Source organism: Azobacteroides sp. (SeqCode) (assembly GCF_055395615.1).
Genome location: NZ_AP014701.1, coordinates 749,731 through 807,401, shown reverse-complemented (window position 1 = coordinate 807,401; position 57,671 = coordinate 749,731). Strand labels below are relative to the sequence as shown.

The following is a 57,671-nucleotide window of genomic DNA, read 5'->3' as shown; positions in this document are numbered from 1 at the left end:
AACACACTTGCATATTGAGTAGGATGTAAAGTAAGAAAAGCTTCACCAAAAGCAGGAGAAAAAGAAGGAACTGGCTCAGTAATACCACGTTCCGTTCCAGCCAATTTAGATGTATAGCCACAAAGAAAATGATATTGAGCAGATTTTTCATCCAATATTGAAACTGGAGGAAGTACACCAAAAGCATCAGCAGATAAATAAACAATTTTTCTTGCATGTCCAGCATTTGAAGGAAGTACTATTTTGTTAATATGATAGATCGGATATGAAACACGCGTATTTTCCGTTTTTGAGACCTCTTTAGAATAGTCAGGAGTCCCATTAGTTTTTACAGTCACGTTTTCTAGCAAAGCATCACGACGAATAGCCTCCCAAATATCTGGTTCATTTTTTTGATTTAAATCTATCACTTTCGCATAACAACCACCTTCATAATTAAATATACCATTATCATCCCAACCATGTTCATCGTCTCCAATCAAATAACGCTTCGGATCAGCACTAAGAGTGGTTTTTCCTGTTCCAGATAAGCCAAAAAATACAGCAACGTCACCCTTTTCACCTACATTCGCTGAGCAATGCATAGACGCGATTCCCCTCAATGGCAAATAATAATTTTGCATAGAAAACATACCTTTCTTCATTTCTCCACCGTACCAAGTACCACCAATAATTTGCTCTTTTTCTGTTAGGTTAAACAATATATATATATCAGAATTCAACCCTTGCTCTTTCCATTTCTGATTACTTTTTTTAGAACCGTTAAAAACTACAAAATCAGGTTCCCCATACTGCTCCAATTCATAATGTGAAGGACGAATAAACATATTCTTCACAAAATGTGCTTGCCAAGCAACCTCAACAATAAAACGTACTTTCATACGAGTATTTTTATTCGTTCCACAAAAAGTATCTACTACATACAGTTCTTTTGCTGTATTAAGCTGTCTTATAGTTAAATCTCTCAAATTGCCCCAAACGGCTTGCGAAATTGGTTTGTTAATATTATTATCCCACCAAATTGTATTTTCAGTTGTTGTATCCTTTACGATATAACGATCCTTAGGAGATCTTCCAGTGAATTTACCAGTGTCTACCGATACTGCACCTGTATTAGTTACAACACCCTTTTCAAATCCCTTGTTTTCAGGATTTGTTTCAGCTTTATAAAGTTCTTCATAGGAAGGATTATAAACAACAGTAATATCACTGCTAATACCATATTTACTTAAATCTATTTTAGCCATCAAAAATAATTTAGTTATTTCATTTAATTAGATTAATCGATTATCTCTTTGTGTCAATAAATATATCTAAAAACATACAAAAATATTTTTTTTTTAAAAAAAAAGCAAACAAATTGCAATCAAATAATTTTAATCACAAAACTAAAGAAGAATCGGATTGTTTTTTAGTTAAAAATTTTTTTAACTTATTTATGGCTTCTGCTCTATGACTAATAGTATTTTTTATTTTTTCACCTAATTCAGCAAATGTTTGAGTATATCCCTGAGGAATAAATACAGAGTCATAACCAAAACCTGCTATTCCTCTTTTCTCCTTTGTAAGTATCCCTTTTACAAGACCTTCAAAAAAATATTTTCTTCCCTGAAAAATTAATGCAATTACTGTTCTAAACTGAGCTGAATAATCATTTACCTTCTCTAATTTCTTCAACACTTTTTGTATATTTGCCTCTGAATTTTTTATTTTTCCAGCATAACGAGCGGAATAAACACCAGGTGCTTTATTTAAAGCATATACTTCCAACCCTGTATCATCGGCAAAGCAATCCACACCATATTTTTGATAGACATACTGTGCTTTTAAAAAAGCATTTTCTTTCAAAGAAGATGCAGTTTCTGGAATATCTTCAAAGCAAGCAATATCTTGTAATGAAAAAAGTTTAAAATTTTCACCTAAAATATCCTTGATTTCTTGTAATTTGTGCAAATTGTTCGTGGCAATAATTAGCTTTTTATTTGTCATTATACAAGGGTTCTGTGCATTTGTCAAAACTTTTTTTTCAACTCAGATACAAAAAATAAACAAATCTACAGAGTAGGAATTGGATTTTTATTACTAAATCACCTTGTTTTTTTTAAAAATTTTCCTACCGGTTTTTTCTTTTGGCAAAACAAAAAATAATATTACTTCATCAAATCTTGTTCTTACAGAAACAATGACAGTCATTAATTAAATAATTCTTTATCTTTCCTTTAACTTTAATGCAATGTTCGACTACTTGGATTATTCCTGAACTGCAAAGGAATACAAACTTGATCTTGAAAAGATACTAGCAAACTATCTACTACATATAAATTTTCAATTTTTACAGAAAAATACAAATTTTGCATTCAATATAATTTGAATTAAACAAATCTATATTATCCTAACTAATTTTATACTCTTCATACTTAGATAAAGTAACATGCTAAGCCGATGATTAGAAAATATTGGGTAACTATTTCTTACCCATTGATAATACAGAAGCTCTTCTTTGCAAACTCTTACCGATTTACATTAAAAAATATCCTATCACACAGTTAATTTCAAAAACATCTATATACTAATTTAAACACAAACCATCTCTACTTTACTTAGAAAATATACCATTTTACTTAAATCTTCAAAAACTAATCTCAAAGTGAAACTGTAGGTGCATTATACCCAAGCACTATAATATTCCATACCAATTACCCATTCTAAGTTTATTTAATACAAGCCTTAATTTTTATCACATAGAAATAGATAAACAATGAGAGCATTACTAAAATTGAAAAAGCAATACACAAGTGAAATTTTACAATAACTAAATAACTCTCCAATCGACGAATAGGAAACAGCTCACTAAAACCATAAACTTATAACATTTCTAACTGTAATTTCATAAAAAATATAGCCGCCCCATGTACAATTATTATTTATAAATCTTAGCATTTCCATCAAAAAAAAGTTATCTGCAAAAAATAACAGCCTTCAATGAAAAATATTCTTCATTTGTTTTAAATTATTTTTATATGTGAATATAGATAAAACCATTCAATTGCATTTCTTTTTTGTCATAAATATTTCTTCCATCAAGAACAATTGGCTGGTACATAGTTTCTTTTAATAATTTCCACGAAGGAAAGTAAAATTCTTTCCATTCTGTTAACAAAAGTAAAGCATTTGCATCTTTAGTAGCATCGTACATATTCTTGTAATAGTTTAGCTTGTTACCAAACCGTCTTCTAGCTTCTACTACTGCTACAGGATCATATACTTTTAATATTGCTCCCGCTTTTAGTAATAAATCAATCATTACTAAAACAGGCGATTCACGCATATCGTCAGTATCCGGCTTAAAAGTTAGACCCCAAAAAGCAATAATTTTCCCTTTTAAGTTATTTTCAAAAATGTACAAAAGTTTATCAAAAAGTATTGTTTTTTGTTTGTTATTAACAGTCTCTACAGCTTGTAATACTTGCATAGTGTAATCATTTTGAAGCCCTATTTGAATTAAAGTTTTTACATCTTTTGGAAAACAACTTCCTCCATATCCACAACCAGCGTACAAAAATTTATTACCAATACGAGAATCAGAACCAATACCATTACGAACCATATTTATATCAGCACCAACCAAACTGCAAAGGTTAGCAATATCATTCATAAAAGAAATACGTGTTGCCAACATTGCATTAGCTGCATATTTAATCATTTCTGCCGAAATGATATCTGTATAAATTATTCTATAACGATTCAATATAAATGGTTTATATAGCTTGTCCATTATTTTCTTCGCCTTTTCAGTTTCTACTCCTACTACTACTCTGTCTGGACTCATAAAATCTTTTATAGCTGTTCCCTCCTTCAAGAATTCAGGATTAGATGCCAAATCAAAAGGAATATTTATTCCTCTTTTATCTAACTCTTCTTTTATAACAGTTTTAATCTTTTGAGAAGTTCCAACTGGCACAGTACTTTTAATAACTACTAAAACATAATGTTCTATATTTTTTCCAATAGTATGAGCTGCTTTTAATACACAGTTCAAATCAACATTTCCATCTTCATTTAATGGAGTTCCTACAGAAATAAAAATTATTTCTATCTCTTTTAGAGAATTTTTTAAATCAATTTTAAAACACAAACGTTTTGCTTTGTAATTTTTTCTAACTAATCTTTCTAAATTAGGTTCATAAATAGGAATAATACCGCTATTGAGTTTTTTTATTTTATTTTCATCAATATCTACACAAGTAACATAGATTCCCATTTCTGAAAAACAAGTCCCAGTTATTAATCCTACATATCCTGTTCCTACGATCATAATATTCATCTTGGAAAAAGCTTCTAAAATATTAATATATACATATAAATAAATTTATATATATAAAAATATTTAATAAATATTATAACGTATATAAAAAAATGCTTTACATTTGTAACAAATGTAATTTCCGTGAGGGAAATCAAATATAGTTTTAATCTTTATAATCATTACAAAATGAAAAAGTTAGTATTATGTGCAGCCTTTTTTTCTATTGTTTGTTTTGGTTCTTGTAAAAACCAATCAGATCAAACAGATCAGGCAGATCAAGATCAAACAAATCAAGTAGATCAAACAAACCAATCAGATCAAACAAACCAATCAGATCAAACAAACCAATCAGATCAAACAAACCAATCAGATCAAACAGATCAGGCAGATCAAACAAACCAAGAATCAAGATCTTCGAAGTAATTTGTTCAGAAAAAATATAGGAGGATTTTTTTTATTTTCTTCCTATATTTTTTATTTCAAATCGTTTTTATTAAAATTTAGTCGGCTAGTGTTTATAGCGAATAGATTGAAATCTAACTTTGAAAAAGTTGACTTCTCCTTTTAAACATAATAGAGAGTTAACAATAATAGAGTATCCGCAAAATATTTTGTCTTAAATTAAGACAAAACAATCTCAGGAATTGTAATCTTATCTTCAATCAGGTTATGATTCTTTATAAAGATAAGCAATAAACTTCCATTGGAATTAGTAAGGTTTTTTATTAATATTTTAGTAAATCAGTGAATTTTGAAAACAAGTTAACAAAATATTTTCCACATATCATTTACAAACAAAGAACACAGTTTACTGATTTGTATAATTTATATACAGATTGGAACAGAAAAGTTAACCTTATTTCTCGAAAAGATATAAAAAATTTATATGAAAGACACGTACTGTATTCTTTAGGTATTGCTCAGATAATATCTTTTTGTGATCACTCTACGGTATTAGATGTTGGAACGGGAGGTGGATTCCCAGGGATACCATTGGCTATTTTGTTTCCAAACGTTCGATTTCTTCTTTTAGATAGTACAGGAAAAAAAATAAAAGCGGTAAAAAATATTATTAATGAGCTTGACTTAAAAAACGCAGAAGGCAAATGTATACGGGCAGAATACGAAAAGGATCAATTTGATTTTGTTGTCAGCCGTGCAACAATGCCTTTGTCAAGATTGGTAAAAATTATACAGAAGAATATCAAAAAAAAACAACAAAATGTTTTCTCCAATGGTCTTTTTTGCTTAAAAGGTGGTGACTTACAAGACGAATTAAAACTACTAAAAAATAGAATAATAGAATATGAATTGAATAACTTCTTTCAAGAAGAATTCTTCAAGACAAAAAAAGTAATTTATTTACCTTTATAACTCATAATTCTCATTTCCGTATCACCTTTATCAAACCCTTTTTCACAACTTGAATAATACTAGATGGCTTTGCTGATTGGATTTCATTTCTTCTGTAATTTACCACATAATCCACAGATTTAATAATCTCATTACTTATTTCTGAAAAATTAGTAGGTGTAAGTTGACCGCTAATATTAGCAGAAGTAGAAACTAAAGGTTTTTTCAATTGATAACACAATTGTTTAGAAAAAATTTCTTCTGTTATACGAAAGCCTAAAGTACCATCAGAAGCAATCAAATTAGGAGCTATATTTTTTGCTCCCGAATAAATAATTGTTAATGGTTTGAACTTTGATAAATCTATCAACTTATAAATAATTTTAGGAAAATCTTTTATATAATTATTTAATTTGACAGAAGAATCCAACAATATTAACATAGACTTTATATTGGAACGTCTTTTAACAGTGTAAATTCGCTCCACCGCTTTTACATTAGTAGCATCGCACCCAATACCCCAAATAGTATCAGTAGGATAAAGAATAATCCCTCCTTTCTTCAAAATTTTATACGCTCTTGTTATTTCTTCTTGCATAAAAAAAGATCATAGAATCATTTTTCATTACCACATATAGCTTTTAGACTCATATCAAGACTCTTTACAGAATGAGTCAATGCTCCGACAGAAATATAATCTATACCAGTTTCTGCATAATCACGAATTGTATCATAAGTAATTCTTCCAGAAGATTCAAGCTTATACCTACCATTCACTCGTTCAACAGCTCTTCGAGTATTTTCTACATCAAAATTATCTAACATAATACGATCGATACCTCCTGTTTGTAAAACTTCTTCTAATTCATCAAAGTTGCGTACCTCTATTTCAATCAGAAGTTGAATTTCTTTTTTCTTTAAATATTTTCTTACCTGAAAAATGGCATTTCTTATACCTCCTGCAAAATCAATATGATTATCTTTCAATAATACCATATCAAAAAGACCCATACGGTGATTATTACCTCCTCCAATACGAACAGCTTCTTTTTCAAGTATCCGCATGCATGGTGTTGTTTTACGAGTATCTAATATACGAGCAGCTGTCCCATCCAATCTTTTCACATATTTACGAGTTATTGTAGCAATCCCACTCATTCGTTGCATAACATTTAATATTAATCGCTCAATTTGAAGTAAAGATTGAACCTTTCCTTCCACTGTAAAAACCAAATCATTCCGTTTTACTTCTCTACCATCTGGAATATAAATATTCATATTCAAATTTGTATCAAAAATACGAAATATCTGTTTAGATGCTTCTACACCAGCTAAAATACCTTCTTCTTTTACTAGTAACTGAAGCTTTCCTTCTGACAAAGGAGAAATAATCGACAATGTCGTATGATCTCCATCTCCAATATCTTCTTCTAATGCCAATTGAATAAGCTCATTTATCAACTTTTGTTCCATACTATTTAAATAATTGCTTTAATTTTTCTACATAGTCTAATTTTTCCCATGTAAATAATTCTACTTCCAATTCTCTGAATTTTCCAATATCTACATATCGAGAAGTAAATATTTTTCTTATTTTTTCTGATAAACGTCCCATATGCCCATAAACAGCTGTTTCTATATAAATAGGATTGCGAAGTTTCAAACGAATCTCAATTGCCTTAGGACGCATATCAAATATTTCTAATACCTTTTTTGCTATTTGACTATCTGTTAAATCAACCTTACTTTTACCATAAGTATTGATAAAAATATTCATGGGCTTGGCAATCCCTATTGCATAGGATATTTGGACTAATACCTCTTCTGATACGTCTGCTGCTACTAAATTTTTAGCAATGTGACGAGCAGCATAAGCTGCTGAACGGTCTACTTTAGAAGAGTCTTTCCCAGAAAAAGCACCGCCACCATGAGCACCTTTTCCTCCGTAAGTATCTACGATAATCTTCCTACCAGTTAATCCTGTATCACCATGAGGCCCACCAATAACAAATTTCCCTGTTGGGTTTATATAATATTTGACTTCTTCATTAAACAAAGCCTGTACATTTTCAGAATACTTTGTTTTGACACGAGGAATCAAAATATTTCTAACGTCTTCCATAATTCTTGATTGCATAGCTCCCTCTGAACTAAATTCATCATGCTGTGTAGAGATGACAATATTATCTATACTTTCAGGAACACCATTATCATGGTAACGAATAGTTACTTGTGATTTAGCATCTGGACGAAGATAAGACATTAGATTGGGTTCTTGTTTACGAATCTTTGTTAATTCTTTCATGAGTTGGTGAGATAAATCTAAAGACAATGGGATGTAATTAGCTGTTTCATTAGTAGCATAACCAAACATTATTCCCTGATCTCCTGCACCTTGATCAAAAGGATCTTCTCTTTCCATACCTCTACGAATATCACTTGACTGTTCATGAATAAGACTAATTATCCCAGAAGATCTTGATTCAAAATGATACTCATTTTTCGTATATCCTATATCTTCTATTACTTTTCGAACTATTTCAGAAATATCTAAATATACTTCAGACTTTACTTCTCCTGCCAATATTACTTGTCCACTAGTTACTAATGTTTCACAAGCTACTTTAGAATTTCTATCATATGCAAGAAAATTATCTAATACAGCATCAGATATTTGATCCGCTATCTTATCAGGATGACCCTCAGATACTGATTCAGATGTAAATAAATAACTCATTGATTAAAAAATGAATTTTAAGTAAACATATTAACTTTATCACTATTATTAATAATAGTGTCCATAAAAATAAAAAAATAGAAATGATTAATCTTCAGCAAAATTCCTTTGCAATATATCTCTGTAAGCATTAAATATTTTAGATTTGGATATCATCCCAACATAATGTCTTTCTTTATCTATAATTGGCAGATTCCATGCTTTACTATCTTCAAACAAATACATAATTTCATCCATAGACATGTCATCTCTGATTTCCGCCCAAGGAGAAATCATAAACTTTTCAACATTAAATCGCTCATACAATTCCGGGCGAAACATAATATTACGAATATTATCCCATAATACAATGCCTAATAAAATACCATTATTATCAACAACAGGATAAATACTCCGATTAGACTTTGCAATAACTTTAACCATATCTCCTAATGTCATATCTGGAGAAACGACTTGAAAATCAGTTTCTACAAGTGTGTTTATATGCAAAAAAGTCAATACAGCACGATCTTTGTCGTGCGTAAGAAGTTCACCACTTTTTGCTAAACGAATAGAATGAACACTGTATTTTTCAAAGAGTAAAATAGTGAAATAAGCACTACTAGAAACAATCATCAATGGTAGAAAAAGATCAAATCCTCCTGTCAATTCAGCGATTAAAAAAATTGCTGTTAATGGAGCGTGCATTATTGCTGACATCATACCTGCCATTCCTATTAAGGAAAAATTATCTTCTGGCAAGAAGATAATTTTTCCTAGAAAAAAATTAAACGAATGAGAAAAAACAAACCCAACAAAACAGCCCAAAAATAATGATGGTGCAAAAACTCCTCCGCATCCACCACTTCCAGTTGTAGCTCCTGTAGCAAAAACTTTTGTAAAAATAATAAGTACAGAAAAAAGAGCAACTCCTTCAAAAATATTCATACTGGAAATAAATGTTTTATTGAATATTTGGTCGTATCGGTTATTTATGATATCACTGATGAATTCATAACCTTCTCCATAAAGAGGATGAAAAAAAAAAACAAGAATACTTAACATAAATGTGCCTAAAGCAAAACGTTGCCAGTAATACTTCAAATTATTAAAAATACCTTCTAACAAAACTAACACTCGTACAAAATAGACAGTGATTAATCCACAAATCACCCCTAATAGCAACACATATGGAACATTTTTTATTTCATGAGCTATTGTCTGATTAAATTTAAACATCGGTTCAACACCTGTAAAAATATAAGAAATACTAGCTGCTGTTATAGAAGAAATTAAGAGTGGAAGAACAGAAGTAGTAGTCAAATCCAACATTAATACCTCAATTGTAAAAAGTAATCCTGCAATAGGAGCTTTAAAAACACCAGCAATGGCTCCTGCTGCTCCACAACCTACCAGCAACATAAGTGTTTTCTGTTCCATTTTAAATAACCTACCCAAATTAGAACCAATAGCTGAACCTGTTAAAACACTTGGGGCTTCTGCCCCAACAGACCCTCCAAACCCTATTGTAATAGAACTTGCCACTAATGAAGTCCATAAATTATGAATTTTGAGACGACTTTTTCGTTGAGAAATAGCATAAAGTATCTTGGTAACTCCATGCCCTATATCATCTTTTACAATGTATTTTACAAACAAACCAGACAATAAAACCCCTATCGGTGGATAAATAAAGTATAACCATTCATACTGAATGATTATACCATTTTTTAAAAAATATTGTAGAAAATAAATGATTTTTTTTAAAAAAATACCTGCAAACGCAGTCAAAACACCAGTTATAAAGCTAAGTATAAGAATAAAATGCGATTCTTTAACATATTTTTCTCTCCAATGACAATGAAGAATATAAGAAAATATTTTTTTCAAATTTATCAACATTTATTAAAAATCCACTTACGAGCATTGATAAATGCTTCTATCCAAGGGCTTATTTCATCTGTACTACGATTTTGAGGATAATGTGCCCACTGCCATGGAAATATTGCTCGTTCAAGATGAGGCATTAGAGCCAAATGACGACCATCTTCTGAGCAAATACCGGCTACAGCATAGTCCGATCCATTCGGATTCCCTGGATAAGTACTGTAAACATATTTAGCAACAATGTGATATTCTTGTTCCTCCATTGGTAGTTGAAATCTACCTTCACCATGAGCTACCCAAATACCTAATTTACTACCCGACAATGTATGAAACATTACCGAATAGTTCATAGGTATTTCTACTGATAAAAATCCTGATTCAAATTTATGTGAATTATTACAAAGCACCAACGGTCTTTTTTTAGTGTTTAAATAAATTAAATTAAGTTCAACCATTAATTGACAGCCATTACAAACGCCTAAACTTAATGTATCATTACGATCATAAAAATTTTTTAAAGCTTTTGTTGATTTTTTATTATAACGAAAAGCTCCTGCCCAACCTTTTGCCGATCCTAACACGTCGGAATTAGAAAATCCACCACAAAAAACAATCATATTGATTTTTTCTAGCGTTTCACGACCAGTAGCTAAATCTGTCATATGTACATCTTTCACATCAAAACCTGCCAAATGCAAAGCATAAGCCATTTCTCGTTCACCATTAGTTCCTTTTTCACGAATAATAGCAGCTTTAATCCCAGATTTAATTTTTCTACTAATAAAAATATCATAACTACTCAATTTACCACAAAACGATTTTGGAAAAATATTTACTAATATTTGGTGTTTATAATTTTCAAAACGTTCTTTTGAGCTAATTTCTCCAGATTGTTTTCTATCCAATAAATAGGAAGAATGATACCATACATCGCGAAAGTTGTCTATATCCAAGCAATACTGCATTCCTGAATCAGATAATAAAAGGCAACGTTCTTTTATCGGAACCCCAATATTAACTCCCCGTATTCCATACTCATTCAAATATTTTTCAACATTTTTTTTATCTCTTACTTGGATAATGATGCCTACATTTTCATTGAAAAGTTTTTTAATTGTATCAACATTTCCTTTTTTTAAAAGAGATAAACAAATCTTCATTCCTCCTGTTGCATTAGCAAAACACATTTCCAATAAAGTAGTTATCATACCTCCTGCCGAAATATCATGTCCTGCCAAAATCAATTCTTCCTTTATCAATATCTGAACAACACTGAAAGCTCTTTTAAAATACTGTACATCCCTAACTGTCGGAACATCTTGACCCACTGTATTTAAGGATTGAGCAAAAGCAGAACCCCCTAATTTAGGAATATCAGAAGAAAAATCGATATAATAAATTATCGTATTAATATCGTTAACTAAAACTGGAGAGACAATTTTTCTAATATCTGACACCTCTGCTGCTGCTGAAATAATAACTGTTCCAGGTGCATGTACTTCACCTTTTTTGTATTTTTGTGTCATAGATAAAGAATCTTTTCCAGTCGGAATATTGATTCCTAAATCACAAACAAATTGAGAGCAAGCTTCTACAGCTTTGTACAAACGAGCATCTTCTCCTTTATTTTTACAGGGCCACATCCAATTAGCACTTAAAAAAACACTTTCTAATTCATCTTTTAATGGAGCAAATACAATATTAGTTAAAGATTCTGCTACAGCCATTATTGAACCAATAGAAGCATTAGCTAGTGCTATTTGTGGTGCATGACCAATAGTTATTGCAACTCCAATTTGTCCAAAATAATCTAAAGCTACTAGGCCGAAATCACTCAATGGTAACTGTATTTCTCCAACACACTGTTGACGAACCACCTTTCCTGTTACTGAACGATCTACTTTATTGGTTAGCCAATCTTTACAGGCCACCGATTCCAATTTTAACACTTGCTCTATATACTTATATATATTATTCTTTTCATATTTTGGTTCTCTTAATAGTTCTTCAACAGTTACATCTTTAATAATCATATTAGGTGGTTTGCTAAAAAAATCAGCCAAATGCATATCCAAAGGGCGCTTTCTATCTTTTTGTTCGAAAACAAGTTTCATATCTCCAGTAGTTTTACCAACAATATACATTGGTGCACGCTCACGTGCTGCTATCTTACTTAATCGCTTAACATCTTCTTTTTTCAACACTAATCCCATTCGTTCCTGACTTTCGTTCCCAATAATTTCTCTTGCAGATAAAGTCATATCTCCTATTGGCAGCTTATCCATTTCTATATATCCACCAGTAGATTCTACTATTTCAGAAAGACAATTTAAATGTCCTCCAGCACCATGGTCATGGATAGAAACAATTGGGTTTTTATTTGATTCAGCAAGAGTACGAATAACATTTGCTACTCGCTTTTGCATTTCTGGATTTGCCCTTTGTACAGCATTCAACTCTATAGAACTAGAATATTCTCCAGTACTAACTGAAGATACAGCACCTCCTCCCATGCCAATACGATAATTATCACCTCCAAGAATAATTATTTTCTCTCCCGCTTTTACTTCTCCTTTCAATGCATCACTTTTTTTTGCAAAACCTATTCCTCCTGCTAACATAATCACCTTATCGTATCCATATTGCTTTCCATTTTCTTGATGTTCAAAAGTTAAAACTGATCCACAAATAAGAGGTTGTCCAAATTTATTTCCAAAATCTGAGGCTCCATTGGATGCCTTTATCAAAATTTGTTCAGGACTTTGGTATAACCATTCTCTATTTATTCCTCTGCACCAAGGATAAGATGTCATATATACTGCTGTCCCAGCAATTGGTAATGATGCTTTACCACCACTCAAACGATCCCGTATCTCTCCACCAATTCCCGTCGAAGCTCCATTAAAAGGTTCCACCGTAGTAGGGAAATTATGCGTTTCTGCTTTCAATGAAATAACAGTTTCTATCTCCTTTATCTCAAAAAAATCTGGTTTATCTCCTGTAATTGGAGCAAACTGTCTTATTAATGGACCTTGATTAAAAGCTACATTATCTTTATACGCTGAAACCAAATAATTAGGATTTTTCTCAGATGTTTTTTTAATTAATTGAAAAAGAGTAGATTTTTTTTCTATCCCATTAATTATGAATGTTCCATTAAATATTTTATGCCGACAATGCTCAGAATTCACTTGTGAAAAACCAAACACTTCACTATCAGTAAGATACCTCCCCTGTTTTTTGCTTACCTCGTTAAGGTAATCTATTTCTTCTTCACTTAAAGCTAATCCTTCAAGGAAATTAAAAGCAGCAATATCTTCTACCAAAAAGATATCTTCTGGTTTTTTATTTATAGAAAAAACATCTTGTCCAATACTGTGATATAACTGGTACAACATTGGGTCGTACATTATTTTAAATTCTTTTTCAGAAAAAATTTTAGATAAAATTTGGAATTTCTCTATTCTCACAATCCCTCTTATACCCATAATTTGAGTAATTTCTACTGCATTAGTACTCCATGGAGTAATCATTTCACGTCGAGGACCTATCACAGTTGTATAAATACAACTGTCTTTCAATAATTCAGCTTCGGTAAAAAGCCAAATTAACTTATTTACATTTGTATTACTTAATTTTTTGATTGTTTGTACAGCTAAAATAGAATCAGTAAATGCTTTGAAAAATAATATCATCTCTAGATTATTTATAATATCCTCTTTCCTTCAAAGAACAAAAGTAATGAATAAATAGATAATTGATTAAAAATCTTTTTTCTATAAATTTGTATTATTACAAACAAGTTTTAGTATGAAAAAAATCTTTTTTTTTCTAATTTTTTATTGGATTGGGCTAATACCTTTATTTGCTTCTCACCGAATTTCAAAAATTGACTCATTACGTATTAAGCAAATACAATTTTATATCCAAAGTAATTTTTTACATAAAACTATTGACAAAATACCTGTAATCATAGAAAAAGATACTTTATTTTACGTATATACCAGTTACAGAGGATTACTTCCTACTCAAAGAGCAATTCAAATTCAATCTATCATTGAAAAATTAGGTAAAAAATCTAACACAAACTCAAATAAAGTTTACATGCTTTCAGACAATTATAAAACTAATATAATGTACGATGGTAAAATTGTGATGACTTTAACAGATAAAGACGCTAACTATATTCAAATATCTAGAAAAAAATTAGCTGCTTTTGATAAAGTGATTATCGTTAAAGCATTAAAAACACTACAAAAAAAACATGAATTAGAAAATCTAATTAAAAATATTTCTTTAGCTATACTAATATTGACAATCCAATGCGTTTCCCTTCAATTTACAATTAAAGGATACTGGATTTTACGACAAAAAATAAAATCAATAAGAAAAAAACGATTAAAACCAATTTTCATCAAAAACTATGAATTCCTCAACGTTGGAAGACAAATAAGAATCATCTATTTATTATTGAAAGCATTGAGACTTATTGCTATTATTAGTCAGTTAATAATATCTACTTCTATTATTTTTAGCATTTTCCCGCAAACAAAAAATCTAGCAATACAAATCTTTTCTTATATTTTGAATCCAATAAAAAAAATTAGTACAGATATTATGCATTACATGCCTAATTTATTTACTATAATAATTATTTGGATAATATTTCGCTACATAGTAAAAGGAATTAAAACAATAGCAGAAGAAATTGAAAAAGAGCGACTAAAACTGCCTGGGTTTTACCCTGATTGGGCAAAACCCACACTAGGCATTATACGATTTCTATTATACGCTTTTATGATTGCTTTAATCTATCCTCATTTACCTCATTCCGAATCAGAAGCATTTAAAGGTATTTCAGTTTTGGTAGGTTTGCTTTTTTCTCTTGGATCTAGTTCTGCAATTGGTAATTTGGTTGCTGGAATAATTATTACCTATATGCGTTCATTCAAAACAGGAGATATGATAAAAATAAACGACATTGTTGGTAATGTCATTGAAAAAACACCCATTGTAACTCGCATTTCAACTATAAAGAATGAAATAGTAACTATTCCTAATGCGACAATGATGAATGCACAAACCACCAACCTAAGTGAATCAGCAAAAACAAATGGATTAATTTTACATTTTGATGTAACTTTTGGGTACGATACTCCATGGAGAACTATACATAAAATTCTTCTTGACGGTGCAGAAGCTACACCTAACATATTAAAAGAACCTCATCCTTTTGTCCTTGAAACAAACTTTGACGATTTTTATACTACCTACCAGATAAATGTATATATAAATGATGCTGACAAACTAGTACAAATTTTCTCTGAATTAAGACAAAACATTCAAGACAAATTTAACGAAGCTTGTCTTAGTATGGTTGCTCCTCATTATTACAAACAAAATGTGAAAGTAACAAAAGAAACAAACTGAACTTACGAAAATCAGTTACCAATCATTTAGATTCCTAAATCTTCCTTATTATTTTTAGTAAACTTGGTTAATTAAGCAGGTGACTCTTTTAATAGAATTCAAATCAACTCTGCAATTCATGACAAAAACAAAAATAAATATCAAAAAGTTAACTCATCCAATGAACCTATTTTTCCAAAACCTTTTTAAGATTATTAATCTTACTTTTGTTCTCTAATTTTAACAATCTACTCCTCAATTTGAGGACTCCCTATCTATAAATTTGGACTTTTGAACAAAATTTTGTATCTACTTCCTCATCATTGCTAAAAGCTAACATACGACCAGCAAAATCTTCTTCTACTTACTAATAATTGTTTGAAATAAACAGAATACTAGCTTCATCAGAAATAACTCTACCAAAAGACAACTTTCTAAAAAAAGAAAGCTCATTATCTATTTATTGAGTTTAATTATTTATTATTTCGTCTAGTATTTTTTTTAAAAAAAATCATAAACATCTTTAGCTTTATTTATCCATTTATATATCGTTTTTTAAATATCTACTAATTGTATATAAAATCGATAAATGAAAACTGCTGCCAAGTCATCTCTTAAGAAAACGATATCTCTTCATACAAATGAAATCAGATGAAAGCGCGACTAACAAACCCATAAAGTACAATAGTAATAAGTATTTCAAAAATGCCATTCCCTAATTTTTATCGTTATTTGACTACAGTTATTTACAATCTCATAAACACTTTCTATAAGAAAATAATCAAGTTTCACACATTGAAATTCCCACACTTTTTATTCAACATATTTAATTGTAAAAAAGCTAGAAAACCAATTTGATAAGTGATGAAATAAAAATCTTCTAAAAGAATTATTTTCTATACATATTAACTTTCTCAATATGTAAAAACATTTTTTTCTTTTATATTTTTTGGAATTCCAAATTCATAAAACCCCTATCTACTTCATGAATTAATATGAAAGTTAATTTTATTTAATCTGTTTCGCAAGCAATACTAACTTTATATCAGATTTTTGATTTTTCTCATAATACTAATATTAGCCGTTATAAAACAGCTAATTGATTTTCTGATTTACGAAAATATCATTATACCCTTGATATATTCACAGTTTTTTTTATAGAAAATTACAAACCAATTCTATGATACATAGGTTAGTCAGTTAATACTGATAATTGTTTTTTATTAAATCTACAAACGATACATACTCATACAAAAACAGAACATACCACTATTACCAATAATAAGGTAATTGGTATAACTTGATTTATTTTTTTTTATAAAAGCACACTTAATAAAATTATTCCCTATAATTTGTGGCAAATTGCTAGCTTTCCAAAATTATTCTATAGATATATTAATAAATAAACATGTCTTTTTTATCAATTAAAAAATATTTTTCCATTATCTTGTCATAGTAATTCCCTCTGGAGAGTTTTCCGTTAATTAAAATAACAGCTTCTATTTTTCCATTACAACATACCTTATTATCAATTTTTCGACGGATATTTTGATGAAAAATAACTTTTGCTCCTTTTCTCTCAATCATTAGAGAAGAAATGAAAATATCATCTCCACGAAGCGAATATTTATAGTCAAGTTCAGCATGCGTTACAACAGAATCTATCCCATTCTGATGGGCATCTGCAAAAGAAACTCCTATATAGAGCAAAAATTCATGTCTTGTATTTTCAAAATAATGCAAATAATTAGCATTATTTACAATTCCTTGTGAATCGCATTCATAATCGCGCACTTTCATTTCTATTTCAAAAATTTTCCCCATATAATATTTATCTATTTATTATTTTGAATATTTTATCTGAAGGACGTATCTTTTTAGATACAGGCATGGAAAACCGTTCTCCTCGTACAGTTGTTTTTACCGATAATAGATTCACTCTAATTTCTTTAGCTATTAAAAATAAAGCTCCCGTTGTTGGTCCAGTAATCAACACCCTATCACCTTTATAAAGTTTTTGTGTTTCCATTAAAAATTCACCAATTCCTATTTTTGAAAAATAATTAAGAACTCTACCAACATACATTTTTTTTTCTAAAGCTTCATTTCCATAGCAATTACTCCATTCTCCCAGTCTCTGTCCTAAATAATAACCATCCCAAAAGCCTCGATTAAAAACACGTTTGAGCTGTTCATCCAAAATATCTTTCATTTCCTCTGTAAAATTATTTTCACAGTATGCCTTAATAGCCCTTTTGTAACATTCAGTTACTATTCGTACATATTCCGGACCTCTTGCCCTCCCCTCTATTTTAAAAATTTCAACACCTGAATCTATCATTTTATCAATAAAACGTATAGTTTTCAAATCTTTAGCTGAAAAGATGTATTGATTATCTATCTCTAACTCTATCCCCAAATCTTTATCTTTAACAGTATATCCTCTTCGGCAAATTTGACTACATTTTCCTCTATTAGCCGATAAATTCATTTCGTGCAAACTCAAATAACATTTACCAGATATTGCCATGCAAAGAGCTCCGTGTACAAACATTTCTATACGTAACAATTCATTTTTAGAACTTTTTATCCCTTGCGTAACAATTTGTTCATAAATTTTTTTTATTTGCTCTATTGTTAATTCTCTTGCTAAAATTACCACATCTGCAAACTTCGCATAAAAACGGAGTGCTTCTATATTAGAAATATTCAATTGCGTAGAAAGATGTATCGGAATACCAATACTGTGAGCATAAATCATTGCTGCTACATCTGTTACAATAACTGCCGAAATCTCTGCATCTCGAGCAGCATTAATTATCGAACGCATGCAGGCAAGGTCTCCATCATAAAGAATGGTATTAACAGTAAGATACGCTTTTACTTGATATTTTTGACAAATTTGGACAATTTTTGAGATATCTTTTATTGTAAAATTGCTAGCAGAATTTGAACGCATATTCAATCTTTCAATCCCAAAATACACAGAGTCAGCCCCACCCTGTATCGCTGCTGATAAGGATTCGTATGAACCTACTGGAGCTAGTATTTCATATGAACAATTTTTTACCATTTTTTATGGGATAATCTCTCTATCTCAATACAAATTCCCTCACAAATTTTTAAAGGTATACAAAAATAAAAAAATAACAAGATTTTTTTTTAAAATCCACCGATTGAATATACTTTAAACAACTTATTTTATAGATCTATTCTAAATAAAAAATATCAAATATATTTTTGCTCTTACCGATAATTGAAAATATCTCAATTTTTATATAAAAAAATTTAAACTTAAGGGCAATACTAAGGAAATTTCAATTTATTTCCTAATAACGTAGTTGGAAAAAACTAGTTAAGAATAATTAACCTTAACTAAAAAATCAAAAAATGTTAAAGTATACACATTTCCCTGTACCTGTAACTATACTAAACCCTCAGTACTGTTTTTTATTTATTTATCCAAATTCACAAAACGATAATGTAAAAATTTTAAAATTTTAAAGAAATGATTTTATCTTTGTGATTGGAAGCTTCGAATCAAAAACAGTATTAATGATAACAGATCATAAAACGACTCAATTTCTAACTGGCTCTTGTGCTCTGATAGAATCTCTTTTATATGAAAAGGTAAATATTATATTCGGTTATCCAGGTGGTCAAGCTATACCTATTTACGATGCTTTATATGACTATAAAGATAAACTTCGTCATATCCTTGTCCGTCACGAACAAGGAGCTATTCATGCAGCACAAGGATATGCTCGTGTTTCTGGAAAAGTGGGAGTTACGATAGTTACTTCAGGTCCTGGGATTGCCAATACCATTACTGGAATTGCCGATGCAATGATAGATTCCACACCTATAGTAGTTATCGCTGGGCAAGTACCTTCTGTTTTATTGGGCACTGATGCATTTCAAGAAATAGACGTAATTGGTATCACTCAGCCCGTTACTAAATGGGTATATCAAGTACAAAATGCTGCTGAAATACCTTGGGCAATAGCTCGTGCCTTTTACATAGCTTCGTCTGGTCGTCCAGGACCGGTTGTATTGGATATTCCAAAAAATGCACAAGTATCACATTTTTTTTATCAACCAGTTCAAATTAATCATATTCGTTCATATATTCCAATACCAAGACCAAACAAAGAAAATCTGCAATTTGCAGCAGATCTTATCAATTATTCTGAAAAACCATTGGCTTTAGTTGGACAAGGTGTAATTTTAGGAAATGCTGAAAAAGAACTACTGAATTTTTTGCAATATGGAGATATTCCTGCTGCTTCTACTATGCTAGGACTTTCTGCTTTACCAAGCGATGAACCTCTGAATATAGGAATGTTAGGGATGCATGGTAATATTGCTGCTAACCTAAAAACTAATGAATGCGATGTATTAATCGCTATTGGAATGCGTTTTGACGACCGTGTTACAGGAGATTTGAATACTTACGCTAAACAAGCCAAAATTATACATTTCGATATAGACCTTTCAGAAATTAATAAAAATGTTAAAGCTAATGTTGCTGTTTTAGGGAATGTAAAAGAAACCCTCCCAGCAGTAAACAAATTATTAAAAAAGACACAACATACAGCTTGGAGAAAAACATTCAAATCTCCATTAAAATGGGAAATAAATACAGTTATCCAAAAAGAACTCTATCCAAAGACAGGCCCATTAAAAATGGGGGAAATAGTAAATAAAGTATCAGAAGCTACTAAAGGTAATGCAATTCTGGTGACAGATGTGGGTCAAAATCAAATGATGGGAATTCGTTACTTCAAATACAAACAAACACGTAGTGTAGTAACTTCAGGTGGATTAGGAACAATGGGATTTGGGTTACCAGCATCTATAGGAGCGAAATTTGGAGCTCCTAATCGTATAGTATGTCTTTTTGTTGGTGATGGGGGATTCCAAATGACTATTCAGGAACTAGGAACAATCATGCAATCAAATATTGATATTAAAATCATCCTCTTGAATAATAATTATTTAGGAATGGTTCGCCAATGGCAAGAATTATTTTTTTCCGAACGGTATTCTGAAACTACTATGACTAACCCTAACTTTATTCAAATAGCAGCTGCTTATCGTATTCCCGGAAGAAGTATTTCAAAAAGGGAAGAATTAGACGAAGCTATCTGTGAAATGTTGGAAACAAAAAATGCTTATTTATTAGAAGCCAATGTGTTACCAAACAGTATGGTTTATCCAATGGTTCCGGCAGGAGCTTGTATTACGAATATATTATTAGGAGATGGAAAATAAAATACTTTATACAATAACTATTTTCTCAGAAAATACTGTTGGTTTATTAAATCAAGTAGCTATTATTTTTACACGAAGAGGATTAAATATAGAGACACTTTCTGTTTCCCCATCTGCACTTGCAGGTATTCATAAATTTACAATTACCACATTCACTGATAAGGAAATCATAAATAAAGTTGTAAAACAGATTGATAAACGAGTTGATATATTAAAAACCTATTATAATACAAACGAAGAACTTCTTTTTCAAGAAATAGCTTTATACAAAATTTCTACACCTCGTTTACTAGCTTTAAAATCCGTAGAAGATGTTATTCGTCGATATAATATCCGAATATTAGATATGAATGAAGTTTGGACTGTTTTAGAAAAGACGGGGCACTACGAAGAAACACAAATTCTATTTACAGAATTAAGCAAAAAAATAGGAGTTTTGCAATTTATTCGTTCTGGAAGAATCGCCATTACAAAATCTAATATAGAACGACTAACTGATATGTTAGCTTCAATAAAGAAGACAAACGTATAGGAAAATTATAAACTCCTTGCTTTACTAAACTACAATAATTGCATTTCCCAAATTCAATAAAACTGTAAGTCCTGTTTAATCTACCTAAGTGTATAACTAAATACTTCCAATTAATTCTAAATAGTTAAAACAGTATTGATACAATTTTCCGGTTTCATTATACTTAAGTAATTGAGCTTTTAATCCTTTGTCTAACTATTTCATATAGAATTACTGCTGTAGCAGCCGACACATTTAATGATGTAATACTTCCAAAAACAGGAATTTTTATTAATTGATCACAAATAGATAAAACATCTAATGAAATTCCTTTATTTTCATTTCCTACCACAATAGCTGTCGAATGAGTATAATTAACTTCTGTATACGGAGTTATGGCTTTCTCAGTAGATGCATAAACTTTATAGCCACATAGTTTTAAAAATTTAACAGCATCCAAAATATTTTTCTCACGACAAACATGTAGCGACATTAATGCTCCAGAAGAAGTTTTTATAGAATCAGCATTAACTGAAACACTATTAGCAAATGGGATAACAATTGCATTTACTCCTGCACATTCACAACTACGAGCAATAGCTCCAAAATTACGTACATCAGTTATTCTATCTAATAATAATAAAAGCGGTTTTTTTTCTCCTTTATATAAAAACGGAGCAATATCCCATAACTTTTGGTAAGTAATAGTTGAAACAAAAGCAATCAATCCTTGATGATTTTTACTAGTTAATCGGTCTAATTTTTCACGAGGAACTTTACAAATAGGAATATTTATTTTTTTTATTTTTAAAATATTAAATAGTTTATGGGATAATTTACTTTGTAAATTCCGACGTATCAAAATTTTATCTATTTTTTTACCAGCTTGTATAGCTTCTATGACGGCATGTATACCAAATATCATTTCACATTCTTTCATCTTAAAAAATATTTAGCATCTTTTATTAGATATATGTTAATTTCAAAACTACTGAATAATTGAGTTATTTCTTTTATTTTTTTATTTAGATGACTGATAAATAAATACTTAGAAAATTTCTCAGAATCAGTTTTACCTGTAATGGCATGGATTTTTAGAAAAAAAACTAAATATTAAAGTATACTCTTGTTATAGATGAGCTTTCAAATATATTTTTAGAAAATCTTCTTTTATGTTTCAATTTCTAATTAATCCATTTCTAAAAAACAACCGGAAATTAATTCCCTAATATCTCCCTAAATATCAGTAATGAAAATAGCATTTTCGTACTCAAATTGTTTAAACAATCGATAAGTCAGTTTGTTCTAAGTTAAATATTCTTACTCGTTTTTACTTGATAACCCATACAATAATTTAATATCGATCTTCGTAAATGAAAAACTTATGCTTTTTTTTTTAAAAAAATTAAATTCTCGTTCAATAACATTAGAATAAATCATATAAAGGTTATTGAAATTTTTGTATAATGTTTCGATTCCAATTTGGAATTAAAACAAATCTATTCTCTAGCGTTTTTTATATTTTTATATTTTTATATTTTTATACCTCCTCATATTCAATGTTCAAATTTTTTGATAATTTTTGTGAGTCAGATCCAGGAAACAATTGTACATCTTTTAATTTTTTTTCAATTTTACGCGACTTATTCCCTGTTTCCTCCAATTCTTTACTCGCACTATCAAGTTTCTTTCTAGTAGCTTCTATCCCTTCGACAAATTTCCCAAACTGAGCCTTTACAAATCCCAATAAATCCCATATCTCACTTGTTCTTTTTTCAACAGCTAAACTTTTGAATCCCATTTGAAGACTATTAAGAAAAGCTGATATAGTAGTAGGACCAGTAATCGTAATTTTAAAGTTTGTATGTATACTTTGAAAAAGATTAGGTATACGTAATACTTCCGCATATAACCCCTCAAAAGGTAAAAACATTATTGCAAAATCAGTTGTATTTGGAGGATCTATGTATCTTTCGTGAATATTTTTCGCAAATTTTTTTATTTTAGTTTCTAAATCTTTTTTAAAACGTTCAATTCCTTGTAAATCATTGGATTCATATGCAGATATAAGATTTTCATAATCTACAGTTGGAAATTTTGAATCAATAGGTAACAAAATAAATTTGTTATTATCCTCTTTACTAGGTATTTTTATTGCAAACTCGACATTTTCTTTACTCCCAATTTTTGTTCTTACATTTTTTGCGTACTGACTAGAGTCAAAAAGTTGATCAAGTATTGCAGCAAGTTGATATTCTCCAAGTACACCTTTTGTTTTAACATTTAGTAATACTTTTTTTAAATAATCAACACCACTAGCCAAATTTTGCATTTCTCCTAATTTCCTTTGTATTTTACCAAAATTATCACTCAATATTTTAGATGATTCCGACAGTCTCTTTTCTAATGTATTATGCAGTTTTTCATCAACAGTTTCCCGTATTTCTCGGAGCTTTATACTATTATTTTCTTGTATTTCTGTCAATTTATTCTCCATCGTTTCCCTGTTTTTTTCAAAAATAATATTTGTCTCTTTCGTCAAAGAATCAATTTTTGCACAAAATTTCTCTTCAAATGATTTTAATGACAAAGACAATTCTTCTCTAGTATCTTTAGCTGATTTGTTATTTTCATCCCTATTTCTGCTAAATTCATCACGAAGTGTTCCATCATTTTTATCAAATTTTTTCTCATATTCAATAAATTTTTGTAAAACATAATCTTGAGAACCGAAATTATGTTTTATTAATAGAGCTGTATTAACAATCATAATTATCAAAATTAAAAATTGAAAAACTAATCCTGAATCCATGAAAGTTTTCTTTCTTAATTACATATTTAATACACCACACCAGTAAATTTATCAGCTCTCTATATCCAAGATATTTTTATAGAATCTAATCGAAGTAATAGTTCATTATTCCCATAACACCATTAGCAATTTTTCATATTACTAAGTCTTTTCCTACAGAGGTAGCGGTAGATATAGTTAACTATATCTACCGCTACCTCTGTTTTTGATTTCAAGGAAAACTCTTCCTGTTTTCCCTGAATATCAATAATTGTTATTTTATTAGTATCTGTTTGAAACCCAGCACCTTTTTCTCTTAGAGAATTTAAAATGATAAAATCCATTTTTTTTTGTTGTAACTTTTCTGTTGCATTAGATAATTCATTGTCTGTTTCCAAAGCAAAACCAACTAATACTTGCTCTGGCTTTTTTATTTTTCCTAAAGCAAAAGCAATATCTGGATTGGATATTAATTCCAATGAAAACAATTTCTCTGTTTTACGTTTAATTTTGTTTTTTGAATAGTGTAAAGGTTTATAATCTGCAACCGAAGCACAAAGTATTCCTATGTCTATCTCCAAAAATCTGTTTAACGTAATATTATACATCTCTTCCGCCGATTCAACATTAATTTTAAATATATTTGGATGAATAGGCTTCAATTGTACAGGACCACTTATCAAAATCACCTCTGCTTCTCTAGCAGCACACTCCTCTGCTAAAGCAAACCCCATTTTCCCAGAAGAATAATTACTTATATAACGTACTGGATCTATTTTTTCATAAGTAGGACCAGCAGTTATTAATATTTTTTTTCCTATTAATTGTCTTTTTTTCTCAAAAAAATGCTCAACAATTTTCACAATTAAATCTGGCTCTTCCATTCTTCCTTTACCTTTTAAAGAACTTGCCAAATAACCAACCGTAGGAGAAATAATATAATTTCCGTACGATTGTAACTTATCAAGATTGGATTGTGTTGATGGGTGAGCAAACATATTTAAATCCATAGCCGGTGCTACAAATACAGGAGCCCTCATGGATAAATAGGTAGTTATAAGCATATTATCAGCTATTCCATTTACCATTTTTCCAATAGTAGAAGCTGTAGCTGGTGCTATTAACATAACATCAGCCCATAATCCTAAAACAACATGATTACTCCATGTTCCTTCATTCGCAGTAAAAAAATCACTTACTACAGGCTTTTGTGTTAAAGCTGACAAAGTAACTGGAGTAATAAATTCTTTTCCTGCAGGAGTCATTATAATCTGAACCTCCGCTCCTTTCTTTATCAATATACGAACAAGATAGGCGGCTTTATAGGCTGCTATACTTCCAGTAATTCCTAATACAATCTTTTTTCCATTCAACATACAAATACAGATATTAAAAATGACACAAGTTAATATTTTTTATTATTTTTGTAAAAAAAACATTTCTAAAGTAGAAGTTTATGAAACAATCTATCTCTACTAAAAAAGCTCCAGTATCTATTGGTTCTTATTCACAAGCAATAAAAAGTGGAGATTTTGTTTTCCTCTCTGGACAATTAGGAATTAATCCAGAAACAGGAGAATTTATCTCAGATTCTATAGCTGAACAAATTGAGCAAATTTTTAAAAACATAGAAGCAGTATTGAATGAGGTAAATTTGGTATTAAGTGATATTATCAAAACAACCGTTTTTTTATCTGATATATCGGATTTTGCAACAATGAATGAAATATATGCTAAATATTTTACACCCCCTTATCCAGCACGTTCGACTATTGCAGTAAAAACTTTACCAAAAAATGCTTTAGTAGAGATAGAAGTAGTTGCACATGTGCGTTCTATCGTAGAATTAAAATAGAGTAGGAGAGAAGTGTTACAAACATCAGATTTTCTTCAACAACTCAGTGAAAGTCAACTTGAAGCAGTTCTTTACAATGATGGACCAAGCCTAATTATTGCTGGAGCTGGATCGGGAAAAACGCGAGTACTTACTTACAAAATTGCCCATTTATTAAAAAACGGTGTCCCTCCTTATAATATACTAGCTCTGACATTCACTAATAAAGCTGCAAGAGAAATGAAAACTCGTGTTGCTGGTATTATAGGAGAGAATATTACTAATTTATTATGGATGGGGACTTTTCATTCTATTTTTTCCAGAATACTTAGGATAGAAGCAAAACAAATAGGATTTCATTCTGATTTTACAGTTTACGACAAACAAGATTCTAAAAACATCATCAAAGCTATTATTAAAGAAAAAACACTAGACGATAAAATATATAAACCTGTTTTTATTCAAAATGTTATTTCAAAAGCAAAAAATGCTTTAATTACCTCTAAACAGTATACAAATAATTATACTTCGATAGACATCCGTAATATTTATCTAACTTACAGTAATCGTTGCAAAACAGCAAATGCTATGGATTTTGAAGATCTACTGCTTTATACTTATTTGCTTTTCAATAAATGCAAGGAAATTGTCCAAAAGTATCGAAATCAGTTTAAATTTATTTTAGTAGACGAATACCAAGATACAAACTTTGCTCAACATGAAATCATTCGGCAATTAGCTACAAAAAACCGTCCAATATGTGTAGTAGGAGACGATGCTCAAAGCATTTATTCTTTTCGTGGAGCAAATATTAGTAACATATTAAATTTTAAAAAAATATATCCAGAAAGTAAACTATTTAAACTGGAGCAAAATTATCGTTCTACACAAACTATTGTCAGTGCAGCTAATTCGCTTATTTATAAAAATAAAGAACAAATACCAAAAAACATTTATTCCAGAAAAACAGTAGGTGAAAAAATTAAATTATTTGGTATTTATTCCGACTATGAAGAAGGATATACGGTGGCAACCCGCATTGCAGAAATGCGTATGTTAAACAAGTATGAATATAAAGACTTTGTTATTTTATACCGAACTAATGCACAAAGCCGAATCTTTGAAGAAGCTTTGCGTAAAATAAATATACCTTACAAAATATATGGAGGTTTATCTTTTTATCAACGTAAAGAAATCAAGAACATAATTGCATATATGAGATTAGTTTCTAATCCAGCAGATGAGGAGGCTATTAAAAGAATTATCAATTATCCAGTTCGAGGTATTGGTAATACTACAATAAATAAAATTATTGAAGCAGCCAATTTTAACAAAAAAAATTTGTGGGAAATACTTTCTAATTTATTAGATTTCAATCTAAAAATTAATACTGCAACTGTCAAAAAATTAATAAAATTTCGACTACTTATAGATTTTTTTGTAAAAAAATCTTCTACTCAAAATGCTTATGATATGGGTCAAATAATTGTTAAAGAAACTGGGTTACTTGGGGAACTTCATGAAGATAAAACTCTAGAAAACATAAGTCGTATTCAAAACATAGAAGAATTAATAAATAGTTTATCCACATTTGTTTTTTCTCGTACAGAAGAAGGAAATACAAATATTAAAATAAATGATTTTCTTGCAGAAATATCTTTGCTTACAGACCAAGATACAGATAAATACGAAAATGCTAATTCTGTAACAATGATGACTATTCATGCATCAAAAGGCTTGGAATTTAAAAATGTTTTTGTTGTAGGACTAGAAGAAGGGTTATTCCCATCTGAAAGAAATAAGCAAAATTCGCAAGAACAAGAAATAGAAGAAGAACGTCGTTTATTCTATGTAGCAATTACTCGTGCAAAAGAAAATATTATTTTAACCTATGCTAAAAGTCGTTTTCAAAATGGACAATTTCATAACAGACTACCCAGTCGATTTCTCAAAGACATAGATGAACAATATTTATCATCACCTTTAAAGTCTCATTTTTATATCAATTCTAGAGAATTTCCACCTTCAAAAGGTGAAATTTTCTCAAATACTTATCACCATCAGATTACTGAAAATTTAAGAGTTGGAAATAAAATTAAGCACAAACGTTTTGGTAAAGGAAAAGTTATTGCTTTAACAGGAGAGGATGATAATACCAAAGTAACTGTAAAGTTTGAACAAGCTGGAATCAAACAATTGCTCTTAAAATTTGCACAAATTGACGTTATTGATGATTGAAAATTAAAAGAGGAGTAATTATTGAAACTGCTCCTCTTTTAATTTTACACAAGTTTTTCGTACTAATTATACGCTGTTTCTCCGTGTTCATAAATGTCAAGCCCTTCTTCTTCTATTCGCAAAGACACTCTTATACCTACAATTTTATCTACAATACAAAATATTATAGTTGTCATTATTGCACTATACACAATTGAAACTATAGTTGCTACAATTTGTACCCCTAATTGGTGCCAATCCCCATACAAAGCTCCCTCTACACCATTGGAACCGCTAATCATCTTCGTTGCAAACACGCCAGTAAGGATAGAACCAACTATACCTCCTATCCCATGTACACCAAAAGCATCTAAAGCATCATCATATTTTAACTTGGATTTAACTAAAGCAACCATAAAAAAACAAACAAGAGAAGAAATTGCTCCAATAAAAAAAGCTCCCAATAAATCTACTGTTCCAGCAGCAGGTGTAATAGCTACCAAACCAGCAACTGCCCCTGTACATACTCCAACAACAGTTGGCTTCTTTTCTCGTATCCAATCTATAGCCATCCAAACTACTACAGCTACAGCTGTAGCGAAATGAGTTACAAGAAAAGCGTTTGCTGCAAGTCCATTAGCTGCTAACCCACTTCCTGCATTGAAACCAAACCAACCTAACCATAAAAGAGCAGTACCTAAAAATACAAATGGAATGTTATGTGGTGGTGGTGTTATTCCATGTTTATGATTTTTTCTTTTACCTACCATAATTGCCATAATCAAAGCTGTAATTCCTGCATTGATATGTACAACTGTACCTCCAGCAAAGTCAATAGCTCCAATACCTTTTTCACCTATCCACCCACCACCCCATACCCAATGAGCCATAGGATTATAAACAAAAATCGACCAAACAATTGCGAAGACTAAAAAACCAGAAAATTTTACACGTTCCGCAAAAGCACCAATAATTAAAGCTGGTGTAATAACAGCAAACATACATTGAAACAATGCAAAAATAATTTCAGGAACATTTGTATCTATCAAAGTATCTAATCCAATACCTTTTAAAAAGACTTTATCAAATCCTCCCATAATGAAGCAAAAAGGGCTACCTTGCTTGGCAAACGAAGTCCCAAATACCCAACTATATCCAAATGCAAACCAAAGAATACTAACTGTTGCTGTTAAAATAAGACACTGCATAATAACACTCAGTACATTTTTCTGACGAACTAGCCCTCCATAAAATAGAGCCAATCCAGGAACTGTCATTAGCATAACTAAAAGAGTTGCTACTATCATCCAAGCAGTATTTCCAGTGTTCAATTGTGATACTTCCATAATACAATCAATTTTAATTTATTTATTAGTATATAAGGTTTCATCCCCATGTTCACCAGTACGTATACTATACGCATCATCCATAGTCGAAACAAAAATACGTCCATCACCTACCTCTCCCGTATAGGCAGACTTTTCAATTGCTTTAATGGCTTTTTCTACATTTATGTCTCGAACAACGAGATCAATTTGAATTCGTTCAATAGAACTTGTATCATAAACAACTCCCCGATAAATTCTCTCTTGACGAGCCTTTCCAACACCTCTTACATCCAAATAAGAAAACCATTCAATATCCGCCTCTAACAAAGCTTCTTTTACTTCATCAAATCTTGTCTTACGAATGATTGCCTCAATCTTCTTCATAATCTTAATTTTTTAAATTAATTAATCTATATAAATAAAAATAGTTTCTATCAGTATATATACAAACATCAATTTTTCAATAAAAAAACTACTATTACGCTTATTTTTTTATTAAAATAAATCATTATGTCCAATTAAACAAAAGAAAATAAAAAAAGCTAGAGCAACATTTAAATGTTTAACTCAGTTCAAAACCCCACTTCTCTTTCCATAATTCATAGAAATAATATGCAGTCATATCTACTTGTATGGGGACTAAAGCAGCATACCCCATTGACAATGCCCATTCATCGCAACAAATATTATCAGGTTCTTCATTAGAAAATTTACCACCTAACCAATAAATAACTCTATCGTAAGGATCTCTTAATTTTTCAATCTCTTGTTCCCAATTTCCTTTTGTTTGCGTACAAATTTTTAACCCTTTCACATCAGAAGTACTAGGAACATTCAAATTTAAGCAAACACCCTTAGGTAATCCTTCTAATAATACCTTCTTAGCTATCAATTTTCCGTATTTTACTGCTTGTGTAAAATCTGCATTAGGAGAATGATCTGTTAGTGACACTCCAAAAGAAGGAATACCTGTAATACATCCCTCCAATGTAGCACCAATAGTACCGGAATAAATGACACAAACAGCAGCATTAGAACCATGATTAATACCTGCAACTAATAAATTTGGTTTTCTATCTACAATAGCGTTAAGTCCTAATTTGACACAATCTACAGGTGTCCCAGAACAACTATATATCGTTAAATTTTTCTCTTTTTGTAATAAATCTACACGAATTGGATTTAAAGAAGTAATAGCTCCTGACATCCCAGACCGAGCCCCCTCAGGTGCAATAACCACAATTTCTCCCATATCACAGAACCCTTTTATCAGTTCATTCAATCCTTTTGCATAGATACCATCATCATTAGTAATAAATATAAGAGGTCTTTTATGTTCTGACATAAATAATTAAGAATTATATTTTGAAACAACAAAGGTAAATGAAAGTATGTATTTTATTTACCTTTTTCGTTCTTTTTAGCTATTTGTATAATTATAAATTTGTGTTTTTTGTTAGAGAACAATCATTATTTATCGTATCAAAAAAGAGAGATTAGGAAATCTGCTATGATATAGTTTTTTACATAAAACAAATTGTAAAAAAAACCTTTTCTCAATAGTTGGACTATTTATGAAGTGAACTATCAACTATGAAAGTAGTCGAATGATTATTGTATTAATCTATATTCCACGAAAGCTTCTATTGCTTCGTAATTTGCCAATCCTAATTGTTTATACAACTCAGCAGTAGCACGATTACGATCTTCACTACGTTGCCAAAATAGCCTCTCGTCATTACCAAGAAACGGAGAATGTTCCATTTGAGACCGATGCCAAAGAATAGCATTTCGCTTGAATCTCAACTCTTCAGGAGAAATAGGAACAGCCATTTCTATGTCTTCTATTTCCCATTCTTGCCAAGCTCCACGATACATCCAAATCCTGCAATTATTTAACCATTTTTCACCCTTTAATTCATTAATAGCCGATAATATTATGTCTAAACAAATTTTATGTGTTCCATGAGGGTCGGCGAGATCGCCAGCAACAAATATTCGGTCAGGTTGCAATTCACATAAGTAATCTATAACTAAGTTCCTATCTTTTTCCGAAAAAGGATTCTTTCTCATTTGACCTGTTTCATAAAATGGTAAATCTAAAAAACAGATTTTATCGGCATTTAATCCTATATATCGACAAGCTGTAATAGCTTCTTGACGACGTATATGTCCTTTTACAAAAAGGACATCTGGAATATCTAACTCACCTACTTTTTTGTTATATAAAAGAAAACGAATAATACTGTTATACTTTTCTCTCAAAACTATGTTATTAGGATCATATTGCTTCCGTGTATCTTCGAATAAAGAAATGCATTGTATTACATCCTCATCATTCACGGCAATATTGCCTGATGTTTCATAAACTACATATACATCATGATTTTGTTCAAGTAATCGACGAAAAGTTCCACCCATAGAAATAATGTCATCATCAGGGTGAGGACTGAATATTACCACTTTCTTGGGGTAGGGGAGTACCTTTTCAGGACGGTTAGTATCATTAGTACATGGCTTTCCACCAGGCCATCCAGTGATTGTGTGTTGCAAATCATTAAAAACACGGATATTGACATTATAAGCTGAATTATAAATCGAAAGTAATCCTTCTAAATGATTGTTTTGATAATCTTTATTGGTAAGCTTTAAAATAGGTTTTTCTATTTTTCTACACAAATGTACAATAGCACGCCGAATTAATTTATTACTCCATTCACAATTAGTAACCAACCATGGCCGACGAATTCGAGTCAATCGATTTGCAGCATTTTTATCTATATGAAGACAAATATTCAAATGATTGCAAAGATAAGAAGCAATAGTATCAGATTCATTCCCTTCAACAAAATTATAGACACTATTAGCTTTTTCTTCTCCAGAAGCAACCATTACTATTCGTTTTGCTCTCAAAATAGTTGCTAACCCCATAGTAATAGCACCTATTGGTACATTATTGACAGTACCAAAAATACCTTCAGCAGCTTCTTTTTTTGACAATGTATCAAGTACAACTAAACGAGTAGAAGAATTAGCACTCGAACCCAACATATTAATACCAATATTGCCACTTTTCCCAAGACTTAATAACATAAAATCTATACCTCCAACTTTTTCAATAACTTCTTCGTATTGGCGGCAATGATTTAAAATACTTTCTTTCCCTATTCGTCCATTAGGAGTATAAATTTGCTGCACAGGAATATTGATGTGATCAATTAAAGTTTTTTTCAAAAAATCAAAACTGCTATTAAAATATGTATGCAAAGGATAATATTCATAAAGATTAAAAAGGATAACATTCTGAAAACTCAATCCTTCCTCCCGGTACATACGAACCAATTCTTGATAGATTGTCTGTAAGGACAATTCACTTTGTACAGCTATTACTATTAGTTTGTTTGTTATTCGTCTTTCCCGTATTGCAGCAGCAATCTCTGTACATATATACAAAGAAAGTTCTTTTTTAGATTTATAAATTCTAACAGGTAATTTTTCTAAACAAGTAATTACCGAATGTTCAAATTCACTTTGTGGCCAATAATATCTATCTGGAATATGTTCTAATACAATCTGTGAGCTTAAATCCAACTCCATAACACAATATAAACTTATTTTTAAGAAATAATCGCTATACTAATCTATAAATCGCCGAGTTATATTTTCATAAGCATCTATACGACGATCTCTTAAAAAAGGCCATATACGACGAATTTCTTCTTGTTTGTTAAAATTTATATCAACGATTAAATTTGATTCGTGTATATCAGAAGCCTGAACAATTATTTCACCTTGAGCTCCACAAGCAAAACTATTTCCCCAGAATAAAATTCCATCTGTTCTCCCAGAAGGGTCATTTTCATGTCCAACACGATTGACAGCTACAACAGGTAATCCATTATGAATAGCATGTGCCTGCTGTGAAATTACCCATGCATTTTTTTGTTTTCTTTTTTCCTCATCTACATCAAAACTTTCATACCCAATAGCTGTAGGATAAATTAAAATATCTGCTCCGTTTAATGTCATTAAACGGGCAGCTTCAGGATACCACTGATCCCAACATATTAGTACACCAAGCTTCCCAAGAGATGTTTGTATAGGTTGAAACCCCAGATCACCTGGGGAGAAATAAAATTTCTCATAATAAGCAGGCTCATCAGGAATATGCATTTTACGATATTTTCCAGCAATACTTCCATCCTTTTCTATAATAACAGCCGTATTATGATACAAACCCAATGCTCTTTTTTCAAACAAAGATAAAATCAAAACAATTCCAAGCTCTTGTGCTAATTTACCAAACAATCTTGTAGAATACCCAGGGATGGTTTCACTTATATCAAAAGCCTTTATATTTTCTGTTTGACAAAAATACAAACTATTATGTAACTCAGGTAGTACAACCAACTGAGCTCTTCTAGCAGTACACCATCGAATATTAGTAATCAACTTATACATATTTTCCTGAATATCAGAAGTATTTGACTGTTGTATTAGTCCTAATTTTAGTGTCGTAAACTTCATTTACAATAATTATAAGACAATTTTAATTGCATGAAAGGAATCCTTTGGGTACCTGCATCGTCATACAGTGCAAACTTCCATACTGTTTAATCAATGCTAAACAATTTACTTCAATAATCTCTCTGTCAAAAAAAACTTCTTGTAAGGATATTCGAGCTACTTTATCCAAATAAGAATTATAAATAGGCATTAAGACCGCGTTATTAATTATTAAAAAATTAGCATAAGTAGCAGGTAAGCGTTTCCCCTGATAGTAAACAGCTTCTGCCATCGGCAATGGAACCAATCGATATGGAAAACCTTCCAACGTTCGAAACGTAGCTAATTCTTTTTCCATTAAAGAAAGTTCTTCAAAATGTTCATCATTTTTATTCGTACATTTTACGTAAGCAATAGTTTCTCTATTACAAAATCTTGCCAAAGTATCTATATGGGTGTCAGTATCATCCCCAGAAAGATACCCATTATTTAACCACAATACTCTTTTAATTCCCAAAAAATCTTTGAAAGTATTTTCCAACTCAAATTGAGTCATAAATCCGTTTCTATTTAGAGACAAAAGACAGCGAGTAGTAGTTAAGAGAGTTCCGTGTCCATCACTTTCAATACTTCCACCTTCCAAAACCATATTTATTTTCTTGTAATTTACTGTTGGAACAAAAACTTTACTCTCATATAAACGACGAGTTATCTGATTATCATAGTTTGCAGGAAATTTCAAGCCCCAACCGTTAAAATCAAAATCTAAAATGTATGGTTTATTCCCAATAAAAACTGACAAAGGCCCATGATCACGAGTCCAACTATCGTTGGAAAGAAATTCACGAAAAATAATTTTGGAAGAATCTATATTATTTCCTAATATACCTCTTGTCTCATCTATTGAAATACAAATAATAACTAATCTCTCTTTTTGGATAATTTCATTGACAATAGACACAAAACAAAATACAACTTCACTTAAAATAGGATTCCAATCAGTATTTACATGAGGAAAAGTAAGTATAATTCCATCTTGGGGAACCCATTCCGCTGGTAATATTATTGACTGCATTTCTATACATTTTTTAAAGCTACACCATAACTACATCAGAGAACGTACTTTTTCCCTTGAAAAGATTTTCTCTTATTACATGAATAACCTAACCAATATGAGCAATAAATTTTAGAATTTTTATCCAGATATTTCGTAATATAACATTATTAGCTAGCTCATTGAATTCAATATTCTAGTCGTTTATTGTAATGCAACAGAGTATAATATATTTCCATATCAAAATCTTGTATACTTCTTTCCGACCTCTGACTATATTACCAATTAAAGTTCAACCTAGTATCTCCAGAAACTTCAATGAAATCTATGAGCAAAAATATACTTTTTATATATTTTATACTAAAGTAATATCATAGAATATTCAGTGCCAATTGAATATTTTTACAAAAGGATATCTTTTTATCATTGTAAAAGAACTGTTATTATTCTAAATAAAACTTCCTTCCTATCATATCTACAATTATTTGATGAATTGCATACTCTTCATCAAGAATGAAATTATCTATTTTAGATTTCAACATTTAACGGGTTTTTATATTAATCAGTAATTTTTTTTAATTAAAATTACACTCTGAAATTCAGATATAGCAGTACTTAAGTTTAAACAACTTTTTTCAACATCTCTAATTAATTCATTAAAACATCTTTTTATGATTTTTTAAATTCTTACGAACATCACTCTTGCTAAATTGACTTACAATCTACATTATTTAGAAGTTCCAAGAAATTTTCATATTTATAAATCAAGCGAATTACTATAATTTTAAATAGAATATTACTTAAAATATTTGAACACCTCACTAAATACATATTCTAATTATAAAATCTTGAAGCAATTTCTAAACCTTATCACTGTTTCAATTTTATATTTTCAAATTATTAATCACCAATATTTTTATAAAAAAGAGTATATTTGAAAATTCTTTTCTTTTGTATTTAAATGAGCATTCTTAAAACTCAAAAAATATTACAATATAAAAAGCATAAATTTTAATTATGATAATAATAGATGGACGTGCCATTGCATCACAAATTAAATTAGAAATCGATGAAGAAGTACAACAAATTATTAGAAATGGAGAGAAAAGGCCTCATTTAGCAGCAATATTAGTTGGGAATAATAGTAGTAGCGAAGCTTATATTGCCAACAAAGTTAGAACCTGTAGAGAAGTGGGGTTTCAATCTACACTTATTCGTTACGAAACTAATGTGGCAGAGGCTGAGTTGTTAGAAACAGTTAAAAAACTAAATCAAGATACTAATATAGACGGTTTTATTGTTCAATTGCCTTTACCTAAACATATATCTGAGCAAAAAATAATAGAAACCATAGATTATAGAAAAGATATAGATGGATTTCATCCTGTTAATGTAGGAAGACTGGCTATTGGACTTTCTTGTTTTGTACCTGCTACCCCAGCAGGTATTTTAGAATTATTAAAACGATACAAAATAGAAACATCAGGTAAGCGTTGTGTAATATTAGGGAGAAGTAATATTGTAGGAAAACCAATCGCCAATTTACTCATAAAAAAAGCTTATCCAGGTGATTGTACTATAACAGTTTGTCATAGCCGAACGAATGATGTTCAGAAACACTGTTTAGAAGCTGATATTATTATTGCCGCAATGGGTGTACCAGAATTTTTAAAGGGGAATATGGTTAAAAATGGTGTTATAGTAATAGATGTAGGTATAACCCGTATCCTTTCTACACAAACTAATTCCGGATTTCAACTAAAAGGTGATGTACTTTTTAAAGAAGTTGCTCCAAAATGTTCGTACATTTCTCCTGTACCTGGAGGAGTAGGTCCAATGACCATTATTTCTTTGATACGAAATACACTTCTTGCTAGAAAGAAAGTTATTTATTCATGATAAATAGTGCGAATGCTAAATACCTTGATATACAAGGTGCTCGTGTACATAATCTAAAAAACATAAATGTAACTATTCCTCTTGATTGTTTTACTGTAATTACTGGCTTAAGTGGAAGCGGTAAGTCTTCACTAGCTTTTGACACTCTTTTTGCAGAGGGACAACGAAGATATATAGATACTTTTTCGACCTATGCTCGATCCTTTCTATATAGTATGGAACGTCCTGACGTAGATAGAATTACAGGGTTAGGTCCAGTAGTTTCCATTGAACAAAAAACTATTAATCGCAGTCCACGTTCTACCGTTGGAACAACAACAGAGATTTACGATTATTTACGCTTACTTTTTGCCCGAGCTGGCGAAGCTTATTCTTATATAAGCGGTGAAAAAATGATTAAATATACGGAAGAGCATATATTGGAGATGATTATAAATCGTTATAATGGAGAAAAAATCTATTTATTATCTCCTATTGTTAAAAATAGAAAAGGGCATTACAAAGAATTATTTGAAAAATTAGCCCAAAAAGGATTTTTGAATGTTCGAATTGATGAAAAATTACAGGAAATCGTTCCAAGTCTAAGACTTGACCGCTACAAAAAACATTCTGTAGAAATAGTTGTAGATAAATTATTAATTACTGACGTAGACAAAGAACGTATTAAAAACAGCATACATGTAGCAATGCGCTATAGTAGAGGGTTGTTGATGATATTGGAATCAGCGTCAGGTAAAATTAGTTATTTTAGTCGTCATTTAATGTGCCCTTCTACAGGATTATCATATAGTGACCCTGCTCCACATAATTTTTCTTTTAATTCTCCGCAAGGAGCTTGTCCAAAATGTAAAGGAATTGGGGAAATAGATAGGATAGATAAAAATCTGATTATTCCTTATCCGAATTTGAGTATTTTTCAAGGAGGTATTATTCCTTTAGGAAAATATCGAAATACATTAATTTTCAATCAATTAAAAATTATTTTAAATAAATACGAAATAGATTTAAAAACACCTTTAAAAGACTTTCCAAAAGAAGCTATTGATGATATTATGAATGGAACAACAGAGCAAATACCTATTTCTTCTTTCAATACAACTTATTCCGATTATCACTTATCATCATTTGAAGGGATATGCAAATACATCCTTATGCAAAAAAAAAAAGAATCTTCTCGATCAGCAATTCAGTGGGCAACTCAATTTATTACTACATCAATTTGTCCTGAATGCAATGGGCAACGAATAAATAAAGAAGCCCTTCATTATCGCATAAATGAGAAAAATATTGCTGATTTAGCATCAATGGAAATATCAGAATTACTTGACTGGGTTAATACTGTAGAACTTTACTTGAATAAAAAACAAAAACAGATAGCAACAGAAATATTAAAAGAGATACGAACTCGCATTCAGTCTCTTTTAGATATAGGATTGGATTATCTCACACTAAATAGATCTTCTACCACATTATCAGGAGGAGAAAATCAACGAATCAGACTAGCAACACAGATTGGTTCACAATTAGTAAATGTACTTTATATATTCGATGAACCAAGTATCGGTCTTCATCAAAGAGATAATATTCGTTTGATAAAAGCCTTAAAAAGGCTACGAGATATAGGTAATTCAATTATTGTAGTCGAACACGATAAGGAAATGATAATGAATGCAGATTATATCATTGACTTAGGTCCAAAGGCCGGGAAATTAGGGGGAGAAGTTGTCTTTGCAGGAACTCCTAATGAATTACTAAAAACAAATACTTTAACAGCCTCTTACATTAGTGGAGAAAACTTCATTCCAAATCAAAAAAGAAGAGAAGGGAATGAGAAAAATATTTTTTTAAAAGGTGCAAATGGTAACAATCTAAAAAATATAGATGTTATTTTCCCTTTAGGGAAAATAATCTGTATAACAGGAGTATCTGGCAGTGGAAAATCTACTTTAATTAATGAAACTTTACAGCCTATAATTAGCCAAAAATTATACCATTCGCTAAAAAAACCATTATCTTACCAATCAATAGAAGGATTAGAAAATATAGATAAGATAGTTAATGTGGATCAATCACCAATTGGGAAAACACCTCGTTCAAATCCAGCAACTTATACTGGTATTTTCTCTGATATACGCAATCTTTTTAGCAAACTTCCTGAATCAAAAATAAGAGGTTATAAGTCAGGACATTTCTCCTTCAATATCAAAGGAGGGCGTTGCGAAATTTGCAAGGGGAGCGGATATAAAACTATTGAAATGAATTTTTTACCTAATATATATGTCCCCTGTAAACAATGTCAAGGTAAAAGATATAATTGGGCAACACTAGAAATTCGATATAAAGGAAAATCTATTGCTGATATATTAGATATGACTATTAATCGGGCAGTAGATTTTTTCGAATGTTTCCCTTTTATAAACAATAAAATAAAAATACTACAAGGAGTAGGATTAGGTTATGTTTGCTTGGGACAACCATCTCCTACACTATCAGGAGGAGAAAGTCAACGAATAAAATTAGCTACTGAGCTTTCTAAACAAGATACAGGGAAAACACTTTATATTCTTGATGAGCCTACTACTGGACTACATTTTGAAGATATAAAAATTTTATTAGAAGTAATCAACAGTCTAGTAAATAAAGGAAATACAATAATTATTATTGAGCATAACATAGACGTAATTAAATCTTCCGACTATATAATAGATATGGGACCAGAAGGTGGGAAAAATGGAGGAGAAATACTATTCGCAGGAACTCCCAAACAATTAGTAGAATCAAAAAAAGGATATACTGCTCAGTTTCTCCAAACTGAGTTGTCCTGATAGGATTCGAACCCATACGCGCAGAATCAGAATCTGATGTGCTACCATTACACTACAGGACAATTAACGAATAAATAAATTATAAAATAGAATTAATTTAACAAAGTCTGTATTACTTAACTTTCTAAATAAAGGAAATTATTACAAGGAAAACATTGGAGATAAATTTCTTTTATTTTATTATACAGTTTTTCTCTTAATTCTTCAATGTTTTGTTTCTCTCTTGCCGAAATAAATACACAATTTTTTTTATGTAATTTATCCATCCACGCTTTTCTTAATTCGTCTAACGAAATATTTTCTCGATTTCTTAAAATTGAGTCATTTTCACTATCTGAAAAAGTATCTATTTTATTAAAAATAACCATCAAAGGTTTTTCTTCTTTATTAATTTTATTCAAGGTTTGAATTACCACTTCCACTTGTTCTTTAAACGATGGATGAGAAATATCTACAATATGCATCAATAAATCAGCTTCACGCACCTCATCAAGCGTAGATTTGAATGATTTTATCAATTCGGTAGGAAGTTTTCGTATGAATCCTACTGTATCAGTAAGAAGGAAAGCTAAATTATTAATGGTTACTTTGCGAACAGTAGTATCCAAAGTAGCAAATAATTTATTTTCGGAAAAAAAATTAGATTTACTTAATAAACTCATAAGTGTAGATTTTCCAACATTGGTATAGCCAACCAAAGCTACACGAACCATTCTTCCACGATTGCTTCTTTGAATTGATTTTTGTTTATCAATTTCTTTAAGTTCTTTTTTTAGATGAATAATTTTATTGAGAATAATACGATGGTCAGTTTCTAACTGAGTTTCACCAGGACCACGCATTCGAAAACTACCACCTCCACTTTGTCTCTCAAGATGTGTCCATAAATGAGTTAAACGAGGAAGCATATAATTATATTGTGCTAATCTTACTTGTTTTTTTGCATGAGCTGTTTGAGCCCGAAAAGCGAAAATATCTAAAATCAAACCTGTTCTATCTATAATATTAACTTTTAAAAGAGTTTCTATATTTCGTAATTGCTTGGGAGTAAGTTCATCATCAAAAATGACAACATTTATTTTATTCTCTTCATTTTTTTTTATAAAATCTTTAATTTCCTGTAACTTGCCTCTTCCAACAAAACTAATTGGATGTGGGTAGTCCAATCGTTGCGTAAATCGCTTTACCGATTGAATCCCTACTGTTTCAGCAAGAAATTCTAATTCATCAAGATATTCACTCAATTTTGTTTTATTTTGTACTGAAGTAATCAAACCAACTAACACAGCATTACTCATCATAATTATTTTTGTAAAGTTTGTAAAAATAGAAAATATTCTTTCAATGAATAAGCTTAAATTTATTTATATTTGCGGACTTTTACATTTAAAATTATTATTTGATGAGTATTTTTAAAACGAAGCCAATTTCTGTTTTGCTTTCTGAAGCAAAAGAAGAAGGAGGAAATACACTAAAAAAAACATTTGGATCCTTTAGTTTAATAGCTTTAGGACTTGGAGCTGTTATCGGTGCAGGAGTTTTTTCCATTACTGGGCTTGCCGCAGGTAATCATGCAGGACCTTCTATTATCATTTCATTCTTAATTGCAGCAATTGCATGTTGTTTTGCAGGATTATGCTACGCTGAATTTGCTTCCATGTTACCAGTAGCAGGAAGTGCTTATACTTATTCTTATGCTACTTTAGGGGAGTTTGGTGCATGGGTAATAGGATGGAATTTAGCATTAGAATACGCCGTAGGAGTACTTATTGTTAGTATTAGTTGGAGTCGCTATCTCGTAAAACTTCTAGAACAATTTTCAATACATATTCCTACAGAATGGGCAACTGGTCCTTGGGACGGGGGAATTGTTAATTTGCCTGCTGCCTTTATAATTATTTTAATAAGTTTGTTATTGATACGAGGAACAGAAAGTAGTTCAAAAGTAAATAACGTTATTGTCTTTTTAAAAGTAGCTGTAATTTTTACTTTTATCATTTTAGGACTAAAATTTATTAAATGGGAAAACTATCATCCCTTTATTCCTAAAAATAAAGGGATATGGGGTGAATTTGGAATTAGTGGAGTTATTCACGCTGCTGCTCTTATTTTCTTTGCTTATGTTGGTTTTGATGCAGTGAGTACGGCTGCTCAAGAAACAAAAAATCCGCAAAGAAATATACCTATTGGAATTATGTGTTCTTTAATACTATGTGCCGTGTTATATATCCTTTTCGCTTTTGTAATGGTAGGTGTAGCTAACTATACAGTTTTTCAAGGAAAAGATGGTACCGCACCGGTAGCAGTCGCTATTAGGGAAATGGGTACTTATCAATGGTTAAATTATACCATTATACCAGCTATACTTATTGGATTTGTGTCCGTTATGTTAGTGATGCTATTAGGACAAAGTCGTATTTTTTACTCTATGAGTCGTGACGGATTACTTCCTAAATTATTTTCAGAAATACATTCCAAGTATCATACTCCATATAAAAGTAATATATTATGTATGATAGCTATCAGTACATTTGCTCTTTTTGTGCCAGCAAATGTAGCTGGTGAATTATCAAATATTGGTACGCTTACAATTTTTAGTATCGTTTGTTTTGGCATACTAGTTATGAGGAAAAGGATGCCAGATATTCCTCGTTCTTTCCGAACTCCTTGGGTTCCTTTCATTCCTGTATTAGGAATGCTTGTATGTTTTTCTATGACATTTTTCTTGTCTTTCAAAACATGGATACTTTTAATTATTTGGATATTAATAGGATATGATATATATGCCTTTTATGGTTTTAAAAACAGTAAATGGGGAGTTAAGGATAAAAAAAGTTTTAATACGTTATCTATCATAGGAATAAGTATTTCTATACTTCTCTTGATACTTACTATTATTCTCCAATATCAAATTGGATGGAAACAAATGAAAATTATTATTTTAGAGATAATAACCTTATTTCATATTGGAATATATGTTTCCAACTTTGTTAAAAAAAAATGTGATTTTTGAATTACAATAATGATAAAATCTATTCTATTATTATCTATTCATATAGTTTTTGCATTAATAACAATAAATTTTGAGTGATATTTTTACTAAATTGAAGAATAAGACATTAATTCTTCTTATTAATTTAGTTACAACTGCATTTATAAGTATAGTGAAATTTGTTTGCTCTTTCTTCTTAAGTTGTCAAATAATATCGTTTAATATTTTTGTATGGAAACAGTGTATCATTATTTATCATCTATTGGATGTTTAGAAATAAAAGCAGAAGAAAAAACACTTACAGGCTTGGTTCTATGTAAAAACATAGAATTAGATAACTTTGTACCAGATCATCCAATTATCCAACAAACCTGCGTTCAACTAGATGAATACTTTTCAAAAAAACGTCAATCTTTCGATATTCCGTTTAGTATAATAAACGGAACAATATTTCAAAAAAAAGTATGGAAAGAATTACAACACATTCCATATGGAAAAACAACTAGCTATGCACAACTTGCACAATCTATATGCTTTTCAACTGCTTATCGAGCAGTTGGATCAGCAAATAGCAGAAATCCTATTGCCATTATTATTCCTTGTCACAGAGTAATTAATACCAATGGGAAATTAGGGGGATATGCCTACGGGGTAAAAGTTAAAAAACAATTATTAGATTTAGAACGATATTAAAGAAAATCTGAATTTAATAAATAAAAATAATTATAAATAATTAATCAGCTTATATCTTTGGTATTATCCACATACAGAATAACCACAGTGAGCACAGCTCATACAGCCTTCCTGGTAAACCAAATTTTCTTGACTACAATTTGGACATTTTTTCCCTTTAATCTTTGTACCTATTTTTATATACTTTTTCAATGCTCTTTCTACACCGCTTTTCCAAGTATTGATAGAACTATCGTTAAGATGCAAACTTTGCACAAGCTCTACAACTTGTTCTACTGGCATAGCATACCGTAATACACCAGAAATTAGTTTTGCATAATTCCAATATTCCGGATTAAATTTAGCAGAAAGCCCTTCTATCGTCGTTTTATATTCACGTTTATTGACATATTGAAAATCATAACGCCTATTTCCGTTTTCATCCAAATTTTTGATAATAATACCCTTTAAAACACTTTTAGGGAGGAAAATACCATTTTCCTCATCATTAGGACCAGTAAATATTTCATAAGGACAATTATTTAATATTCCTATAAAAGCAATCCACTTTTCTTTATTATTCTGAAATCTTACAACATCAGCTTCCAATTCATTTGGGCGCCTAGTTACAATAGTCGGCGATACAAAATTTTCTTCAAATTCTTTTTCTTTTGAAGCAGTAGCTACTAAGACACCATTGCGAGACCCTTCACGATAAACTGTACAACCTTTACACCCCGATTTCCAAGCTTCAATATACAGTTGATTTACTAATTCTTCTCTTATGTCATTCGGTAAGTTAATTGTAACACTAATAGAATGATCTATCCATTTTTGGATACGCCCTTGCATTTTAACTTTTTGCAACCAATCAATATCGTTAGAAGTAGCTTTATAATAAGGTGATTTTTTTATTAAATCGTCTATTTCTTGTTGTGTATACTTTTTTATTGTAGGATAACCATGTGCTTCCATCCAACTAACAAACTTGTGGTGAAAAACAGGATATTCTTCCCACGAATCACCCATTTCATCTACAAAATCTATTTTTATTACCACATCATTTGGGTTGACCTTACGTCTTCGCTTATAAACAGGCAAAAAAACAGGTTCAATACCTGAAGTTGTTTGTGTCATTAAAGAAGTTGTCCCAGTAGGAGCAATAGTAAGACAGGCAATATTCCTACGACCAAATCGACACATGTCTTCAATTAATTGCGGATCTGCTTCTTTTAATCGATTAATAAAAGGATTATTTCTTTCCCTTTCTGAACTGAATATTTTAAATGCACCACGTTCTTTAGCTAACTTTACTGAAGCTTTATAAACTGATAAAGCTAAAATTTTTTGAATCTTTTCTGCAAAATCAGTTGCTTCTTTCGTCCCATAACAAAGACCTAAAGCAGCTAACATATCACCTTCAGCAGTAATACCAATTCCTATTCTCCTTCCAAGCAAGGCTTTGTGACGAATTTTTTCCCATAGTAAATGTTCAGTATGTTTTATATCGTTTGGTTCATTATCAAATACTATTTTTACAAGAATAGCATCTATCTTCTCTACCTCCAAATCAACAATATTATCCATAATTCGTTGTGCCAACGCTGCATGCCACTCAAACAAATCAAAATCAAATTCAGCTTTTTTAGTAAATGGTTGTTTTACATAAGAATATAAATTAATAGCTAACAAGCGACAACTATCGTATGAACATAAAGGGATTTCTCCACAAGGATTTGTTGAAATCGTTTCAAATCCATTATCAGCATAACAATCAGGAATAGACTCTCTCAAAATAGTATCCCAGAATAAAACTCCAGGCTCCGCTGACTTCCATGCATTATGAATAATTCTATTCCAAATATCTATAGCATTTATTTCCATTACAATTTGAGGATCTTCAGAGTCAATAGGAAACTGTTGAGAAAAAGAAGCATTAGATTCAACTGCTCTCATAAATTCATCAGTTATTTTAACTGAAATATTTGCCCCTGTTATTTTCCCTTCATCCATTTTAGCATCAATGAATGATTTTACCTCTGGGTGCTTTACAGATAGTGATAACATCAGAGCTCCACGTCTTCCACCCTGTGCCACTTCACGTGTAGAATTAGAGTATCGCTCCATAAACGGAACTACTCCTGTTGAAGTAATAGCTGAATTATTCACAGAGCTTTCTTTTGGACGAATGTGAGATAAATCGTGCCCAACACCTCCTCTACGTTTCATTAGCTGAATTTGCTCCTCATCAGTTCTCATTATCCCACCATAGGAATCCATCTTATTTCCAATAACAAAACAATTGGATAAAGAGGTTAGTTGATAGTTATTTCCTATTCCAAACATACTCCCACCCTGTGGAATAAGGTATTTAAAATTTGATATAGCTTTAAGAATCTTTTCTTCAGTAAGTATGGGATTAGGATATCTTTGTTCAATTCTTACAATTTCTCTTGTTATGCGCAGATGCATTTCATCAGGGGTACCTTCAAAATATTCTCCTTTATTACTCCTTAATGCATATTTATCAACAAACACTTTTGCAGCTAATTCATCACCGCAAAAATAATCAAGAGAGCTCTGATACGCTTCTTCAAAAGTATAAATCTTATTTCTCAAGCTAATAAAAAGTTAATTCTTTAATATTTTATTCCAACCTAACTATATCAATCCAGAAAATATCTAATTAAGAAAAATAACATTATTTTGAATTTTAATATTCATATCCAGGTTTTTTAAGTAAAGTAAACATATTTTTTTTGTATGCTTCTACACCTGGCTGATCAAAAGGATTAACTCCCAATAAATAACCGCTAATACCACAAGCTCTTTCAAAGAAATACAACAATTGCCCTAAATAGTATTCATTCAACTCAAGAAGCTCTATCTTAATATTAGGAACCCCGCCATCTACATGAGCAAATTGTGTCCCTAATTCCGCCATTTTATTAACATAATCCACTCGTTTCCCAGATAAGAAATTCAATCCATCTAAATCTTTTTCTTCTAAAGGAACTTCTACTCTATATTTAGGATTAACAATAGATATCACTGTTTCAAAAATATTCCTCTCTGCTTCTTGAATCAATTGCCCCATAGAATGTAGGTCAGTAGTAAAATCTACCGAAGCTGTAAAAATACCTTTATGCTCTTTCCCTTCACTTTCGCTATAAAGTTGTTTCCACCACTCAGCCACATAATGTAATTTTGGATGAAAATTAGCAAGAATTTCTATTTTCTTCCCAACTTTATATAATTCATTACGAGTAGATGCATAAAGCTCAGCTAGATTGTTTTCAAAAGGAACATCACTTGACGTAGCTTTTTCCATATCAACTGCCCCAGAAATTAATTGCTCAATATCTATTCCAGCTATTGCCATTGGCAGTAATCCAACAGGTGTTAATACAGAAAATCGACCTCCTACATTATTTGGAATAACGTAAGTTCTGTATTTCTCTTCTACTGCCAAAGCACGTAAAGAACCACGAACTTTGTCTGTCACAGCAACAATTTTCTTTTGAGCATTAATTTTCCCTATAGAATCTTCCAATTGTTTTTTTAAAATACGAAAAGCTAATGCTGGTTCAGTAGTTGTCCCAGATTTAGAAATATTAACAATACCAAACATTTTTCCTTGCAAATATTCAGACAATTCATATAGATAATCTTCATTAATGTTATGTCCAGCATAAATAACCAATGGCTGTTCATTTTTCAAGATACTAAACGAATTTGCAAGAGCAGTAATTACTGCTCTTGCACCGAGATAACTTCCACCAATACCAACCATTACAACAATTTCACAATCAGAACGAAAACTATCAGCAGTTGACTGAATATCATTTATATCTTTTTTTTTGATAAGAGAAGGGAGATGTACCCATCCTAAAAAATTTTTCCCTTTCCCATTTCCAGTTTCCAACATTTCATTACATTCTTTAGTTTTAGCTGCTTGTGCAAAAATTTGCTCTTCTGTAATTACTCTTACTGTTTTGTCAATATTCAATTTCATAACTTTAATTATTACTCATTCAAGTATCTTTGATAACTGTTGTACTATTGATCTTACCGGTTTACTCTCGTATAAAATAGAATACATTGCGTCTAATATAGGCATACTTACGTAGTATTTATTATTAATTTCTTTGATACATTTAATTCCAAAGTATCCTTCAGCAACCATTCCCATTCCTATTTGAGCTGCTATAATAGAATATCCTTTACCTATCATTGTTCCAAAAAGTTGATTACGACTAAATCTTGAATAAGCTGTCACCAATAAATCCCCTAAATAAGCTGAATCATACAAATTCCTCGTCATAGGACTTACAATTTTAACAAAACGTTTCAACTCTTTCATTGCATTAGAAACAAGTACTGCCCTAAAATTATCACCATACTTCAAACCTTGACAAATACCAACGGCAATCGCGTATACATTTTTTAATGTAGAAACGTACCCTATTCCAGAAATATCATTACTAACAAGAACTTTTACATAACTTGTAGTAAGTAATTTTACAAGCTCTTGTACATATTTTTCATTTCCACAACCTATCGTAATATACGATAATCTTTCTAAAGAAACTTCTTCAGCATGACAAGGACCTCCTAACACAGCAATATTATCTATTGAAATATTATAATATTTAACAAAATAATCGCTTACTAACATATTTTCATTTGGAACAATACCCTTGATAGCTGATACAATAAATTTATTGTTTAATGGCAAATAAAGATTTTTAAGATGTTGTTTAAGATAAGGAGAAGGAACAACAAAAAACAAAATATCACACTTTTTAACTATTTCATTGATGTTACTATGAAAAAATATCTTTTCCATATCAAACTTTACATCTGGTAAATAAAATGGATTGTGTTTTAGTTCTTTGAATTCTTCAATCTGCTCCATACGACGCATATACCAATGAAAATCAATATACTTATCAGAAATAATTTTAGAAATAGCAGTAGCCCAACTACCACCACCTAATACTCCTATTTTGCGCGCACTATTGTTCATTAATTAGATTATCAATTTGTTTTTTTTGGGCGCATTTGAGGAAAAAATAGTACCTCCTGAATAGAGGTTTGACCTGTCAGCAACATTACTAAACGATCCATTCCAATTCCTATCCCTGATGTTGGAGGCATTCCATATTCCAATGCACACAAAAAATCTCGATCTATGAACATTGCCTCATTATCTCCCTTTTCCGAAAGTTTCAATTGCTCTTCAAAACGTTCACGTTGGTCAATTGGATCATTTAATTCCGAATATGCATTGGCTAATTCTTGCCCATTTACTATTAATTCAAAACGTTCTGTCAATTCAGAATTTTGCCTATGGCGTTTACAAAGTGGAGACATTTCCTTTGGATAATCAATTATAAAAGTTGGTTGAATATACTTCCATTCACATTTTTTACTGAATATCTCATCTATAAGTTTACCGCTACCTATCATCTTATCTTCCTCTATATGTAATTGACGACAAACATCACGTAATTGATTTTCATTCATTCCAATAATATCAATGCCTGTATTTTCTTTAATAGCATCAATCATAGTAATCTTCCTATAGGGAGTTCCAAAATTAATTAAATGTTCTCCTATCTTTATTTCAATATTTCCTAAAACTTTCATACAAACATACTCGAGCATTTGTTGGGTAAAATTCATCATCCATTTATAATCTTTGTAAGAAATGTAAATCTCCACAACAGTAAACTCTGGATTATGCATCTTATCCATACCTTCATTACGAAAATTACGAGAAAACTCATAAACACCTTTAAATCCACCAACAATCAATCGTTTCAAATACAGCTCATTAGCGATACGCAAATAAAATGGAATGCCCAACGCATTATGGTAAGTAACAAAAGGACGGGCAGTTGCTCCCCCAGGAATACTTTGCAAGATAGGAGTATCTACCTCTATATAATCTCTTTCATTAAAAAAATTTCGAATAGAATTGAAAATTTTCGTTCTTTTCAAGAAAATATCCTTGGTACCTTTATTAACAATTAAATCTACATAACGTTGCCTGTAACGTAACTCAGTATCATTATAGGTATCGTAAATTACCCCTCCTTTGCATTTGACAATGGGGAGCGGACGCAAAGACTTGGAAAGCAAGGTTAAATTACTTACATGTATTGATATCTCACCCATTTTTGTACGAAAAACATACCCTCTTATTCCAATAAGATCACCAATATCGAGCAATTTTTTAAATACTATAGAATAAAAATCCTTATTCTCAGTCGGACAAAGACTATCACAATTAATATAAAGTTGTATTTTACCAACAGAATCTTGAAGCTCTACAAAAGAAGTTTTACCCATAATTCGACGACTCATTATTCGACCTGCCACAGACACCTCCCATAGTGGAGCATCTTCCTTGAATTCTTTTTTTATATCTGTAGAATAATCTGTTACAAGATATTCCTCAGCAGGATATGGATCAATTCCTCTGTTTCTTAATTCCTCCAGACTTTTACGTCGGAGTATTTCTTGTTCACTCAAATCAGACGTACTCATTATAATAATAAAATCACAATTCAATAAAAAACAAATATAAAGACAATATTTTGGATTTTAAAAAACGGGCAACTCATATAACTATATATATGTAAGAACATATATTAAATAAAAACTGTTTTCATAAGAATTCTCCAATTACTCCACCATTTACTGAAAAAAGTTTATAACTATGTTGCACACTTGCTAAAATATCATCCAAATGCTTACAATTTGTATCAGTAATAAATATTTGTCCAAAAATAGATTGAGTTACTAAATGGATAATTTTTTCCACTCGATTTGTATCCAATTTATCAAATAAATCATCTATCAACAATATAGGAATGGAGGATCCTTTTTGAACTAAAAAATTAAACTGTGCCAATTTCAAAGCAATTAAATAAGTTTTATTTTGTCCCTGAGAGCCAACTTTGCGAATTAAGTAATCATTAAGTATAAAATTAAAATCATCTTTATGAATTCCTATGCTAGTAAATCCTAACATTTTATCACGTTCTCTTTTTTCAGATAACAACTCTAATAAAGAATAATTGTCCAAATGGGATATGTATTCTAAGTCTACTGCTTCATTTTTACTTCCAATTGCATAGTAATATTTCTTAAATAAAGGTAAAAAATCAGTTGTGAATTTTTTTCTTTTCTGATAAATAACCTCACCAGAGATTGCCATTTGCTCTTCCCAAATTTCGAACTCTTCACTAGATGACGAATGAAAAGTTCTTCTTAGCAGGAAATTCCTCTGTTGTAAAGCTTTATTATAGTGAATCAATGCTCTCAGGTATTCTTTGTCGTATTGACAAATGAGCATATTAACAAATTTTCTACGCCCATTACTTCCAGATTGAATAATATCTGTATCAACAGGAGAAATCATAACAGTAGGAATCAATCCAATATGTTCAGAAAGTCTCTCATATTCTTTCTTGTTTCGTTTAAAGACTTTTCGTTGTTTACGCCTTATTCCACAGTAGATTTCTTCTGTATTCTCTTTATCTTTGTAAAAAGCATGAAGAACAGAAAAATTTTTATTGTGATTAATTAACTGTGAATCTATCATGTTAGTGTAACTTTTCGTGAAAGCAAGATAATACAAAGCATCAAGCAAGTTTGTTTTTCCAACACCGTTGTTACCAAAAAAATAGTTTATTTTAGGTGAAAAAGAAAGTTCGCTTTCTTCTATGTTTTTAAAATTCAATATAGTTGTCATTTCTATAATCACGCTATATAAAGTATAATATTTAAATATTAATTAGAATATTAGATTTAAGTAAATTCATTTGGGGATAAATTAAGTAATACGAAAAATACTTAATTTATTCAAAATTTAATAACAGGGAATCGTAAGAAGAATAATTTTTTATAATTAGTTTTGGAAATATCTTTAACCTTATCTCATTCAAAACTTCTAGAAAAAAAATACACCTCATAATTTATGTTTCATACTTTTGTAAAGTACATGAGTGCGGTATCACGAGGAATAATAATACTTTACCTTACTAATTTATTTTAATGTGCCCTATCTGCTTATTTTTTTGTAATACTGCCTTTTAATTAAAAAAACATAATGATTCAAGTTTATTATGAATATAAAGCAAAAAATAGATATTTTAAGAAAAAATATAGATAATTGGAATTATCAATATTATGTACTTGCTCAACCAATCATTAGTGATTCTGAATTTGACAAAAAGTTAAAAGAATTAGAAAAATTAGAAGCTCAATATCCAGAGTATTATAGCTATTATTCTCCTACACAACGGATAGGAAGCGATATTAACAATAGTTTCGCACAAGTAAATCATGTCTATCCAATGCTCTCTCTTTCCAATACATATTCAAAGGAAGAAATAAATGATTTTTACAAAAAAGTTAAAAAAACACTTGATGAAAATTTTGTAATTATTTGTGAACTAAAATATGATGGAGTTTCTATTTCTTTGATTTACGAAAATGGTTTATTGTTGCGTGCCGTCACACGAGGAGATGGGACTACCGGAGATGACGTTACGACAAATATTCGCACAATCAAAACTATTCCACTAAAATTACGTAGTAATAACTATCCTAATTCCTTTGAAATACGAGGTGAAGTAATTTTTCCATGGATTTCTTTTAACAAAATAAATAAGGAAAGAATAAAAAATGGTAGTAATCCATTCGCTAATCCTAGAAATGCTGCTGCAGGAACATTAAAAACATTCAATTCTCAAGTTGTTTTACAACGTAATCTAGATGTTTTTTTATATCAACTTTTAAGTGATAATTTGCCTAGTGATAGTCATTATGAAAATTTGCAATTTGCCCGAAATTGGGGATTCAAAGTTTCGAATGTCATCAAATGTTGTCAAACAATAGATGAGGTTTTTGATTTTATAAGCTACTGGGATAAAGAAAGAAAAAATCTGCCTTTTGCAACAGATGGTACTGTATTGAAAGTAGACTCTGTTCGCCAACAATCAATTTTGGGACAAAAAACTAAATCTCCTCGTTGGGCTATTGCTTACAAATTTCAAGCACAAACTATCAAAACAATTTTGCGTTCTGTAGATTTTCAAGTAGGAAGAACTGGAATTATTACACCTGTTGCTAATTTAGACCCAGTGTTACTATCCGGGACAGTGGTTAAAAGAGCTTCATTGTATAACGAAGATATTATTAATAATCTCGATTTACACATTGGAGACCAATGTTATGTAGAAAAAAGTGGAGAAATTATCCCTAAAATTACTAATGTAAACAAAGAAATACGATTGAAAGTAGGAAGTAAAGTGTATTTCCCAAAAAAATGCCCAGCTTGTAAAACACCTCTAGTACGTTTTCCAGAAAAAGCAACTTACTATTGCCCTAATTTTACCCAATGTGCAGCACAAATAAAGGGAATGATAATTCATTTTGTAGGTAAAAAAGCTATGAATATTAATATAGGAGAAGAAAATATAGAAGCTTTTTACAAAGTTGGACTGGTTAATAATGTGGCAGATTTGTATGAAATACAAATGAAAGATATTCTTCAATTAAAACGATGGGCGGAAAAAAGTGCAATTAATTTCATAGAAAGCATAAAGCAATCTAAACAAATTCCTTACGAACGCGTTCTATACGGACTAGGGATCCGATTTGTAGGTGAAACTGTAGCTAAGAAACTAGTAAAAGCATTTCCAACAATAGAAAAACTATCAACAGCTAGTAATAAACAACTCACAAAAACAAACGAAATTGGAGACAAAATAGCTCAAAATGTTATTCAATATTTTCAAAATAAAAACAACATTAAATTAATTGAACGCTTAAAATTTTATGGATTGCAATTATCCAAAAATCAAAAAAAATCCGTCAGTTCATTATTGACTGGCAAAACATTTGTTATTAGCGGTACATTCTGTCGATATTCTCGAGAGAAATACAAAGAATTAATAAAAAATAACGGAGGGAAAAATACATCTTCTCTTTCATCAAAAACCAATTTTATTCTTGCAGGAATTAATATGAGCTCTTCCAAATTAATAAAAGCCAAACAATTGAGAATAAGGATAATTTCTGAAGATGAATTTTTCAAAATGATAAATATATCCAATTATCAATAACTGATTAGGAATAGATAAGTCTCAACTTAAGCAGATTAAATCAACATTAAGCTATTTTAACTTTCTTTTAAATTTTTTGATTACTTCTATAGTGTACAAAGCTACTTTGTAACACTTTTAACTAATATCTCAAATTAAAAGTTTTTGCAAGCATAATTAAAACAGGATTCTTTTTAGCTAGAAGTTCAAATTTTCTTCTATTTATATAGAAATAGTTTTGTTTATTTTTTACAGTAACTATCTTTAACTCTATTTGAGTATTTTTCAATTTTTGAGATAAAAACCTCCTTAACTCATCTTCTCTATTGTTCAATTCTTTTCGTCGTTCAAAATCGAAAACTGTAATCTGAATATAATTATTCTCCTGTAATCTAGGAATAGCATTCAATAATATATATTTGAAATATATATTATTTTCCCTGTCAAGGAACTGATCCCATACTTCTTCTAAATTTTGTTGCGTAAATTTTTCTTTTAAAATAGATTGTTGTTTGAGACATGTTTTTTTTTTTTCATCATTTGTACTCTCAATGCTACTTTTCTTTAGAGAAAATTTTAGTTTTGGTAATGAACTAGGATTTACAGCTCTTACAGTAGATTTTTCTTTACTACTAACAATAACTTGTTTTTGTTTAAAGACAGTATTTTCTTCTTTTGTAATTAAAGGGTTGATTACAACTTTTTTATTCTGTTTTAATTGAAAATTGAGTTGACACAAACGAATAAACAATAATTCCATGAGCAAACGTTTATTTTTACTATACTGGTAGTTTAAATCACACTCATTACTAAACTCCAGTGCATTATATAAAAAATGATTTGTACATTGTTTGGCAAGATTTAAGTATTTTTCTTTTATGATATTACCTATTTCAAACAAGACAATGGTTTGCGGGTCTTTACAGATCATTATATCACGAAAAAAATTAGCTAATCCTCCTATAATTTGTTGTCCATCAAAACCTTTTTTTATAATTTCATTGAGAAGAAGTAAACTGAAACCTATATTCCCAACAAGAATGGCATCAACTAACCGGAAATAATATTCATAATCCAATATATTCAAACTTTCAACAACAGACTTATAAGTAATATTTCCAGTAGAAAAACTAGATATTTGGTCAAAAATAGACAAAGCATCACGCATTCCACCATCAGCTTTTTGAGCAATAACATTTAAAGCTTCTCTTTCAGTAGAAATATTTTCATTTTTAGCTACATATTCCAAATATTCAACTATATCATTAATAGTAATTCTATTGAAATTATAAATTTGACAACGCGATAAAATGGTCGGAATAATTTTATATTTTTCAGTAGTAGCTAATATAAATATAGAATGATGAGGTGGTTCCTCTAATGTTTTCAAGAATGCATTAAACGCAGAAGTAGACAACATATGAACTTCATCTATAATGTAAACTTTATAACCTCCTCCTTGAGGAGGTATTCGTACTTGCTCCGTCAAAGAACGAATATCGTCTACTGAATTGTTAGAAGCAGCGTCTAATTCATAAATATTGTAAGAACGATTTTCATTGAATGAATGACATGCCTCACATTCATTACAAGCCTCTCCGTCTTTTTTAAGACATGTACAATTAATAGTTTTTGCAAAAATACGAGCACAAGTAGTTTTTCCTACTCCACGTGGTCCACAAAAAATATAAGCATGCGCTAACTTATTATTTTGAATAGCGTTTTTCAGTGTAATAATTAATGATTTCTGACCAACTATCGATCGAAAATTGACAGGACGGTACCTTCTTGCCGATACTACATAATTATTCATAAATTATTTACATTTGTATAAATATAATTTAAAATTACTTTATTTATTAGGGCACTTTAATGCCCTAATAAATAAAAAAATCACTGCAAATATAGTTATAACAAGTATAATTAGTAATTATACCAACTACAACGAATAGATGTAAATTTAAATTATCCATATCAACGAGCAGTTTCCGTAATTTCACTTTAATTGTGAAATTACGCTAGTTCTATTTTCAAAAAAAAACAAAAGAGATCCATAAATAGGGGAATCAAATGATAGCAATTTTGTTACATCAATGAATAGAAAATTACTTATTCATACGACTGTTAAATTTCTACAATTATTCAGAAATACTTTTTTTAAAAAAAACAAAATAATGCAAGAAAAATCTCCTTAGCTATTGAAAAAGCTCTAAAAGAGTTTCGTAAAAATCCGTTGAAGCATTACATAAATGAATACTTTCTAAAAACATAAAAAAGTATAAAATATAAGAGAATGGAAATCAGAAATTTTACCATCGTTTTATTATTAAATAAATAGTGAACAATTCAAAAATATTACGAGTTACTTTCCATAAAATGGCAAGCAACAAATTACTTGCTACTAACTCTAATAAACAAGTAATTACCTTACATTGTACTAATCAACAAACAGAAGAACTAACCGGACTTTCCCCAATTCTTCAAACCGGCTCTACATTTAATCTAGTAAATATAAAAGAAAAAACAAAGAATACTTTTGAAGCTGAATATATTATTTTCGAACCAGACTACTTAATAGATATCAGTTCACTTGCCGAATGTTTCAAACCTTATGGAAATCATCATTTAAACTATACATTAGCACGTTTACAAAAACGAAAAATAACAATACCTATATTACTAGGAAATACCGCTAACTTCTTTATAGATGAATTAATTAATGAAAATCAGTCTATAGATTATATTGCTATTTTAAAAAAAGCATTTCAATCTTCTGCTTTTGAATTTACAACCTGTAAAGATTTACAAAATCCAAAAATGGAAGCTGATTTTTTCTTCAACTCTAGGAAACATTTTGAACACATTCAAAAAATTATAAAAAAAAAATTCCCAAAAATTGGAATAGACAGGGAAAAAATTATTCTAGAACCCTCATTCATATGCAAATATTTGGGATTACAGGGGCGCTTAGATATCTTACTACAAGACAATTCTAAATTTATTGAATTAAAATCGGGTAAAGCAATAGAAAATTTTCATACAGGAAAATTTCTGACTTCTGCACAAAACCATTACATCCAAATAACTCTATATTTAGCAATGCTTGAATTCAATTTAAATCTGTCAATTGAAAAGACTGAGTCTTATTTACTATATTCCAGATATCCTATTCTAAAAAAAGAAAGTCATTCTCCTCAATGTCTTCGATCAGCTTTATCTCTTCGCAATCAAATAGTTGCTTATGAATACTTTTTACAGAAGAATAATAATATAGATACTTGTCTTAAATTATTGAATGGAATAAATTCTCACAACCTAAATCTTAAACATCTTTCTAACAATTTTTTTATTCATTACTTAGCACCTAGTATAGATAAATTCCATTTTGCTTTTTCACGATTGAAAGAGCATGAAAAAGTCTATTTTCTACGCCTTTACACTTTTGTAGTAAAAGAATTATGGCTTTTCAAAACAGGGAAACGTGAATATGAAGGTATAAAGAAATCTTCCATACTATGGAATGCTTCGTTTGAAGATAAACTAATATCTGGTGATTTATTTTACAATTTAAAGATTAATAATATTCAAGTATCTACCAAATCACAGACTATTAGTTTTAAAATACCTAAATACAAAGATTTATATTTGCCAAATTTCCGACAAGGAGATTCAATTGTCCTATACGAACGTTGTTCAGACTCTGATACAATAAACAATCACCAAGTTTTCAAAGGAGTTATAGAACATTTAGAAAGCTCACAACTAAAGATACGCCTTAATCAAAAGCAAAAAAATCCGAATATATGGAGTAGTGAATCCTTTTATGCTATTGAACATGACTATATAGATTCTGTATATATAGGCATGTTTCAATCATTAACAAGTTTTCTATATGCTAATCAAGATAGAAAAGATTTATTAACGACTCCCTTTTCTTCTATAAAAGATAATAAAAAAGAAATCCATCTTATAATTG

At 30.3% G+C, this 57,671-nt stretch carries 39 protein-coding genes and 1 tRNA gene (2 of these 40 only partly in view); 13 read left to right on the top strand and 27 right to left on the bottom strand.

Features of this window, described 5'->3' with window-relative positions; translation table 11 throughout:
- The 3 genes from pckA to ACZ5QM_RS03255 form a co-directional block, all read right to left on the bottom strand.
- Nucleotides 1-1,247 carry the 5' portion of a phosphoenolpyruvate carboxykinase (ATP) gene (gene pckA, locus ACZ5QM_RS03265; protein WP_464182620.1) on the bottom strand. It extends 343 nt beyond the left edge of the window, so 1,247 of the gene's 1,590 nt are visible here — the first part of the coding sequence; its start codon is at nt 1,245-1,247; the stop codon falls past the left edge of the window.
- A gap of 133 nt (nt 1,248-1,380) precedes the next feature.
- On the bottom strand, nt 1,381-1,989 hold the full coding sequence (locus ACZ5QM_RS03260; protein ID WP_464182618.1) for a non-canonical purine NTP diphosphatase: 609 nt from the start codon (nt 1,987-1,989) through the stop codon (nt 1,381-1,383).
- Nucleotides 1,990-3,016: 1,027 nt separating this feature from the next.
- Entirely contained in the window at nt 3,017-4,324 is a 1,308-nt protein-coding gene (locus ACZ5QM_RS03255) for a UDP-glucose dehydrogenase family protein (protein WP_464182617.1), read from the bottom strand.
- 168 nt (nt 4,325-4,492) lie between these two features.
- Here ACZ5QM_RS03255 and ACZ5QM_RS03250 point away from each other — a divergent pair, with 168 nt between their 5' ends.
- Nucleotides 4,493-4,729, top strand: coding sequence for a hypothetical protein (locus ACZ5QM_RS03250; protein WP_464203003.1), 237 nt, complete (start codon nt 4,493-4,495; stop codon nt 4,727-4,729).
- 321 nt (nt 4,730-5,050) lie between these two features.
- A complete protein-coding gene (rsmG, locus tag ACZ5QM_RS03245) occupies nt 5,051-5,680 on the top strand; it encodes a 16S rRNA (guanine(527)-N(7))-methyltransferase RsmG (protein WP_464182615.1) in 630 nt (209 codons plus the stop codon).
- A 10-nt stretch (nt 5,681-5,690) separates the two neighbouring features.
- On the opposite strand, the gene ACZ5QM_RS03240 is transcribed toward rsmG, so the two are convergent.
- From ACZ5QM_RS03240 to purL, 5 genes are all read right to left on the bottom strand, one after another.
- Nucleotides 5,691-6,257, bottom strand: a complete 567-nt coding sequence (locus ACZ5QM_RS03240; protein ID WP_464182614.1) for an L-threonylcarbamoyladenylate synthase — start codon at nt 6,255-6,257, stop codon at nt 5,691-5,693.
- Nucleotides 6,258-6,274: 17 nt separating this feature from the next.
- Nucleotides 6,275-7,132, bottom strand: coding sequence for a carboxylating nicotinate-nucleotide diphosphorylase (gene nadC / locus ACZ5QM_RS03235; protein ID WP_464203002.1), 858 nt, complete (start codon nt 7,130-7,132; stop codon nt 6,275-6,277).
- A 1-nt stretch (nt 7,133) separates the two neighbouring features.
- Nucleotides 7,134-8,396, bottom strand: a complete 1,263-nt coding sequence (gene metK, locus ACZ5QM_RS03230; RefSeq protein ID WP_464182612.1) for a methionine adenosyltransferase — start codon at nt 8,394-8,396, stop codon at nt 7,134-7,136.
- Nucleotides 8,397-8,483: 87 nt separating this feature from the next.
- Nucleotides 8,484-10,277, bottom strand: coding sequence for a chloride channel protein (locus tag ACZ5QM_RS03225; protein ID WP_464182610.1), 1,794 nt, complete (start codon nt 10,275-10,277; stop codon nt 8,484-8,486).
- Nucleotides 10,271-13,957 (bottom strand): phosphoribosylformylglycinamidine synthase, encoded by a 3,687-nt coding sequence (gene purL, locus ACZ5QM_RS03220; RefSeq protein ID WP_464182608.1) that lies wholly within the window; start codon nt 13,955-13,957, stop codon nt 10,271-10,273. The genes ACZ5QM_RS03225 and purL overlap by 7 nt, the downstream gene beginning before the upstream one ends.
- A 115-nt stretch (nt 13,958-14,072) precedes the next feature.
- Between purL and ACZ5QM_RS03215 the strand changes: the two genes are divergently transcribed.
- Nucleotides 14,073-15,692, top strand: a complete 1,620-nt coding sequence (locus ACZ5QM_RS03215; RefSeq protein ID WP_464182607.1) for a mechanosensitive ion channel family protein — start codon at nt 14,073-14,075, stop codon at nt 15,690-15,692.
- Nucleotides 15,693-17,066: 1,374 nt separating this feature from the next.
- Here ACZ5QM_RS03215 and ACZ5QM_RS03210 read toward each other — a convergent pair.
- A complete protein-coding gene (locus ACZ5QM_RS03210) occupies nt 17,067-17,495 on the bottom strand; it encodes an acyl-CoA thioesterase (protein WP_464182605.1) in 429 nt (142 codons plus the stop codon).
- 7 nt (nt 17,496-17,502) lie between these two features.
- Entirely contained in the window at nt 17,503-18,744 is a 1,242-nt protein-coding gene (locus ACZ5QM_RS03205; protein ID WP_464182603.1) for a peptidase U32 family protein, read from the bottom strand.
- 482 nt (nt 18,745-19,226) lie between these two features.
- Here ACZ5QM_RS03205 and ilvB point away from each other — a divergent pair, with 482 nt between their 5' ends.
- Nucleotides 19,227-20,945 (top strand): biosynthetic-type acetolactate synthase large subunit, encoded by a 1,719-nt coding sequence (ilvB, locus tag ACZ5QM_RS03200; RefSeq protein ID WP_464182602.1) that lies wholly within the window; start codon nt 19,227-19,229, stop codon nt 20,943-20,945.
- Nucleotides 20,935-21,477 (top strand): acetolactate synthase small subunit, encoded by a 543-nt coding sequence (ilvN, locus tag ACZ5QM_RS03195; RefSeq protein ID WP_464182601.1) that lies wholly within the window; start codon nt 20,935-20,937, stop codon nt 21,475-21,477. Before ilvB ends, ilvN begins: the two co-directional genes overlap by 11 nt.
- Nucleotides 21,478-21,640: 163 nt before the next feature.
- Here ilvN and rlmB read toward each other — a convergent pair whose 3' ends face one another.
- The 3 genes from rlmB to coaBC all read right to left on the bottom strand — a co-directional run bounded on the left by rlmB (nt 21,641) and on the right by coaBC (nt 25,623).
- Entirely contained in the window at nt 21,641-22,396 is a 756-nt protein-coding gene (gene rlmB / locus ACZ5QM_RS03190) for a 23S rRNA (guanosine(2251)-2'-O)-methyltransferase RlmB (protein ID WP_464182599.1), read from the bottom strand.
- Between the two features lie 600 nt (nt 22,397-22,996).
- The gene (locus ACZ5QM_RS03185) at nt 22,997-24,268 is read right to left on the bottom strand and encodes a DNA recombination protein RmuC (protein ID WP_464182597.1); all 1,272 of its coding nucleotides are present in this window, start codon (nt 24,266-24,268) and stop codon (nt 22,997-22,999) included.
- A 122-nt stretch (nt 24,269-24,390) separates the two neighbouring features.
- Nucleotides 24,391-25,623 (bottom strand): bifunctional phosphopantothenoylcysteine decarboxylase/phosphopantothenate--cysteine ligase CoaBC, encoded by a 1,233-nt coding sequence (gene coaBC, locus ACZ5QM_RS03180; RefSeq protein ID WP_464182595.1) that lies wholly within the window; start codon nt 25,621-25,623, stop codon nt 24,391-24,393.
- An 80-nt stretch (nt 25,624-25,703) separates the two neighbouring features.
- On the opposite strand from coaBC, the gene ACZ5QM_RS03175 reads away from it, so the two are divergent.
- Both ACZ5QM_RS03175 and ACZ5QM_RS03170 read left to right on the top strand, forming a co-directional pair.
- The gene (locus ACZ5QM_RS03175) at nt 25,704-26,102 is read left to right on the top strand and encodes a RidA family protein (protein WP_464182594.1); all 399 of its coding nucleotides are present in this window, start codon (nt 25,704-25,706) and stop codon (nt 26,100-26,102) included.
- 12 nt (nt 26,103-26,114) lie between these two features.
- Nucleotides 26,115-28,319, top strand: coding sequence for an ATP-dependent helicase (locus ACZ5QM_RS03170; RefSeq protein ID WP_464182592.1), 2,205 nt, complete (start codon nt 26,115-26,117; stop codon nt 28,317-28,319).
- 62 nt (nt 28,320-28,381) lie between these two features.
- Here ACZ5QM_RS03170 and ACZ5QM_RS03165 read toward each other — a convergent pair whose 3' ends face one another.
- From ACZ5QM_RS03165 to ACZ5QM_RS03140, 6 genes are all read right to left on the bottom strand, one after another.
- Nucleotides 28,382-29,644: an ammonium transporter gene (locus ACZ5QM_RS03165; protein ID WP_464182591.1), complete on the bottom strand. Its 1,263-nt coding sequence runs from the start codon at nt 29,642-29,644 to the stop codon at nt 28,382-28,384.
- A gap of 18 nt (nt 29,645-29,662) precedes the next feature.
- Nucleotides 29,663-30,010: a P-II family nitrogen regulator gene (locus tag ACZ5QM_RS03160; RefSeq protein WP_464182589.1), complete on the bottom strand. Its 348-nt coding sequence runs from the start codon at nt 30,008-30,010 to the stop codon at nt 29,663-29,665.
- 178 nt (nt 30,011-30,188) lie between these two features.
- Nucleotides 30,189-30,971, bottom strand: a complete 783-nt coding sequence (gene surE, locus ACZ5QM_RS03155; RefSeq protein ID WP_464182588.1) for a 5'/3'-nucleotidase SurE — start codon at nt 30,969-30,971, stop codon at nt 30,189-30,191.
- Nucleotides 30,972-31,237: 266 nt separating this feature from the next.
- A complete protein-coding gene (locus ACZ5QM_RS03150) occupies nt 31,238-33,223 on the bottom strand; it encodes a glucosamine-6-phosphate deaminase (RefSeq protein WP_464182587.1) in 1,986 nt (661 codons plus the stop codon).
- Nucleotides 33,224-33,262: 39 nt separating this feature from the next.
- The gene (locus ACZ5QM_RS03145; protein ID WP_464182586.1) at nt 33,263-34,153 is read right to left on the bottom strand and encodes a carbon-nitrogen hydrolase; all 891 of its coding nucleotides are present in this window, start codon (nt 34,151-34,153) and stop codon (nt 33,263-33,265) included.
- Nucleotides 34,154-34,175: 22 nt separating this feature from the next.
- Complete coding sequence (locus ACZ5QM_RS03140) at nt 34,176-35,207, bottom strand: agmatine deiminase family protein (RefSeq protein WP_464182584.1); 1,032 nt, start codon at nt 35,205-35,207, stop codon at nt 34,176-34,178.
- A 996-nt stretch (nt 35,208-36,203) separates the two neighbouring features.
- Here ACZ5QM_RS03140 and folD point away from each other — a divergent pair.
- Nucleotides 36,204-37,085, top strand: a complete 882-nt coding sequence (gene folD, locus ACZ5QM_RS03135) for a bifunctional methylenetetrahydrofolate dehydrogenase/methenyltetrahydrofolate cyclohydrolase FolD (RefSeq protein ID WP_464182583.1) — start codon at nt 36,204-36,206, stop codon at nt 37,083-37,085.
- On the top strand, nt 37,082-39,910 hold the full coding sequence (gene uvrA, locus ACZ5QM_RS03130) for an excinuclease ABC subunit UvrA (RefSeq protein WP_464182581.1): 2,829 nt from the start codon (nt 37,082-37,084) through the stop codon (nt 39,908-39,910). The genes folD and uvrA overlap by 4 nt, the downstream gene beginning before the upstream one ends.
- Here the strand turns inward: uvrA and ACZ5QM_RS03125 are convergent.
- A tRNA-Gln gene (locus ACZ5QM_RS03125) sits at nt 39,902-39,972 on the bottom strand. The genes uvrA and ACZ5QM_RS03125 overlap by 9 nt on opposite strands.
- A 54-nt stretch (nt 39,973-40,026) precedes the next feature.
- Complete coding sequence (gene hflX, locus ACZ5QM_RS03120; protein WP_464182580.1) at nt 40,027-41,211, bottom strand: GTPase HflX; 1,185 nt, start codon at nt 41,209-41,211, stop codon at nt 40,027-40,029.
- A 101-nt stretch (nt 41,212-41,312) separates the two neighbouring features.
- Here hflX and ACZ5QM_RS03115 point away from each other — a divergent pair, with 101 nt between their 5' ends.
- Both ACZ5QM_RS03115 and ACZ5QM_RS03110 read left to right on the top strand, forming a co-directional pair.
- Nucleotides 41,313-42,923 (top strand): amino acid permease, encoded by a 1,611-nt coding sequence (locus ACZ5QM_RS03115; protein ID WP_464182579.1) that lies wholly within the window; start codon nt 41,313-41,315, stop codon nt 42,921-42,923.
- A 210-nt stretch (nt 42,924-43,133) separates the two neighbouring features.
- Nucleotides 43,134-43,595, top strand: a complete 462-nt coding sequence (locus tag ACZ5QM_RS03110; protein WP_464182578.1) for a methylated-DNA--[protein]-cysteine S-methyltransferase — start codon at nt 43,134-43,136, stop codon at nt 43,593-43,595.
- 63 nt (nt 43,596-43,658) lie between these two features.
- Here the strand turns inward: ACZ5QM_RS03110 and ACZ5QM_RS03105 are convergent, their stop codons facing one another.
- The 5 genes from ACZ5QM_RS03105 to recF all read right to left on the bottom strand — a co-directional run bounded on the left by ACZ5QM_RS03105 (nt 43,659) and on the right by recF (nt 51,351).
- On the bottom strand, nt 43,659-46,193 hold the full coding sequence (locus ACZ5QM_RS03105) for an adenosylcobalamin-dependent ribonucleoside-diphosphate reductase (RefSeq protein ID WP_464182576.1): 2,535 nt from the start codon (nt 46,191-46,193) through the stop codon (nt 43,659-43,661).
- A gap of 94 nt (nt 46,194-46,287) precedes the next feature.
- Nucleotides 46,288-47,589, bottom strand: coding sequence for a glucose-6-phosphate isomerase (locus ACZ5QM_RS03100; RefSeq protein ID WP_464182574.1), 1,302 nt, complete (start codon nt 47,587-47,589; stop codon nt 46,288-46,290).
- A gap of 15 nt (nt 47,590-47,604) precedes the next feature.
- Nucleotides 47,605-48,603, bottom strand: coding sequence for an NAD(P)H-dependent glycerol-3-phosphate dehydrogenase (locus ACZ5QM_RS03095; protein WP_464182572.1), 999 nt, complete (start codon nt 48,601-48,603; stop codon nt 47,605-47,607).
- Nucleotides 48,604-48,614: 11 nt separating this feature from the next.
- A complete protein-coding gene (gene lysS, locus ACZ5QM_RS03090) occupies nt 48,615-50,129 on the bottom strand; it encodes a lysine--tRNA ligase (protein WP_464182571.1) in 1,515 nt (504 codons plus the stop codon).
- Between the two features lie 121 nt (nt 50,130-50,250).
- The gene (gene recF, locus ACZ5QM_RS03085) at nt 50,251-51,351 is read right to left on the bottom strand and encodes a DNA replication/repair protein RecF (RefSeq protein WP_464182570.1); all 1,101 of its coding nucleotides are present in this window, start codon (nt 51,349-51,351) and stop codon (nt 50,251-50,253) included.
- Between the two features lie 361 nt (nt 51,352-51,712).
- Here recF and ligA point away from each other — a divergent pair, with 361 nt between their 5' ends.
- Entirely contained in the window at nt 51,713-53,716 is a 2,004-nt protein-coding gene (gene ligA, locus ACZ5QM_RS03080) for an NAD-dependent DNA ligase LigA (protein ID WP_464182569.1), read from the top strand.
- 121 nt (nt 53,717-53,837) lie between these two features.
- Here ligA and ACZ5QM_RS03075 read toward each other — a convergent pair whose 3' ends face one another.
- Nucleotides 53,838-55,508 (bottom strand): DNA polymerase III subunit gamma/tau, encoded by a 1,671-nt coding sequence (locus ACZ5QM_RS03075; protein WP_464182568.1) that lies wholly within the window; start codon nt 55,506-55,508, stop codon nt 53,838-53,840.
- A 563-nt stretch (nt 55,509-56,071) separates the two neighbouring features.
- Here ACZ5QM_RS03075 and ACZ5QM_RS03070 point away from each other — a divergent pair.
- Nucleotides 56,072-57,671, top strand: partial view of an AAA domain-containing protein gene (locus ACZ5QM_RS03070; RefSeq protein ID WP_464182567.1) — the 5' portion only. 1,214 nt of this gene lie beyond the right edge of the window; the window shows 1,600 of its 2,814 coding nt (coding positions 1-1,600); the start codon lies at nt 56,072-56,074; its stop codon lies beyond the right edge, outside the window.

Coding starts and splice junctions, on each gene's coding strand:
- ACZ5QM_RS03205 (WP_464182603.1), bottom strand. CDS start 18,744: ATGGTAAAAAATTGTTCATATGAAATACTAGCTCCAGTAGGTTCATAC.
- nadC (WP_464203002.1), bottom strand. CDS start 7,132: ATGGAACAAAAGTTGATAAATGAGCTTATTCAATTGGCATTAGAAGAA.
- ACZ5QM_RS03210 (WP_464182605.1), bottom strand. CDS start 17,495: ATGGGGAAAATTTTTGAAATAGAAATGAAAGTGCGCGATTATGAATGC.
- ACZ5QM_RS03175 (WP_464182594.1), top strand. CDS start 25,704: ATGAAACAATCTATCTCTACTAAAAAAGCTCCAGTATCTATTGGTTCT.
- ligA (WP_464182569.1), top strand. CDS start 51,713: ATGAATATAAAGCAAAAAATAGATATTTTAAGAAAAAATATAGATAAT.
- ACZ5QM_RS03100 (WP_464182574.1), bottom strand. CDS start 47,589: ATGAAATTGAATATTGACAAAACAGTAAGAGTAATTACAGAAGAGCAA.
- ACZ5QM_RS03260 (WP_464182618.1), bottom strand. CDS start 1,989: ATGACAAATAAAAAGCTAATTATTGCCACGAACAATTTGCACAAATTA.
- hflX (WP_464182580.1), bottom strand. CDS start 41,211: ATGATGAGTAATGCTGTGTTAGTTGGTTTGATTACTTCAGTACAAAAT.
- coaBC (WP_464182595.1), bottom strand. CDS start 25,623: ATGTTGAATGGAAAAAAGATTGTATTAGGAATTACTGGAAGTATAGCA.
- ACZ5QM_RS03185 (WP_464182597.1), bottom strand. CDS start 24,268: ATGGATTCAGGATTAGTTTTTCAATTTTTAATTTTGATAATTATGATT.
- purL (WP_464182608.1), bottom strand. CDS start 13,957: ATGATATTATTTTTCAAAGCATTTACTGATTCTATTTTAGCTGTACAA.
- ilvB (WP_464182602.1), top strand. CDS start 19,227: ATGATAACAGATCATAAAACGACTCAATTTCTAACTGGCTCTTGTGCT.
- ACZ5QM_RS03140 (WP_464182584.1), bottom strand. CDS start 35,207: ATGCAGTCAATAATATTACCAGCGGAATGGGTTCCCCAAGATGGAATT.
- ACZ5QM_RS03250 (WP_464203003.1), top strand. CDS start 4,493: ATGAAAAAGTTAGTATTATGTGCAGCCTTTTTTTCTATTGTTTGTTTT.
- ACZ5QM_RS03215 (WP_464182607.1), top strand. CDS start 14,073: ATGAAAAAAATCTTTTTTTTTCTAATTTTTTATTGGATTGGGCTAATA.
- ACZ5QM_RS03095 (WP_464182572.1), bottom strand. CDS start 48,603: ATGAACAATAGTGCGCGCAAAATAGGAGTATTAGGTGGTGGTAGTTGG.
- ACZ5QM_RS03145 (WP_464182586.1), bottom strand. CDS start 34,153: ATGAAGTTTACGACACTAAAATTAGGACTAATACAACAGTCAAATACT.
- metK (WP_464182612.1), bottom strand. CDS start 8,396: ATGAGTTATTTATTTACATCTGAATCAGTATCTGAGGGTCATCCTGAT.
- ACZ5QM_RS03150 (WP_464182587.1), bottom strand. CDS start 33,223: ATGGAGTTGGATTTAAGCTCACAGATTGTATTAGAACATATTCCAGAT.
- ACZ5QM_RS03225 (WP_464182610.1), bottom strand. CDS start 10,277: ATGTTGATAAATTTGAAAAAAATATTTTCTTATATTCTTCATTGTCAT.
- rlmB (WP_464182599.1), bottom strand. CDS start 22,396: ATGAAAGAATGTGAAATGATATTTGGTATACATGCCGTCATAGAAGCT.
- folD (WP_464182583.1), top strand. CDS start 36,204: ATGATAATAATAGATGGACGTGCCATTGCATCACAAATTAAATTAGAA.
- ACZ5QM_RS03110 (WP_464182578.1), top strand. CDS start 43,134: ATGGAAACAGTGTATCATTATTTATCATCTATTGGATGTTTAGAAATA.
- ACZ5QM_RS03255 (WP_464182617.1), bottom strand. CDS start 4,324: ATGAATATTATGATCGTAGGAACAGGATATGTAGGATTAATAACTGGG.
- ACZ5QM_RS03160 (WP_464182589.1), bottom strand. CDS start 30,010: ATGAAGAAGATTGAGGCAATCATTCGTAAGACAAGATTTGATGAAGTA.
- ACZ5QM_RS03115 (WP_464182579.1), top strand. CDS start 41,313: ATGAGTATTTTTAAAACGAAGCCAATTTCTGTTTTGCTTTCTGAAGCA.
- lysS (WP_464182571.1), bottom strand. CDS start 50,129: ATGAGTACGTCTGATTTGAGTGAACAAGAAATACTCCGACGTAAAAGT.
- ACZ5QM_RS03240 (WP_464182614.1), bottom strand. CDS start 6,257: ATGCAAGAAGAAATAACAAGAGCGTATAAAATTTTGAAGAAAGGAGGG.
- ACZ5QM_RS03165 (WP_464182591.1), bottom strand. CDS start 29,644: ATGGAAGTATCACAATTGAACACTGGAAATACTGCTTGGATGATAGTA.
- ACZ5QM_RS03075 (WP_464182568.1), bottom strand. CDS start 55,508: ATGAATAATTATGTAGTATCGGCAAGAAGGTACCGTCCTGTCAATTTT.
- surE (WP_464182588.1), bottom strand. CDS start 30,971: ATGTCAGAACATAAAAGACCTCTTATATTTATTACTAATGATGATGGT.
- uvrA (WP_464182581.1), top strand. CDS start 37,082: ATGATAAATAGTGCGAATGCTAAATACCTTGATATACAAGGTGCTCGT.
- ilvN (WP_464182601.1), top strand. CDS start 20,935: ATGGAAAATAAAATACTTTATACAATAACTATTTTCTCAGAAAATACT.